Source organism: Microbacterium sp. lyk4-40-TSB-66 (genome assembly GCF_030209475.1).
GTDB lineage: Bacteria > Actinomycetota > Actinomycetes > Actinomycetales > Microbacteriaceae > Microbacterium.
Genome location: NZ_JARVRW010000004.1, coordinates 397343 through 454106, shown reverse-complemented (window position 1 = coordinate 454106; position 56764 = coordinate 397343). Strand labels below are relative to the sequence as shown.

Genomic DNA, 56764 nt, shown 5'->3' with positions numbered 1-56764 from the left:
TCTTCGACAGACTCGTGCGGCTCGACGAGGGACGAGTCTCCTCCGGCGGCGTGGGCCTCGGACTCCCGATCGCACGCGGCATCGCGCGGGCGCACGGCGGTGACGTCCAATGTGTGCCGGGGGACGCCGGTGCGCGGTTCGTCGTGACGGTGCCGCGAGGCTGAGGCCACCGGCCCCGCGGCATCCGGACACGCAGATCGGTCCCCCGACGCCGATCAGGGGCGGGCGTTGCCCCCGACGGGCTGGCGGGGCATCGCGGAGGGCGGAGCGATTCCGGCGGCCGTCAGTGTCAGGCCGTCGGCGCCGCTGGCGTCGTGCATCATCTGGTCGACCAGGTTGCGGTCGATGGCGGGCTCCCGGCCGCCATAGAACTGCATGACGAGGGCGTTCGACGCGTGGATCCAGAGGCTGGCCTGGCGCACGCCCTCATTCACGGGCAGCTGGAGCATGAAGCCCTCATTGCGGCGGAGCTTGTTCATCACGACGATGCGGAGGTGAGCGAGGATGCGGTCGTCGATGTCGAACGATGCGCGATCTCGGTAGATGAGGCGTCCCACGGCTGGTCCTTTTCTGGCGCGCCGAAGCGTACCGGTTGAGCAAGGGCGGGACCACGCCGGGAAGCGAGGCAATGCGGGAGCTTCAGTATTTCACCCCCGGAGACCTATCGGCCGAGATCGACCGATATATCGCCCGGAGATAGTTCACCCGTGGATCAAGCGCATTTCCCGACCGCTCCCGTTGACACGACGGCCCGACGTGTTGCATGGTTACCTAGTCAAGTAAGTAACCAACAAACGGAGGTCGCATGATCGACGACGGCAGAGCGCTGTTCCTCCAGATTGCCGAGGGCGTGGAGGACCAGATCGTCGACGGATCGCTGCCGGAAGAGGGCCGCGCGCCCTCGACCAACGAACTCGCCGCCTTCCACCGCATCAATCCCGCCACCGCCGCGAAGGGAATCGCCGTGCTCGTCGACAAGGGAGTCCTCTACAAACGCCGTGGAATCGGCATGTTCGTCTCCGACGGGGCCCGCGCGCAGCTGCTCGGCGAGCGGCGATCGGCTTTCGCGGATCGCTTCCTGGACCCGCTCCTGAGCGAGGCGCGCACGCTCGGCCTCGGCGCCGACGACCTCGCCGAACTCATCCGCGAGCGCGCCGCGCTCGCCTCCTCCCCCGCCCACCTGATCGAAGGGACCGCACGATGACCGCCGTGATCGAGGTCGCCGGCCTCCACAAGCGCTACCGCGACACCGACGCGCTGACCGATGTGTCGTTCGCCGTCGAGGCGGACGCGATCTATGGTCTGCTCGGACGCAACGGCGCCGGCAAGACGACCCTCATGTCCATCCTGACCGCACAGAACTTCGCGACCGCCGGACGCGTCCGGGTGTTCGGCGAAGACCCGTACGAGAACCCCCGGGTGCTGTCGCGCATGTGCTTCGTGCGCGAGAGCCAGAAGTACCCCGACGACGCCAAGCCGGGCCATGCGTTCGCGGCGGCGCGCCTGTTCTTCCCGAACTGGGACGCCGACCTCGCCGCCGACTTGATCGCGGCGTTCCAGATCCCGGTCGGGCGCACGATCAAGAAGCTGTCGCGTGGCCAGCTCTCGGCCGTGGGAGTCGTGATCGGCCTCGCCTCCCGGGCCGAGATCACCTTCTTCGACGAGCCATACCTGGGTCTCGACGCTGTCGCGCGGCAGATCTTCTACGATCGTCTGCTGCAGGACTACGCCCTGCACCCGCGCACGATCATCCTGTCGAGTCATCTGATCGACGAGGTCGCCAACCTCCTCGAGCGTGTCATCGTGCTCGACGGCGGTCGGATCGTCCTGGACGAGGAGACGGATGCCGTGCGCCAACGCGCAGCGACGATCGTGGGCGACGCCGCGGCGGTTGACGCCTTCTGCGCCGGTCGCGAGGTTCTGCACCGCGAGACCCTGGGCCGCGTCGCCTCCGTCACGATCCTCGGCGAGCTGGCATCCGAAGACCGCCGCGTCCTGGCGGACGCGCGGCTGGAGGTCTCACCGGTGTCGCTGCAGGAGTTCATCGTGCGATCCACCCAGCGCACCGCGAACGCGCCGGCCACTCCCGCCCAGGAAGGAGCGCTGCGATGAACCGCGCGCTGAACGTCGTCCGTCTGCAACTCATCAACCGCCAGACCTTCGTCTGGATCCCGCTCATCATCCTGTTCGGCTCGCTGGCGATCAGTCTGCTGCTGTACGGCATCATCCAGTCGTCGGGCGCCCGGGGAGTCATGATCAGCGGCGGGGTGCAGGCGCCGCTGTGGTACTTCGGCGTCATCGGGGCGCAGGCGCTGACCCGCACCTTCCCCTTCTCCCAGGCGATGAGCGTGACCCGTCGTGACTTCTTCGTCGGGACCCTTCTGACGGCAGTGCTCACCGCTGGTCTGCTGTCGGTCGTCTTCGTCGTCGGCGGACTGCTCGAGCAGGCCACCGACGGCTACGGCATGAACGGGTGGTTCTTCTCCATCCCGTGGGTGTGGGCAGCAGGCCCGGTGGCCGCCGGCGTGGCGTACTTCGCCCTGGCCATGTTCGCCTTCGTCGTCGGTTTCTGGGCGGCCACGATCTTCAAGCGCTTCGGCGGCCTGACGACCGCCGCCACGCTGGTGGGTGTGGGCCTCGTCCTCGTCGCCGCGGTGTGGCTCGTCACGGCCACCCGGTCCTGGGCGCTCGTCGGTGACGCCGTGGTGACGCTGGGGGCGTTCGGGCTGGCCGTCTGCGGCATCCTGATCACGCTCGCTCTGGCCGCGTCGTCGTTCACGACGCTGCGCCGCGCGACCCCCTGATCGGGAGTGGACGGGCCCGATCGCGATGTGCGGTCCGGCCCGTTCTCCGTTGCAGGGCGCGGTCTCCTCGTGGCGTCGCTGCGCCGGCCCGGTGTCGAGGCGAATCCCCAGCCTGGATCGCACCGGTGTCGGTATCGTCGAAGGGATCTGCGATCATCCGACCCACGAGAGAGAAAACCCGTGAGCCAACACCGCACCTCCCCCGACCAGGAGGGCCGATCTTCGAGCCCCCTCTTTCCGAGAGGGGGTGAAATCTGATGCTGGCTGCGGCCCTGACACTCCTGGTGGGTGTCATCGTGACTCTGGCGATCATCGTCGCCTGCGGCTTCTTCGTCGCGCAGGAGTTCGCATACATGTCGGTCGACCGCTCGCGCATGGCGGCGCAGGCCGAGAAGGGCGACGCGCAGGCGAAGCGCGTGCTCGCGATCACCAAGCGCACGTCGTTCATGCTCTCGGGCGCTCAGCTGGGCATCACCGTGACCGGACTGCTCATCGGCTACGTCGCCGAGCCGTTGATCGGTGAATCGCTGGGCACTCTGCTCGGCGGGGTGGGCATCGATCCGGGCGTCTCCGTGCTCATCGGTACCGTCGGCGCCTTGCTGCTGGCGACCATCGTGACGATGATCTTCGGCGAGCTGTACCCCAAGAACCTCGCCATCGCGAGCCCCGAACCGTTGGCTCGGGCGCTCGCCATGCCCACGCGCATCTACCTGATGCTGTTCGGCTGGCTCATCACCGTCTTCGACGTCGCCGCCAACGCACTGCTTCGTCTGCTGCGCATCGAGCCGCTGGAAGACGTCGACGAGAGCGCCACCGCGCGCGACCTCGAGGCCATCATCGAGGAGTCGCGGCAGAGCGGTGATCTGCCCGACGACCTGTCGATGATCATCGACCGCATCCTCGATTTCCCGCAGCGCGACGTCGAGCACGCGATGATCCCCCGCTCGCAGATCGACTCGGTCACCCCCGAGACGACCGTCGGCGAAGTGCGCGCCCTCATGGCGACGGGCCACACGCGCTACCCGGTGATCGGTGACGAGGACTCCCCCGTCGGCGTGGTCGAGCTCATCGACCTCTTGCGCGAGCAGCCTGCCGATGACGCGCCCGTGGCATCCGTCATGCGTGCCGCCGTCGTCATCCCCACCTCGATGATGCTGCCGGTGGCGCTCGACCGCATGCGCCAGTCGCGTAACGAGCTCGCGTGCGTGGTCGACGAATACGGCAACTTCGACGGCATCCTGACCATCGAAGACCTCACCGAAGAGGTGATCGGCGAGCTGTCCGACGAGCACGACGTCGAGACCGCCGAGGCCGCATCGGTCGGCGACGACGCGTGGAGCGTGCCGGGCGACCTGCACCTCGACGAACTCGAGCGCCTCATCGGCCACGACCTCGCCGAGAGCGACGTCGAGACCGTCGCGGGTCTCGTGATCGAGACGCACGGCGACCTGCCGGCGGTGGGCGCCGTCGTGCGCATCGACCTGCCCGAGCGACCCGGAGAGGCGGTGCAGGGACTCCACCTGGAGCGCTGGCTGGCCGTCGAGGTGACCGAGGTCGACCGTCACGTGCCCGCACAGGTGCGCGTGCAGCTGCACGAGGTGGACCGGGATGCCGAGTCCGCCGACGACGTCCCCGCGGTCGATGAGGAGGTGGCCCGATGAACGGCTGGACCGTTGCGCTCATCACCACGGCGCTGATCGTCGCGAGCGCGTTCTTCGTCATCGTGGAGTTCGCCCTGCTCGCCGCCCGCCGCCACCGGCTGGAGGAGGAGGCCGCCACCAGCGCCTCCGCCCGTGCAGCGCTCCGCGGCATCAACGAGCTGACCGTGATGCTCGCGTTCGCGCAGCTGGGCATCACCGCCTGCACGTTCCTCCTCGGTGCCATCACCAAGCCCGCGATCGACTACGCGCTCGCGCCCGTGTTCGAGATGTGGGGTCTGCCGTACGTGCTGGCCGACATCATCGCGTTCATGCTCGCGCTGATCGTGGTCACCTTCCTGCACCTCGTCATCGGTGAGATGGCGCCGAAGTCGTGGGCGATCGCCCACCCCGAGACGGCGGCGAAAGCCACCGGCATCCTGGCCCGTGCCCTCACGTGGCCGCTGCGTCCGTTCCTGCTGTGGATCAACCACATCGCGAACCGCCTCGTGAAGGCGTCGGGCGTGGAGCCGGTCGACAAGGCCGCGGCCGGTGGGCAGGACGCCGACACCATCCGCGAGCTGGTCGCGCACTCGCGTCAGGCGGGCACGCTCGACCAGAAGTACTCGGAGCCGATCGCGCAGGCCATCGCCCTCGGGACGCTGACCGTGGGCGACATCGTGCGCACCGATCGCTCCCCCACCGCCGTGCCCCTGGATGCCACGGTCGCCGACATCCAGGCGGTCGCCGCCTCGTCGACGCACCTCCGCATCCTCGTCGGCTCGGGAGCGGCGTCGCGGGTGGCGCACGTGCGCGACACCCTCGCCGTCGACCCGGCCACGCCGGCGCTCGACATCGCCCGGGAGCCCCTGCGTCTGGAGCCGGACGCCTCGGCGTACGACGCGCTCGCGCGCATGCGCCGCGGGCGGGTGCAGCTCGCGACGGTGGTCGAGGGCGAGCGTCTCGTGGGTGTCGTGACGCTCGACGACCTGCTCCGCGAGATTCTGCCCGGACCGGGCGAATTGGTGGAGGTCGCGGCGCGATAGGCGCGTTTTCGGTTCCGGGGCGGGTTCTGCGCCTCGGGGCGGGTTTCTCCCGCCCCGAACGGCGGGACCCGCCCCGAACTGTGTGAGGCGGTCGGCGCGCATGCGTGCGTCGCACGGCTCAGCGCAGGTGGGAGTCGACGAGGAGCGGACCGCGGATGCCACGGAACACGTCGATCAGCCGCAGCACGGTCGAGCGGGTCCACGAGGACAACCGGAGGTCGTGCGGCCCGATCGGTTCGAGCGGTCCGACGCGCAGCCGCACGACCTCCCACCCGGCGGAGCGCAACGCGCGGTCCTTTCGACGGTCGGCCTCTTCCCGACGTCCGACGTGCTCGAGGCCGTGGCGGCCGATCGTGTCGTACTCCACGGCGATCCGCAGGTCGGGCAACACGAAGTCGGGCCACACCTCGAGGTGGTCGAAGAACGGGCGCGCGACGCGTACCGCGTTGAACCCGTGTGCGAACGTGAGCCGGTCGTTCAGGTCGGCCCGCACGCGATCTTCGACGGCGGAGGCGGGCTTGGGCGCGCAGACCGAGACGAACGCCTCGCCGACCGGGATCCCGGGGGTCTTGTCGCAGAGCTTCGTCGAGGGCCGCGGGCGTCGTGGCCGGAGCAGGTGTTTCTCGGCCGGGACGGGCGCGTCGAGCGACTCGCGCATCGGCATCGCGACCGTGCGTGTCGGGTCCGCCTGCTCGCTGCACTCGGGGCACCACGCGCTCCGGCGGCGCTGGCGTCCCGGTCGCTGACGCTGCTCGTGGGGAGTGGCCGCGAACCGGTGCCCGGCATCGCACTGCCAGAGCAGCAGCACCTCCGCAGCGGGCGGTACCTGGCTCAGCGCGATCCCGGCGTTGAGATCGGGGTGGTATTGGCGCAGCAGTGCGGGGTACGCGGCCCACGCGTCGCGGTAGGAGCCCACCGCGTAGGGAACGTCGAGCCCCTTCGACCACTGCCGTCGCGCCCACCACGCCTGCACTCTCTCCGCCACGGGAGGGAAGCTATCGACGACCTCCGACATCGTCAGGCGCCGGTGCGGGATCACGCCCCCGGACGGGGGTGCGACATCCCGTCGAGGGGTACCGCTCGCTAGAGCCTCAGCGCGAGGGCGTTCGCGGTCAGACCCGCGGCGGTCCCGCACAGCACGATGGTGTCACCGGGGCCGATCCGTCGCTCGTCGAGACTGGTCGCGAGCATGAACGGCACGGACGACGACACCATGTTGCCGAACTCCGCGACGCGGTCGACATAGGCGTCCTTCGGGATGCCGATCCGACGCATCGCGATGCCGAGCGCCCTGCTCGCCTGATGCGGCACGACGAGGTCGACATCCGCGAGATCGAGGCCGACGCGGTCGAAGAACCGGGTGAAGAAATCGGGCAGCACCGCCAGCATGCCCAGGAGCGCCCGCCGCCCGTCCATCGCGAAGAGGAAGTCGGACGGGTCGCCGTCGGCGTAAGACTGGGCCGGATGCAGCGACAGTCCGCCACGAAGCTCCGTGTCGTGTGCGTGCGCGGGCCACGTCTGCTGCAGGCTGCCGAGCACTCCGGGCGCGGCGACGTCGCTGTCCCCGCCCGGTTCTCGCGTGAGCACGACGGCGGCGGCGGCGTCGGAGAACAGCTCGAAGCTCTCGCGGTGACCGGCGTCGAGGAATCGGGAGCCGACGTCGCCGGAGACGATGAGCACACGCTCGTAGTCACCGGCGGCGAGGTACCGGGACGCGATGTCCACCGCCGTGATGAAGCTCGTGCAGGTCGAATTGACGTCGAAGGCCGCGGCGCCGGCACGAGGGGCGACGCGCTCCATGACGAGCGCAGCCGTGCAGGGGATCGGCTGCAGGCCGGCCGCGCAGGCGGCGATGATGCAGTCGATGTCGTCGGGGCGGAGGTCCGCTCGTCGGAGGGCGTCCTCCGCCGCCGCGGCGAGCATGTCGAGCTGCGACATGCCGTCGGGGATGCGGTAACGCGTCTGCGCCCCGAAGGTGACCACCTCGTCGGGGAGGTACGTTCCCCACCCCGCCAGCCGGCACGGCCGTACCGGCCGACCCTGCCCGATCGGTCGGTGCTGCAGCATCCCCGTCCCTTTCCTGGTCACAGCAGGTTCCTCCCCGTCGGATGCCGATCGTGGCTGAAGAGCAGTCGCAGCCCGTCCTGCTCGGCGGCCAGGAGCACGCGCGCGGTCGCGCGCTGCGCCGGCGTGTCGTGACTGACCAGTCGCGGGAGGGCGCGGATGCGGCGCTCCGCGCCGAGCAGGTCACGCCCCCAGGCGGCGTCCCCGGCGAGCAGCACCTCGTGCTCGACGAGGGCGCCGAGGTGACCCCGGGCGTGGCCGGGCAGGTCGACGAGCAGGTAGGACCCGTCGCCGAAGAGGTCGGCCGTACGGAGGCCGTGCGGCCCGGGCGCGAACACGGGCGAGGGCAGCACCGTCGCCGCCCCGAACCACGTCGGCAGCAGGCGGCGGAGCAATCCGTCGCGCAGCCGTGGTCGTTCGAGGGTGCGGCGCACCCCTTCGCTGAGGACGAATGCGGCGTTCGGGAAGAAGCGGACGCCGCCGATGTGGTCGGGGTGCAGGTGCGACAGGACGACGTGCGTGATCGAGGCGGGGTCGAGCTGCTCGGCGATCGTGTCGCCCGGCCGCACGCGAGGCGGCAGCATCCGGCGGTACGCCCACCCGCCGGGTCCGGCGCGCCAAGGTTCGGGCGCATAGCCGGTGTCGAAGAGCACCCGCCGTTCGCCGGAGCGGTACAGGAACGCGCCGGCCGGGAAGACGCGCCGCTCGCGACGGGCGCCGCGCAGCAACCGGCTCATGTCGTGGGAGGTGTCGCCACAGGCGAAGAAGGTGAGCTCAGACACGTGCGTATCCAGCGAGGCTCTGGTCGAGCGAGACCTCGGGCCGATAGCCGAGCAGATCGCGTGCGCGGGAGATGTCGAGGGTCTGCGAGTGGGCGATCGTCGTGACGGTGTACCGCGTGACGGGCGGCTCGGGATGCCCGGGAAGGATCCCGCACACGGCCTCGAGGAGTGCGGCGACGCCGTAGGCCACCGGTGTCGGCACGGACCGGTACCGCGGCTCGAGACCGAGTCCCGCGAGCAACTGCTCGAGCACCGCGCGGAACGGACGAGGATCCCCGTTCGTGATGTTGAGGGCCTGGCCGTGGACGCCTGGCACCTCGGCCGCGAGCCGTACCGCCAGCGCGACGTTCTCGACGGCGGTGAGGTCGATGAGTCCCTGTCCCCCACGCATCAGGGGGATGCCGAAGCGCTCGCGCACGCGGAGGATCCGGGGCACGAGGCTGGGGTCGCCGCGACCGATGATTCCCCGGGGTCGGAGGATGACGATCTCCGGCCGCGGGCCTGCCGCCACAGCATCCTGGAGCAGGGCCTCCGCCTCCAGTTTCGATCGGATGTAGTGGTTCATCGGATGCCGCGGATCGACCGCGTCCTCCCGGATGCCGACCCGGTCGCGAGGGGCGGCGTAGATGCCCGGGGAGGAGATGTGCACGAGCCGGCGCGATCCGACGCGTCGGGCGAACTCGAGCACCCGCGCGGTACCGGTGACGTTGGCGTGCTCGAACTCGGCCCAGCGACCCCAGGGCGAGGAGAGGGCCGCGCAGTGCACGACCACGTCCACCGGGCGGCCGAGGTCGACCCGTGCGAGGTCGTCGAGGTCGCCGACGAAGGTCTCTCCGGCGGGCAGGGCGGCGGCGTTCCGACCCGACGCGATCACGTCGTAGCCGTGGGCGCGCAACTCCCGCACGACGTACCCGCCGAGGAACCCGCTCGCGCCGGTGACGAGTGCCGTTTCCCCGCGGGGCGCCGCGCCCGGCACATCGCCCTCCGCTGCTGCTGCCCCCATTCGGCCGATCCTACGGCGGTCGGCCCCTAGGATTCGGGATATGCGGATCGCCCTGGTGACCGACTACTACCTGCCCACGCTCGGTGGGGTGCAGACCGCGGTGAAGTCGCTCCGGGAAGCGCTCACCGGAGCAGGCCTCGAGGTGACGGTGTTCTGCCCGCTGGCTCAGGGCAGTGACGACCGCTCGATCGTCGCACTGCCCACGTCCCGGGTGTTCCGGCCCGACGGCTATCCGTTCACGTGGCCGCCGCGTGAGGCGGCGGCGCTGCTCCGGCGGGAGTTCGCCGAGCGGCGCATCGACGTGGTGCACACGCATTCCGAGATGTTCGCCGCCCTCGCGGGTGTGCGCGCGGCGCGCGATCTGGGCCTCCCGGTCGTCCACACCATGCACGGCCGCGTGGACGTGTACACGACGAGTGTCGTTCCCCTCCCCCGCGTCACCGTTCCCCTGCTGGCAGCCCTCCACTCCCGGCAGCTCAGCCATCGCGGTCTCCGCGTACGCGCCGACTCGCCCTACACGGCCACCATGCCGGCGAGACGCATGTGGCGACTCATGCTCGCGCAGTCCCGCGCGAGCGACCAGGTGATCGTCCCGTCGACGCACTTCGCGCGAAAACTCACGGAGCAGGGGGTGCGGACACCCGTCTCGGTCGTGTCGAACGGACTCGAGCAGAGCGTGATCGACCGCATCGGCGCACCCACCGAGCGCCGACTCGCTCCCGGTGAGACCCTGCGCCTGCTGTGGGTCGGACGACTGTCGCCGGAGAAGCGCCCCGCGGTGATCGCGGAAGCGGCGCGGTCGTTCGGCCGCGACGTCTCGGTGGACGTCTACGGCGACGGCCTCTCGCGACGCTCGATCGAGCGGATGGACACCCCCGTTGTCCTGCACGGGTCGGTATCGCAGGAGGAGGTGCTCGACGCCATGCGGGCGAGCCACCTGCTGGTGTCGAGCTCGTACGAATTCGACAACCAACCGATGGTGATGCTGGAAGCTGCGGCATCCGGTCTTCCCGTGCTCTTCTGCGACTCGGACCTCGGCGAGGTCCTCCCGCCGGGCGGCGGCTTCCTCACCGACACGCCGGACGCCGCGGGCATCACCGCACTCGTGGCAAGGCTCCAGCGGGAGCCCGGAGCGATCACCGCCGCGAGCGCGGCCATGATCCGGGGACGCCCTCGGGTCGCACAACGGATCGACCCGGTGGTCCAGGTCTACGAGTCTGCGATCAGCGCCGTCGGGCCGGCGCGCTGACCCACCGTTCGACGCATCCTCCAACGGAGGGCTTCGGTAGGGCGGGTGGGACTTGAACCCACGATCGTCGGGTTATGAGCCCGCTGCCTTGACCAGCTTGGCCACCGCCCCCTGTGTCGACGAGCCTACCGGCATCCGGAAGTCGAGCAGGAGAGCCGCCCGCCGCTCAGCGCACCGGTCGCAGGCGCGGCACCCAGCACCTCACGTCGCGTGCGTAGGCCCGGTACTCGTCGCCGAAGGCGGTGGCGAGGTCGGCTTCCTCGTGGGGGCGGATGGCGTAGTTCCAGACGAGGGATCCGGCGAGGGCGTAGGCCACCACAATCCACGACGACAGCACGAGCCCCACCCCCACCCCCTGCGCGATCCCGGCCACGGCCATGGGGTTGCGGATGAGGCGGTACGGACCCGCCACGACCAGCCGATTGGGCATGGCCGACGGCAGCGGAGTGCCGTCGCCCTTCACCGTGATGGATGCCGCGGACCATAACCCGAGCGCGCTGGCGGCGACGATGATGACCGCGCCCGCGACGGCGACACCCGCGGGCATCGGCAGCGCCAGGCGCCAGCGATCCTCGAGCGCGCGGATGATCACGGGGAAGACGGCGAGAAAGAGCCCCCAGAACACGACGATCTGACCCGTCGTGGCGATGACGTGGGCGACGGGTGTCCGACGGGGGCGAGCAGGGCGGAAGGCGAACGGTTCGATGAGGAGCCACTCGGTCGGCACGCGCCCGAGGACGAGCAGGAGCCAGGCGCCCACCGAGGCGACGCTCGCCGCGATCATGAGGATCACCCCTGCCCCCGCGAGGGTCGTCACGGTGGCGTACACCCCGAGCACCGAGGTGACGGCCAGCGTCCACGCGGTCGCCGCGGCCCCTGCCCAGCCCGCGGCGCGGCGCGGAAGGACGGCGGCGAGAGCCGACGCGACGACGAACAGGGGGACGTCGAGCGCGGCCATGACGATCGGGTCCAGGTCCCCCAGCGTCGCCTCCCGGACGAGGGGAACGGTGAACACCGCGACCCACCATGCGGCGCCGGCCACCGCCTGCAGAGCGAAGTACGCGCGGGCGAACGTCGCGGCGGAGAGCCGTGGCGGTGACGTCGTGCGGCCGTCGGCGGTCATCCGCGCACCGGTCAGTGCACCCGGGGCTTCTTCGGCTTGCCGTCGGCGGTGATCTGCGGGTGGTGCTTGGTGAGTTGGATGACGCCCCACGTCGCGATCGCGCCGGCGAGGACGAAGCCGATGAGCGCCCACGCGGGAGCGGTCGACGCCTCACCCAGCACGAGCAGACCGATCAGGACGGCGACGATGGGGTCGATGACGGTGAGGCCGGCGATGACCAGGTCGGGCGGACCGACCGAGTACGCGGTCTGCACGAAGTACGCTCCGACGGCGACGGCGGCGAGGAGAGCCACCAGGCACAGCAGGGTCAACCACTCGAAGTTCCCGGCCTGAGCGCGGCTGATCACGACCTTGGCGAGGGTGGCGACGAAGCCGTAGATGACGCCCGCGGCCATGATGTAGAACAGCGCCTGCGCACGGCGGCGCACCAGGATCCAGAAGACGCCGAACACGATGACGACCACGGCGAGGATGCCGAGGATGATGAGCAGCTCGCGTTCTGTGATGACCTGCTCGGTGGCGAAGAACGCCGCGATCGTGACGAAGACGAGGATGCCGCCCACGCACAGGGCGATGGCGATCAGCGACTGCCGGGTCGGCTTGTGGCGCGACACGCGCGCGTTGAGCACCGTGGTGATGACGAGTGCGATCGCACCGAGCGGCTGGACGAGGATCAGCGGCGCCACCGACAGTGCGGCCAGCTGACACACGATCGCCAGGCCCAGCATGACCGTTCCCGCAACCCACGACGGCCGCGTCAGCAGCGATGTCAGCTGCGACCGCGAGAGACCGCCGGTCGTCTTGCCTCCCGAGAGGCGCTCGACCTTCTGCACGCCGCGGTGCTGGTACTGCGCACCGAACGACATGAACACCGCGCCGAGCAGGGCCAGCGGGATGCCGAGGAGGATGCGCGGGTCGCGGAAGACGCCGACGAGTTGGTCGATTCCGTCGCTGAGGGTGGCATCGAGCGGGATCACCCCTCGACAGTAGCCGCCCCTCCGCTGGTTAGGCTGGAGGCGTGGCCGTACTCCCGATTCGCATCATGGGCGATCCCGTGCTGCACGCACCCGCCGCCCGCGTCGACGAGATCACCGATGAGGTGCGTCAGCTCGTCGCCGACATGTTCGAGACGATGGACACCGCACCCGGTGTCGGCCTCGCCGCTCCTCAGGTGGGCGTGGGCCTGCGGATCTTCACTTACACGTACGAAGACGACGAAGGGCAGCCCTGGCGCGGGGTGGTGATCAACCCCGAGCTGTGGATCCGTCCGCTCGAGCCCGGCTACCCCGATCCCGACGACGAGAGCGAGGGCTGCCTGTCGTTCCCCGGCGAGCGCTTCCCGCTGCGCCGGTCGGAGGCGGCACTGCTGACCGGCACCGACCTCGACGGGCACGCGGTGCGGGTGGAGGTCACGGGGTGGCGCGCGCGCATCCTGCAGCACGAGTTCGACCACCTCGACGGCATCCTGTACGTCGATCGTCTCGACGACGAAGACGCTCGCGTCGTGGCGAAGATCGCCAAGAAGCGCAAGTGGGGCAAGCCCGGGGTGTCGTGGATGCCGGGCGTGGACGACATCGACGCGTGAACGCGGTCGGTGCCGCGGCGCGGGGCGCGTGGCATCCGAGGGTCAGCCCTCGATGATGTTGGGCACGAAGCGGCAGAAGTAATCGGTGATCGGTCCGTCGGATTCGCGGATGCCGACGCCGTACGCCTCGTCGTTCACGACCCACGACCCGAGCACGGGGTGATTGCTCCCGTTCGATCCGCGGAAGTCCGGAAGCTCGTGGTACTGCTGCCAGACGCGCTCCCTGCCCACTCCCTCACGGCGGTACTCCTTGCCGTTCGAGGTGACCGTGCCGTCGGCGCGGTGGACGTGGATGCCGTCGCCCTCGCGGCCGAAGACGGGTTTGACGACGTAGTCGGTGAGGCCGTTGGGGCCGTCGGCGTACGCGGCCAGCAGATTGGGGTGGCCGGGGAACAGGCGCCAGAGGGCCACGAGCAGCAGCTTGTTGGAGAGGAACATCTTCCACGCCGGTTCGTACCAGCGTCCGAACAGACCGCGGCCGGCGATGAGGAGGGCTCCGAACTCCTGGTCACCGATCACGCGGTCCTCCCCTGAGACGAGGTCTTCCCACGGGTAGAGCTTGAAGATGTTGCGGATGACGGGGTACTGGGTGCCCGGTTCGTCGCCGGGCAGGGCGGCGACGCTGCGTGACGAGCCCCAGGGCTCCGGGACGCCGACGAACTGGCGGGCGCCGTGGTGCCAGCCGATGTCCTTCATCTCGATGCCCGTGTGCTCCCAGCCGGCTTCGCCCGCGAGATCGCGCATGTAGGCGACGGTGTCCCAATCCTCGCCGTAGATGTCGGCATCCGAGTGGGCGACGAAGAGGCGCCCGCCCTCCCCCTCGGTGAGCGAACGGTGCAGCAGAGCCCGCCAGCGTTCGACGAGGGCCTCGTGCAGACCGTTCCACTGATCGGTGTCGACGGGGACGGCGCCCGTCTTCAGGCGGTCCTGCAACCAGAACCACTGCGTGACCGACGCTTCGATGAGTCCCGTGGGCGTATCGGCGTTGTACTCGAGCATCTTCGCGGGCGTACCGTCGCCCGCGTAGGCCAGGTCGAAGCGGGCGTAGACGTCGGGCTCGTCCTGCTCCAGCGACCATTGCGCCAGCTCGAACGCCTGCGGGCTGAGCCCCAGATGACCGAGTTCTCCGGATGCCAGGTACCGCGCGGCCTCCCGGCTCATGCGGTGCAGTTCCTCGGTCTGCTTCTCGAGGTCCTCGACCTCGGGGAGCGTGAAGACGTAGGCGGCACCGTCGCTCCAGTAGTCGACCGCCGAACCGTCGTCGCGCACGGAGTGCGAGTAGATGAGGCCGGACTGTTTGATCGTGCGTTCCCAGTCGGGGCGCGGGTCGAGCTCGATTCGGCGCATCAGCTACCGGCCCCACCGGAACCGGACCCGCCGAACCCGCCGCGCGCGACGCTGTCGCCGTCGCGGGAGATGCCGGTCGCGGCGGTCTTCCCCGAGGGGAGCACGTCGGTGCCGCCCGCGACGGGTTGACCGACCGCGGGAACGGTGCGGCTGCTGGTTCCGAGGGGCAGGAAGTACCAGCCCGCTCCCCCGCCGTGGTTGTTGCAGTCGTCGTCGGGGAGGCGCTTCTCGGTCGCGTTGTCGCGGCAGATCTGCGCGTAGTCCTCCGACACGTTCGTCCCCTGTCCGCAGCCGGTGAGGGTGGCGGCCAGGGCGGCGACGACGCCGACGGTCACGGTGCGCGAGGCGCGGCGGCGCACGGCGGAATCCATGCGCCGATGCTCTCACACCGGCGCGATGTGCTCGTTCGCACGTGATGCTCGTCTCGACGAACCTCCGGCCCCGCCGAACACCCCGACTCGCCCGATGACGATTGCGCAACCCCCCCTGTCGGTATCGCGCAGTGCTTCGATGACCGCATGTGGCAGATCGCAGGTCTTCCGGCCCACCCGCTCCTCGTTCACGCGGTCGTCGTGCTCATCCCGCTCGCGGCGATCATGCTCATCGTCGGCAGCGTCTGGCCGCGAGCGCGGCGCAAGCTCGGCATCCTGACCCCTCTGGTCGCGTTGGTCGCGCTCGTCTTCGTGCCTCTCGCGAAAGAGGCCGGTGAGGCGCTGGAGCGTCAGGTGCCGTCGTCGGCGGCGCTCGAAACGCACACCGAACTCGGCGATCAGCTGTTGCCGTGGGCGATCAGGCTTTTCGTCGTCGCCGCCGGACAGTGGCTCTGGTTCCGTCTGCGTGAGCGGCGATCCGTCGATGGCACCTCGACGCCGGCGCCCCGCGTCGCGACACTGGCGATCGCCGTGGTCGCGATCGTCGTCGCCGGCGCGACCGCGTTCTCGGTCGTGCAGGTCGGCGACAGCGGCGCCCGCGCGGTGTGGTCGAGCGACGCCGGTTCCGACTGATCCCGGTCGCCGCGCGAGCGAGGCGATGGGTGGCGGCCGTGCACCGCGTGCGCCCTTCGTGTTCGTCGCGTCGGACCGCCGGAAGCATCACGGTTACGGTGCTCGATGACGGTCTCGACGCGGAAGCACGTCCGCCGATCGACGTTCCTCACCGCGCGGCGAAGCTGTGCAGGTGCAGATCGTCGCTGAGCGCCTCGCTCGCGAGCCGACCGCGGACGCTCGTACCCTGCGCATCCAACGGCGGGCTGACCACCGCCGCACCGAGGCGGCCGGGGGCGGCGAGCACGATGGCACCCGACACGCTGGACTTCGCCGGGACGCCCACGGCTCGCATCCACCGCCCCGATCCGTCGTAGACACCGCAGGTCGCCATGACCGACACCACGTCGCGCGCCACCTGTGCGGGGACGACGCGCTCACCGGTGCGGGGGTTCACACCACCGCACGCGAGCGTCGCCCCCATGACGGCCAGAGTCTCGGCATCCACCACGGTCGCGCACGCCCGCGCGTAGACGGCCACCGCATCATCGGCGCTCACACGCATGGTCCCCTCGGCCCGCATGAGGTGGGCGAGGGCGTGGTTGCGGTCGCCGAGCAGGTGCTCGTCGTGCGCGACTCCTTCGTCGACCGCGAGATCGCGTCCGGCGAAGGCGGCCAGCCCCGCCGCGATGCGGGCGTCGCGCGCGGCGGGGTCGGCGCCGCGCACGAGGGATGCCGTGAGCAGGGCGCCCGCGTTGACCATGGGGTTGGGAGGCCGGCCCGTGCCGCTTTCGAGCTTGACGGCGTCGAACGACTCCCCCGTCGGCTCGATCCCGACGCGATCGAGCGCCTCCCCCTCGGTGTCGAGCAGCGCCAGGGCGAAGAGGAACGGCTTCACCGCCGACTGGATGCTGATCTCCACATCGGCGTCCGCGCTCGAGCGGACGGTGCCGTCGGGGGTGACGAGCGCGATCGCGAAGAGTTCGGGGTCGGCATCGGCGAGCTGCGGGATGCTGTCGTCCACCTCGCCCTCGCGTTCATCGATCAGGCGGATGCGGAGGGCGTCGAGGTCGTACCGGTGTGGGTCGGGGGTCACTTCTCCACCCTTGCAGCGATCGACCGCCTGCCCGAGCGGGTTGCGGACACGTCGAGCGCGCGGGCGGGGTCGGAGCGCACCATTATGCGCGCCGACTCCGGTGGCCGCCAGCCCCCGACGGAACCGCCCGCGCGCGCCTAGTGTGCGAACAGACGGCGACCCCGCGCCGCTCCTGCAGCACCGCTCCGCGAAGGATCCGATGAGTCACGCCCCCGACCTCTCGATGCCTCACACGGGCGACATCCTCGGTGCGCGCTACATCCTGCGCGAGCGCATCGGCGCCGGCGGGATGGGACGCGTCTTCCGGGCGCGCGACGAAGTGCTCGCCCGGGACGTCGCGATCAAGATCTTCCACGCCGACGGCACCGGTGAACCCGAGCCCTTGCGCCGCATGTCGGAGGCTCGAGCACTCGCCGCCCTGGACCACCCCTCGCTCGTCACCCTCTACGACGCCCGCCTCGTCGGCGAGGATCACGTATATCTCGTCATGGAGCTGGTGACCGGACCGTCACTGCAGCGCCGGATCGAGCAGGGAGCCATCCCCACGGCAGAACTCGCCGGCATCCTGACCGACCTCGCCGGTGCTCTCGCCGTCGTCCACGATGCGGGCATCGTGCACCGCGATGTCAAGCCGTCGAACGTGCTCCTGCGGCCGCTGCACGGGTCGGCGCGCGAGTGCGAGGCCGTCCTCGCGGACTTCGGCGTCGCCCACCTCATCGACACCACGCGGCTGACCACGCCCGGGACCGTCATCGGCACCGCCGCCTACCTCGCGCCGGAGCAGGTGCGCGGCGAGGCGCCGCAGGCCGCGTCCGACATCTACGCGCTGGGCCTGCTGGCCATCGAGGCGCTGACGCGGCTGCATCCGTTCGGGGCCGGTTCGCTGCAGGAGACCCTGCTCGCGCGCCTGGCCCGTCAGCCCGAGGTGCCGGGCTCGGTGAGCCCTCGGTGGCGTTCTCTTCTCGAAGCCATGACCGCGGCCGATGCGGGGATGCGCCCCACCGCCGCGGTGGTGGCCGCTCGCGCGACGGAGCTCATCGACGAGCTCGCCGTGGTTCCGGATGCCGCGGAGCAACCGGCCGGCTGGATGCTGCCGACCGCCCTCATCACCGCGCCGACCGTGGCGTCCGCCCCGTCGGTCTCTCGCAAGGCCGAGGGCGTCGCGGCATCGAGCGAGCCGCACGCTTTCGACGCCGTGCCCATCCCCGCGCGGTCCGACGCCGAGCGCCCGCCGGACCGGACGGATGCCACGACCTCGCGCCGTGCGAGCGAACGTCGGGCGCGACGACGGGGATGGACGTGGGGCATTGCGGGCGTCGGTGCCGCCTTGATCATGGGCGGACACCTGGCGACCTTCTCACTCGGAGCCGCCGGGGGCGCCACGTCGGATCGCGCCCCGGTGCCGCTGCTGACTCCCGCACCCTCGGCCACGTCGGCCACGCAGAACTCAGCGGACACGCCGCGGGAGACCACGGCACCGGTCTCGGAGACGACCCCCGTCGACCAGGTGGTCCCGGAGCCGAGCCCCGAGGCGACGACGCCGGCCGAGGTGCCCGTCGACGCCGAGCAGACGACCGTGGTGTCGGACACTGCGGGAGCGGGCGCGCAGACCGGCTCGGCGGTCCCGGCGGATCAGGTGTCGGGCGCGGTCGGGGATGCCGCTTCCAGCCCCGGCGGGGCGGCGGACGGTTCGGTACCCGGGGCGGGTCGCGGCGGCCCGGAGGGCACGGGGCGGCCGGACTCCCCCGGCAAATCGGATGACAGCAGGGGTCGAGGCGGTGCGGCCCCGGGCCCGAAGCAGCCCTGACCGCCATCTCCTGCCCGACGTCGGAACGACGTCCGGGTGCGGCAGCCCCTGACCTGAAAGAAGACGCCGCCCAGACTCCCGGGTGGTCCGACCCTGACGATCGTCGACCCGTTCGGCAACCAACTGCGCTTCTGCAAGCCGAGCGACGATTCGTCTCGGGCGGAGTGAGCGACGGTCGCCTCTGCGAACGATCCCCGACGGCGTCGCGCTTCGGACGCAAGCCCTGTTGCCTCGAGACGGCGAGCGGTTGACTGCGGACGCATGGGCAGACTGTCGTTGAGCGTGACCGGGGCCGTCATGACGGCGGCCTCGCTGGGTATTCTCGTCGCCGGAGTCATTCTGTTGCCCGCTGGCGGCGTGACCAGTCTCCTCAGCGCTCTCTTGATCGCGTCCGGATTCGCGGGAGCCGGTTACGGCATCGTGCGGATAGCGCGGTCGGGCGGGGCCGCGGAACCAGCGGTGTCGATCGGCACCCTCGATACGGCGGCGGCACGGCGTCGGGCGACGCGGTCCCTCCGAGTGCAGAGCGTCGTCTTCGTCGTGTTCGGTTCCCTCGTCGGGGCGATGTCTTTGTGGACCGGCGGCGACCCAGGAGAAGGTGGGATGCGGTTCGCCTTGTTGGGCGGGGCACTCGTCGTCCTGGGCGCAGGCGGACTGACCGTCGCATCGCGAGCGGGGCGTCTTCCCTCGGAGAACGATGCCGCGCCCGCCGGGACCAGCGCCGTCGCCGGGGGCGACGATTCCGAGGCCGCGGGATGGCAGCTCGTCACCCGCCGCGACCTCCTCACGGTCGTCACGATGGCAGCGCCCGGAGCGGGTCTCCTCCTCCTCTTGGTCTGGCAGGGCACTTCGCTCCTCTTCTCCACGACGCGGTTCATGAGCGGCAGTGCCATCGCCGCCACTGTCGTCGTCGTCATCGGGCTCGCGGGCGTCGCCGTGATCGTCTTCGCCCGTCGGGCGCCGAACGTGTGGATCAATGTCGATGAAGAACGCGTCCGGTGCGGCTCAAGATTCGCCTCGTGGAGCGAGGTCACCGCGGCTCGACTGAGCGCCGCCTCGATCTTCGCGGGCGGGACGCGCTCGCTCGTCCTGACCCTCGAGGGTGCCGACAAGCTCCGCATTCCGCTCATCCTCCGACGGCGTGGCCACGTGGCGATGACGCTGCCGCAGCGCAGCGCCGCCTTGGCGCTCATCGAAGGGGCGCGAATCGTCCTGCCGCGAGCACCCGAGGACCCGAAGGGGAAGTTCTCGAGGATGCTCTACCCGTCCCACCTCGATTCGTCGCAGGCGCGAGACCTCGTGGCGCGTCCGCCGCGGTCGGATGAGGAGCTCCCCGTACCCCTCGGGTGAGCGGAGGACGACGAAGGCCCGCCTCTGATGAGGCGGGCCTTCCGTTGGCTCCCCGGCTTGGACTCGAACCAAGAACCTATCGGTTAACAGCCGATTGCTCTGCCAATTGAGCTACCGAGGATCATGCCCGCCTTGCGGTGGGCAACCCCACGATACTAACAGCACGCGGGGGCGGCGAGAAAATCAGGGGGACGAAAGTCGTCTCTCGGGCGTGCCGTCGGGAGTCCACTGCACAGCATCCCCGCCGTGTCCCAAGCCGACGGCGTGACCGGCGTGGAGGACGAGCACGTCGGCATCCAATTCCCGCGGCGCGTCGGCGTCGTTCGTCACGATGAGGGATGCCATGTCGCGTTCGTCGCGGCGGCGCGTGATCGCCGTGCGGGCGGCCGCGCGCACCTCGAGGTCCAGATTCGCGTACAGGTCGTCGGCGACGAACAGGCGGGGCTCGAGCACGAGCGCGCGGGCCAGTGCGACGCGCTGCCGCATGCCCGCGCTGAGCTCGTACGGGTACTTCGGGGCCGTGCCGAGCGGAAGCTCCATCTCGTCGAGCAGCGTCGCCACGCGCACGGCGAGGGCGCGGGTGTTCACGCGGCGGTCACGGCTCGTGATCGGTTCCGAGATGACATCGTGCACGGTCAGGCGCGACGGCAGCGAGGCTCCCGCCCCCTGCGGCAGGAAGCCGGTGTGGAACACCCACTCGCGGCGCGCCCGCCCGGGGTGCCGTGCCGAGATCCCATGCACGCGCGCATCGCCGCCGACGACGCCGAGCCCATCGTCGGGATGGCCGGCGAGAAGCGAGACCAGCGAGCTCTTGCCCGCTCCCGTGGCTCCGCGCACGACCAGTGTTCGTCCCGGCAGCAGTGTGAACGTGACACCGTCGATGACGCGCACGCCGCTGCGGGCCAGGGAGAGGTCATCCGTGCGGAGGACGACGTCGGTGTCGAGGATCCGGGGCATCCCCTCATCCTCGCCCACCGGGGGGAGGGATGCCAACGGCGCGCCCGGACGCATCGACCAGGCGACCTCGCGGACGTGCCGGCTCACCCGCTGCCGCCGAGCCCCGGTTCGCCCCCGAGACCGCACGCGTTCGCCGAGACCGCACGAGATGGGCGCCGAGAGAGTGCGGTCTCGGCACGGACGCGCGGTCTCGGCACGGACGCGCGGTCTCGGCGAAGACCCGCGGTCTCGGCAGGGCATGCGGGGTCGGCCAAGACGCGCCGTCTCCGCGGCGGCCGTCCCTCGGGTGTGTGCGCAGCAGCGTCCGGAGTCGCCGCTAGGACACGATCAGCCGCTGCCTGTCGGCATCGAGTTCACGCAACCGCAGACGAAGACGACGCCCCTCTTCGGAATCGGCCGGCACGCGCTGGATGCCGCGGAGCAGGTCATCCTTCTCGCGCTGCAGCTGGCGCACGAGCAGCCCGCGGGCGAGATCGTTCGCCGAGGCCACCGCACCCTCTTCGGTGCGTGCGGGGAACTCCGCGGTCAGCAGTTCGGCGGCGAGCGAACGGAACGGCTCGCGCACCGCTTCGACGGCCGCCACCGCCCAGCCGGGCTGCGAAAGATCGGTGGATGCCAGCGAACTGCGCACGGCTTCGAGGGCGGGGTGTCCGAACGGCAGCTGCAGCGCGCGGAGGAACACATCGGCCTCGATGCGGTGCCCGTATTGGAGGAACGCCATCATCGCCCCCCGCTCGAGCGCGACGTCGCGCGTGTTGGGCAGCGACGCCATGGTGACGGATACGGCGATGGGCGCGGGCTCGGCGACGCGGGCGTTCTCGCGTTGCTCGGCGCGGTCGGCCCCGCGAGCGGCGCGCTCCACGGCGGCCTGCACCTCGGGCATGTCGAGGCCGAGGCGACGGGCGAGCACCCGGACGTACCCGGGACGAAGGGACGGGTCACGGATGTCGGCGACGATGGGGGCCGCGGCGCGGAGCGCACCCGCACGCCCTTCGACACTCGCGAGATCGAAGTCCTTGAGGCGCTGATCGATGACGAACTCGAACATCGGATTCTTGTTCTCCATCAGCGCGCGAACGGCACCGTCGCCCCGCTGCAGGCGCAGATCGCACGGGTCGAGTCCTTCGGGCGCCACCGCGACGTAGGTCTGCGCGGCGAAACGCTTCTCGTCGGCGAAGGCGCGCAGTGCCGCCTTCTGTCCCGCGGCGTCGGGGTCGAACGTGAAGACGACCTCGCCCGACGAGCTGTCGTCACCCATCACTCGTCGGAGCACGGTGATGTGGTCGCTGCCGAAAGCCGTGCCGCACGAGGCGATCGCCGTCGTGACGCCCGCGAGGTGGCAGGCCATGACGTCGGTGTAACCCTCGACCACGACCACCCGGTGCGACCGGGAGATGTCGCGCTTGGCGAGGTCGAGGCCATACAGCACCTGCGACTTCTTGTAGATGATCGTCTCGGGGGTGTTGAGGTACTTGGGGCCCTGATCGTCGTCGTACAGCTTGCGGGCGCCGAAGCCGATCACCTGGCCCGTCACGTCGCGGATCGGCCAGATCAGGCGCCCGCGGAAGCGGTCGTACACGCCGCCGCGCTGGCTGGCCGACACCAACCCGGCCTTCTCGAGCTCGTCGCGGGAGAACTTCTGCGCCGTCAGGTGGTCGTACAGGTTCGACCACCCCTTCGGGGCGTAGCCGACGCCGAAGTGGGCCGCCGCTCCCGCATCGAAACCGCGGTCGCCGAGGAAACGTCGACCGATCTCGGCCTCGGGTGTCATCAGCTGCGCGCGGAAGTACTCGGCGGCGGCTGCGTTCGCCGCGTACAGCCGCGAGCGTCCGGTCGTCTCGGGGGCCGCTCCCCCGTCTTCGTAGTGCAGCGTGTAGCCGACGCGCGCGGCCATGCGCTCGACCGCCTCGGTGAACGACACGTGATCCAACGCGCGCAGGAAGGAGTAGACGTCACCCGACTCGCCGCAGCCGAAGCAGTGGTAGTACCCGACCTGCGGGCGCACGTTGAAGCTCGGCGACCGCTCATCGTGGAAGGGGCAGAGGCCCTTCATCGACCCGACGCCGGCCGGCTTCAGTGCCACGCGCTCGCCGATCACGTCGGCGATGTTGACCCGCGCCTTCACCTCGTCGACGTCGGCCTGGCGGATGCGGGCCATCAGACATCCGCTCCCCGGGCGGCGCGGGCGCCGGGCGCCCAGACGCCGAGCTCGGCGGCATCCACGTCGCCGACGAGTCGGCCGTGCCACGCGATCGCGAGCTGGTCGGTCAGGCTCGCCACCTGATCGACCACCACGCGGCGGCGCGCGGTGTCGTCTGCGGCGGCGGCGAAGTCGGGGGCGTGCAGCGCGTCGAGCGCACCGGGGTTCTCCCACATCGCGGATGCCAGGCGCTTGAGCACGTTGCGCTGCTCGCGGTAGAGCACCTTGCGGCCGTCGATCGAGACGACGGTGGCGCCGATGATGCCCTTCAGCACCGCCATCTCGACCTCGACGGCGGCCGGGACGACCACGTGCGCGCGGTAGCGGGTGAGCTCGTCGGCGGGGAAGGCCTCGCGGGTGGCCGCGGTGGCGGCGCGCGCGAAGCGGCCGATGAGGTCGGAGGTGAGGTTCTTGAGCCGCGCGAGAGCAGGACGCGAGCCGTCGAACGACGGGATCCATTCCGGCATGGCCATCAGGCGTTCGAGACCCGCGTCGAGGTCGTCGCGCACGAAGTCGTACCCCACCCAGCGCTGGATCGCGTCGAGCAGACCCTCGCGTCCGACGCGGGATGCCAGACGCGCGGGGTCGACGTACCGGTTGACGACCGCGTCTTCGAAGTCGTGCACCGAATAGGCGATGTCGTCCGAGAGGTCCATGACCTCGGCCTCGATGCACCGCTGGCGGGCGGGCGCCTCGCCGCGCATCCAGTGGAACACCGGCTCGTCGTCGGGGTATACGCCGAACTTCAGCCGTCCGCCGGGGTCGGGGACGGGCTCGTCGGCCGTCCACGGGTATTTGCAGGTGGCGTCGAGGCTCGACCGGGTCAGGTTGAGTCCGAACGGTTCACCGTCGGCGCCGAAGACCTTGGGCTCGAGTCGCGTGAGGATGCGCAGCGTCTGCGCGTTGCCCTCGAACCCGCCGATGTCTTCCGCCCACTCGTTGAGTGCGCGTTCGCCGTTGTGCCCGAACGGCGGGTGGCCGAGGTCGTGGCTGAGGCATGCCGTGTCGACGACGTCGGGCGACAGCTGCAGGGCGGTGGCGAGCTCGCGGCCGACCTGGGCCACCTCGAGCGAGTGCGTGAGACGGTTGCGGGCGAAGTCGGCGGGGCTGGCGGGGCTCAGCACCTGGGTCTTGGCGGCGAGCCGGCGAAGCGCCGCGGAGTGCAGCACGCGGGCTCGGTCGCGAGCGAAGTCGTCTCGCTGGGAGCGGTGCTTCTCGACGTGGAAGCGGGCAGCGTCCGCGTCGTCGTACCCGAGGGGGCGGGCGGCGGTCACCGCGACCTCAGCCACCGCTGTGGTCCAGCTCCGCGTCGGCCAGGGCGCGCCCGGCATCGTCGCCGATCTCCCGCGAGGCGAGCCACCCGTCGGGAAGCGCCGGGCGCTTGGGCGTGCCGGCGCGGCCGCGCTGCCCCTCGGCGGCGGCGCCCGGGTAGGGCGCGTCGAGTTCCATCGTGGCCAGCAGGTCGTCGAACTCGTCGAGGCTCGATGCGGTCGCGAGGCTCGCGCGCAGCTCGCCGCCGACCGGATACCCCTTGAAGTACCAGGCGACGTGCTTGCGGATGTCTCGGCATCCGCGGCCCTCGTCGTCGAAGAACTCGACCAGCAACTCCGCGTGGCGGCGGAACGCCTGGGCCACGAACCCGAGGGTGGCGTCGACGGGCTCGCCGTGTGCGGCGTCGGGGCCGCCCAGCGCGCGGGCCAGATCGCCGAAGAGCCACGGGCGGCCGAGGCATCCGCGCCCGACGACGACGCCGTCGCAGCCGGTCTCGGCCATCATGCGCACGGCGTCGTCGGCCGACCAGATGTCGCCGTTGCCCAGCACCGGGACGCTCGTCACGGTCTCTTTGAGCTTCGTGATGGCCGACCAGTCGGCGTGGCCGGAGTAGAACTCGCTCGCCGTGCGGGCGTGCAGGGCGATGGATGCCACCCCGGCACCCTCGGCGATGCGCCCGGCCTCGAGGTAGGTGAGGTGATCGGCGTCGATGCCCTTGCGCATCTTGATCGTCAGCGGCGTGGTACCCGCGGCGCGAACGGCCCGCTCGACGATCTCGCGGAAGAGCGAGGTCTTCCACGGCAGTGCGGCACCGCCGCCGCGCCGGGTGACCTTGGGAACGGGGCATCCGAAGTTCAGGTCGATGTGGTCGGCGTGGTCTTCGTCGACGATCAGGCGCACGGCCGCCTCGACGGTGGCCGGGTCGACCCCGTAGAGCTGGATGGAGCGCGGCGTCTCGGACTCGTGGTGGCGGATGAGCCGCATCGTGGTGTCGTTGCGTTCCACGAGCGCACGGGTCGTGATCATCTCGCTCACGTACAGCCCGGCGCCGTATTCGCGGCAGAGCCGGCGGAACGCGGTGTTCGTGATGCCGGCCATGGGCGCGAGGACGACCGGAGCGTCGAGCTCGATGTTTCCGATGCGGAGTGTGCGCGCCGGGGCCGTTGCCGTGGTCATCGTTTCATTCTCCCAGACGTCGTGCGACAGCGGTGCCCGCGCCGGACGGACCGGCTGCGGACACCGCTGTGAAGGATGGATCAGGCGTCGGCGGTCGCGGATGCCTCGCGACGCTCGCCCCACACCTGGCGGGCGATCTGCGTGAACGCCTCAACCGGCTGCGCACCGCTCACGCCGTACTTGCCGTCGATGACGAAGAACGGAACGCCCGTGATGCCGAACTGCTGCGCCTGAGCCTGATCGGCGCGCACCGCGGCCCGGTAGCGCTGCGACGCGAGGGCGTCGCGCGCGGCGTCTTCGTCGAGCCCCGCCTCGACGGCGAGCCGGACGAGATCGTCATCGCGCCCGACGTGCCTGCCCTCGAGGAAGTACGCCGACATGAGGATCTCGGCGAGTTCGAGCTGACGCCCGTTCTCCTTCGCGAAGTGCAGCAGCTCGTGGGCCTTGACGGTGTTCGTGTGCTTGAGCAGATCGAAGCGGTAGGTCAGCCCCGCGTCGGCGGCGACGCCGGTGACGCGATCGAGCATCTCGCGCGCCGACTCGGGCGAGATGCCCTTGTGCTGCGAGAGGTAGTCGACCTCTCCCCCGTCGAAGTCCTCGGGGGTGTCGGGTGAGAGCTCGAACGAGTGGTACTCGATCTCGACGACCGGGGCGTCGTCGTCGGCGGCCGTGGCGGCCAGGCCGTTCTCGAGGTTCCGCTTGCCGATGTAGCACCAGGGGCAGGCGATGTCACTCCACACGTCGATCTTGATGGCATCCGTCATATCGCGTGCAACCCTCCGAATCGTCGATCTATTCCGTGAACGGCATCCGTCACGCCGTGGGCTTGTCGACCGCTCCACCGAAGCGGCGGTCGCGCGACTGGTAGTGCCCGATCGCATCCCACAGGTGCGTGCGACGGAAGTCGGGCCAGAGCGTGTCGAGGAACACCATCTCGGCGTACGCCGACTCCCACAGCAGGAAGTTCGAGGTGCGCTGCTCGCCACTGGAACGCACGAACAGGTCGACGTCGGGCATGTCGGGTTGGTACAGGTTCTTGCGGATCAGCTTCTCCGTCACCGCCGAGGGCTTGAGTCGTCCGGCGGCGATGTCGTCGCCGATGCGGCGCATGGCATCCACGATCTCGATGCGTCCGCCGTAGTTGACGCACATCGTGAGGGTCAGGGTGGAGTTGCCCTCGGTGAGTCGCTCGGCGTGCTGCAGTTCCTTGATCACCGAGCCCCAGAGACGCGGCTTACGCCCCGACCAGCGGATGCGCACGCCCCACTCGTTCAGCTGGTCACGGCGTCGGTGGAGCACCTCGCGGTTGAAGCCCATGAGGAAGCGCACCTCGTCGGGTGAGCGCGACCAGTTCTCGGTCGAAAACGCGTAGACCGACAGGTGCTTGACCCCGGCCTGGATCGCTCCGGCGACGACGTCGAGCAGCGCCGCCTCGCCCGCCCGGTGGCCCTCGACGCGGGTCAGCCCCTGGCGGTTCGCCCAACGGCCGTTGCCGTCCATCACGATCGCGACGTGCTCGGGCACCGCGCCCCGCGGGTAGGACGGCGGGTACTCCCCGGTCCAGTCGAGCGGGCGGTACGGCACGGCATCGCGGTGCGTGAACGGCTTGGGTGTCATCGATACGACTCCAGGTGCGGGAGGGAACGGATGCCGCGTTCCAAGTGGAACTGCGCGTAGGCGGCGACGAGACCGGAGGCGGCGGCCGTCGTGCGACCGGGGGCGGCGTCGATGGTCTCCCACTCCCCCGCCATGAGCGCACGCAGCATGTCGAGCGTGTCGCGCGCGACGCGCGGGGAGCCCGCCGGGGCGCAGGTGGAGCAGATCACGCCGCCGAGCTGCGGCAGGAAGTAGTCGTGGTCGCCGACCGTGCCGCAACGGGCGCATTCGGTCAGACCGGGCGCCCAGCCCGAGAGCGCCATCGCGCGCAACAGGTACGAGTCGAGCACGCTGCGCTCGGGGTGCTCGCCGCGGGCGAGGGAACGGAGCCCGCCGACCAGCAGCAGGTACTGCTGGGGTGTCGCCTCGGCCTCGTTGAGACGATCGGCGGTCTCGACCATGGCGCTGGCGGTGGTGTAGACGTCGTAATTCGCCACGATGTCGGCGCCGTACGAACCGAGCGACTCCGCCTGCTGCATGATGTCGAGGTTGCGTCCCTTGAACAGCTGCACGTCGGCGACCATGAACGGTTCGAGCCGCGAGCCGAACTTCGACGAGGTGCGGCGCACCCCCTTGGCCACCGCGCGGATCTTGCCGTTGCGGCGGCTGAGCAGGGTGAGGATGCGGTCCGCCTCCCCGAGCTTGTGGGTACGCAGGACCACGACCTCGTCGCGGTAGGTGGGCACAGTCCATTATCGTCCTCGACCGCTCGGTGCGGCCTGCGCGGCGCGCCCCGCGAACGCGTCGACCGGGCGGGAGAATGGATGCCGTGGACACCCCGACCTTCGTCATCCCCCTGTGGGCGGATCTCACCGCCGTCGCCCTGGGCGGTGTGCAGGGCGCGCTGTTCGCCTCTGGTTTCCAGGGCCAACGGCGCCTCGACCTGCTGGGCGTGGCGATCATCGGCATCCTGCTCGGCATGGGCGGCGGTCTCATCCGCGACCTGCTGCTGGGGCTCACCCCCGCGACCCTGCAGAGCAACTGGTACCTCATCACCGCGACCCTCGCCTCGATCGTGGGGATGCTGCTGTCGGGGATCTTCCAGCGGCTGAACCGCGCGATCGTGCTGCTCGACGCCGTCGTCATCGGCCTGTTCGGCGCTTTCGGCACCTCGAAGGCTCTCGCGCTCGGGATGCCGGAGGTGCCGGCCGTCTTCGTCGGGGTGCTCGCGGCGGCCGGGGGCAGCGTGCTGCGGGACGTGCTGATGGGTCTGCCCGTCGCGATCATGCACGTCGGCTCGCTCTACGCCGTCGCGGCCGGCGGCGGCTGTGCGGTGCTGGCGACGACCGCCGCCTTCGGTGTGCCGCTGCCCATCGCGGCCGTCATCGGCGTCGCGGTCACCACCGTCATCCGTGTGCTGGCCGTGCTGTTCGACCTGTCTCTCCCCGAGCAGCGCAAGCTCTACCGCCGCAAGGTCGCGGTCGAGACCACCGGCATCCCGATCATCCGTACCGACGACCCGGAGTGACCCGGTCTTCTCCCGCGTGAGTCGCCGGATTTCGTCGCTCCCCCGCCTGCCGAAGCGACGGTTCTCGGCGACTCGCGCGAGTTCTCGCGTGGAGTGCGCGTGAGCGGACGCCGTCCCGGCCGCGGGCGCGTCAGGCGAGGGGCGTGACCTCGTCGCCGGTGCGGATCGTGCCTCCCGCGCCGACCGGGAGCAGCAGGATGCCGAGTGTCGGTTCGTCCTGACCGAACTCCGTCGTGAGCACCCGCAGCAGGCGGGCGTCGCGGACGCCCGTGTCGGGGTTGGCCGTGATCGCCGCACAGCGCTCGATGGGCTTCTGCACCTCGAACAGCACCTCGCCGATGCGCACGCGGTCTCGCCACTCGAGCTCCGCCCAGGGCGCGGAGCCGCTCACCACGATGTTCGAGCGGAAGCGGCGATCGTCGACGGGCGCGGGCACCGCGGCATCCAGGTCTCCGACCGAGGCGGCGCCGTGCAGCGAGATGTATCCGCGTGGTCGGTCCTGGAAGCGGGCGGTGCGGCCGTCGCCGAGAAGACCCAGGGGCAGGATGCCGTCGGCCTCGAGCAGCTTCGCATCGCTCGTCGTGCGCAGGTAGGCGGTGATCGCCTCGCTGAGCCGGGCACGGCCCTCGTCGCTGAGATCGGCGGTGACGTCGAGGTCGTCGACACGGAGTCGCAGCGTCAACGCCTCGTCGTCGAGGGTGAGGTCGACGCGCGCCAATGTCGGGAAGGTCATGAGCGCGAGTCCACGGCTCTTGGGGAACGTGGCATCCGCCGGCTCGAGGGCATCGGCGAAGCGGAAGACGAGCGTGCGGTCGCCCTTCACGCGGCCGTCGTCCTGGATGATGAGGCTGTCGCGCTTCTCGGGCGTGAAGCCCTTCACGGGATAACGGTAGAGGGCGTCGACGCGGATCACGGATTCATCCTCGCATCGACGCCCTCCCCGGCTGTCACCAGCGTGCCAGCACCTCGCCGTGGGGCAGCAGGATCCACCCGTCGGGGTGCACGGACCACTCCCGCCACGCATCGGAGATGCGCTGGAGCTGCGCCTCGTCGGCCAGACCGAGTCTCTTGGCGTGCCCGGCGAACGCCGACGCGAGGGCGCGATCGGCCCACATACCGCCCCACCACGCGCGCTTGTCGGGCGTGTCGAAGACCCACACGCTCGCGCTCGCCTCGATGCGTGTGAACCCCGCTTCGCGCGCCCACGCCTTGAGTCGCCGGCCCGCGTCGGGCTCGCCCGACGATCCACGGTGCACCCCGTGGTAGATCTCGAGCCAGTCGTCGAGGGCAGGGATGTGCGGATGCCAGATCACGCCGCCGTAGTCGACGTCGCGCACCGCGACGAGGCCGTCGGGCCCGGCGACGCGGCGGAACTCCCGCAGCGCGTCGATCGGGCGCTCGAGGTGCTGCAGCACCTGGTGCGCGTGGACGATGTCGAAGGAGCCGTCGGGTGCATCGAGGGCGTAGGCGTCGCCGGTGCGGAAGGTCACATTGGTGCGCTCCCCCACTGCCGCGCGGGCCACCTCGATGACGTCGGACGCGGCATCCACCCCGACGACCTCTCCCGGGAAGACCCGGTCGGCGAGGTCGACGGTGATGGAGCCGGGGCCGGCACCCACATCGAGGATGCGGGTGCCGGCGGACAACGAAGACACCAGGTAGGCCGCCGAGTCGGCGACGGTTCGTACCGCGTGGGAACGCAGCACGCTCTCGTGGTGTCCGTGGGCGTAGGCCACGGTCGTCTTCTCTTCGGCGCGGGTCAGACGCCGGCCAGGGCGCCCGAGTCCTGACGGGTGCGGATCGCGCGGTTGACGCCCGAGACGATCGCCTTGAGCGAAGCGGTCGAGATGTCGCCGTCGACGCCGACGCCCCACAGGCGCTGGTCGTCGACCTGCAGCTCGACGTACGCCGCCGCCTGCGCGTCGCCCCCGGAACTGAGGGCGTGCTCGACGTAGTCGTACAGGGTCACATCGAACCCCTGTGCGCGCACGATCTCGAGGAACGCCGCCACCGGACCGTTGCCGACGGCCGACGCGGGATGCACGGTCTCGCCGTCGCGGAGCGAGACGTCGAGGTGCACGTCGCCCGACATGTCGCTCGACGAGCGGGTCGACAGCAGTTCGAACCGGCCCCAGCGCTGGTCGTCGTTCTTCGACGGCAGGTACTCGTCGGTGAAGATGTCCCAGATCTGGGCGCTCGACACCTCGCCGCCCTCTGCATCCGTGCGAGCCTGCACGACACCCGAGAACTCGATCTGGAGCTTGCGGGGCAGATCGATTGCGTGGTCGGCCTTCAGCAGGTAGGCGACGCCGCCCTTGCCCGACTGCGAGTTGACGCGGATGACGGCCTCGTAGGACCGACCCAGGTCTTTCGGATCGATGGGCAGGTAGGGCACGGCCCATTCGATCTCGTCGATGGTCTTGCCCGAGGCCTCCGCGCGGGCTTCCATCGCTTCGAAGCCCTTCTTGATGGCATCCTGATGCGAACCGCTGAACGCGGTGAACACGAGGTCACCGGCCCAGGGGCTGCGCTCGGGCACGGGCAGCTGGTTGCAGTACTCGACGGTGCGCTTGACCTGGTCGATGTCGCTGAAGTCGATCTGGGGGTCGATGCCCTGCGTCAGCAGGTTGATGCCCAGGGCGACCAGGTCGACGTTTCCGGTGCGCTCACCGTTGCCGAACAGGCATCCCTCGATGCGATCGGCGCCGGCCATGTACCCCAGCTCCGCGGCCGCGACGGCGGTACCGCGGTCGTTGTGCGGGTGCAGCGACAGGATGACGTTCTCGCGGTGGCTCAGGTGACGCGACATCCACTCGATCGAGTCGGCGTAGACGTTGGGAGTCGCCATCTCGACGGTGGCGGGGAGGTTCAGGATGACCTTGCGCTCGGGCGTCGGCTGGAAGACCTCGAGCACCTCGTTGCAGATGCGCAGCGCGAACTCCAGCTCGGTGCCGGTGTAGCTCTCGGGCGAGTACTCGTAGTACACCTCGGTCTCGGGGATCGTCGCCTCGTACTGCTTGCACAGGCGGGCGCCCTCGAGGGCGATGTCGACGATGCCCTGCTCGTCGGTGCGGAACACGACCTCGCGCTGCAGCACCGACGTGGAGTTGTAGAGGTGCACGATGGCCTGCTTCGCACCGGCGATCGCCTCGTACGTGCGGGCGATGAGGTGCTCGCGCGCCTGCGTCAGCACCTGGATCGTCACGTCGTCGGGGATCAGACCGTCGTCGATGAGCTGGCGGACGAAGTCGAAATCGGTCTGGCTCGCGCTCGGGAACCCGACCTCGATCTCTTTGTAGCCCATCTTCACGAGCAGCTCGAACATGACGCGCTTGCGCTCGGGGCTCATCGGATCGATGAGGGCCTGGTTGCCGTCGCGCAGATCGACGGCGCACCAGCGGGGTGCGGACTCGATGCGCTTCGACGGCCACGTGCGGTCGGGCAGGTCGACGCGGATCTGCTCGTGGAACGGACGGTACTTGTGCACCGGAGCGGACGTGGGCTTCTGGTTGTTCTTCATGATGTGTCGCTTCTTTAGATTCGTTCGGTGGGGCCGACGACGATCACCGCGACGAGGAAGGCCCTTAGATCGAGGACTCGTCGCGGCGACTAAGAAGAAGCAGGCCACCGAAGCGCATCCTGCGATCGTAGCAGTGTCGCCGCGCGGGGTTCACGTCGTCGGCGCCCACTCCCGGGCGAGGAGGGCGAACCGCAGCTCGTCGCTCCACCGTCCCTTGAACCATTCGTTCTCGACGAAATGCGCCTCCCGGCGCATGCCGACCCGTTCGGCCAGGGCGACCGAGCGGACGTTCTCGGGATCGATCCGGGCTGTCAGGCGCCGCAGTCCGTAGACCCGGAACGCGGTGTCGACGAGGGCACGGACCGCCTCGGTCGCGAGTCCTCGACCGGATGCCGCGGGGCTGACGACCCACCCGATCTCGGCCGACCCCGCCTCCGGGTCGAGGTGGAAGAGCACGAGGTCGCCGATGACCTGTTCATCGTCGCTCCGCTCGATCACGAGGACGACGCCGCCGCGCTCGCCCTCGAGGGTCGTGCCCCCGAACAGGTGACCGATGCGGTCGCGGATGTCGTCGGGGGTCTGCGGATCGAACGGCAGGAAGCGGCACACCTCGGCATCGCCGCGGTAGACCGCCATGGCCTCGAGGTCGGCCTCGACGAACGGCCGTATGCGCAGACGGTCGGTCGGCACCTCGAGCGTGTGGGGCGCCGGCGGCAGCGCGAACGGCGACGCGCTCACGGCAGCAGCGCCACCTTGCCGCCCGGGTGTCCGTTCATGACGAAGCCCACGGCCTCGATGGCTTCGGCGAGCGGATACGTGCGGGCGACCGGCACCTCGAGGGCACCGGATGCCGCCAGCTCCAGCACGCGGGCCCGCGCGATGTCGCGGAAGCGCGCGCTCTCGGGTCGCGAACCCGCGATCCACAGGAACCCGTCGGCCTTCGCACGGTCGGGGCTCACGATGGTCACGATGCGGTCGCGCTCGGCGACGAGGCCGAGTGACACCTCGATCGCCTCATCGGTGCCCACGGCGTCCCAGGCGGCGGCGATCGGCGCCCCGGCTGCCGCCTGCTCGACCCGCTCACGGAGTCCTTCGCCGTACGCCACGGGGATGCCGCCGTAGCGGCGTACGCGCTCGGCGGACTCCTCGGCATCCGGACCCACCGTCCCGATGACCCGCACCCCGAGCTCACGGGCCTGCTGCAGAAGGCTCACGCCGACGGCCCCGGATGCCGCGTGCAGCAGCACGGTCTCGCCCTCGACGACCCGGGTGACCTGGATCATCTCGGCGGCCGTCGTTCCGGCCAGCAGCAGGTTCGCGGCCTCGGGGTGCGAGAGCGGCGCGGGCTTGGCGAACACGTCGCGCGCGGGCACCGTGAGTGCGGTGGCGTACGCGCCCTGCACGCGGAACGCCACGACCTCGTCGCCCACCGCGAGGGGGCCGGATCCGCCGACGGCGTCGGGGCCGACGGCGGTCACCTCGCCCGACAGCTCGTAGCCGATGGGTACCGGGAACTCGGCGCCGGGCCGGGTGGCGGCGACGTGCTTGGCATCCGCGGGATTGATGCCCGCCGCGAGGATGCGCACCGTCACCTCACCGGGACCGGGGGCGGGGATGTCGACCTCGTCGAATTTCCACGTCTCGATCGGGCCCGGAGCGGGGGCCGTCCACCTCATCGCCATGGTCGCGCCTTTCGTCGTGCTCGCCCGTCGGGCTCGCGTCGGGGGTCAGAAGCCGAGGCGTCCGAGCTGCTTCGGGTCGCGCTGCCATTCCTTGGCCACGCGGACGTGCAGCGAGAGGTAGACCCGCCCCCCCACGAGGGGTTCGATGCCGGCACGCGCACGGGCGCCGACGTCGGCGAGGCGCGAGCCCTTGCGGCCGATGATGATCGCCTTCTGGCTGTCGCGCTCGACGACGATGTTCGCCCACACGTCGGTCAGGTCGCTGTCTTCGCGCGGGGCGACGTCGTCGATGGTCACCGCGATCGAGTGCGGGAGTTCGTCGCGCACACCGTGGAGGGCCGCCTCGCGGATGATCTCGGCGATGCGATCCTCGAGCGTCTCATCGGTGACCACGCCGTCGGCGTACAGCGCGGGACCGGCGGGCATGAGCGCCAGCAGCTCGTCGCACAGCACGTCGAGCTGGTCGTTCGTGACGGCCGACAGCGGGATGACGGCATCCCAGTCCTCGCGCAGCGCATCGACCTCGAGGAGCCGCTCGGTGATCTGATCGCGCGAGGCGGCGTCGGTCTTGGTCACCAGCGCGACCTTCTTCGCCCGGGGGTAGCCCGAAAGCGACTCCGCGATGCGGCGGTCACCGGGACCGACCTTCTCGGTCGCGGGGGCGCAGAACGCGATCACGTCGACGTCTCCCAGCACCTGCTCCACGAGATCGTTGAGGCGCTGCCCGAGCAGGGTGCGAGGGCGATGGATGCCGGGGGTGTCGACGACCACCAGCTGGCCGCCGGGGCGGTTCACGATGCCGCGGATGGCGCGACGCGTGGTCTGCGGCTTCTCGCTCGTGATGGCGACCTTCTCGCCGACGAGGGCGTTGGTCAGCGTGGACTTGCCGACATTGGGCCGGCCCACGAAGGTCACGAAACCGGATCGGGTGTCGCTCATCTGTCGTTCCTCTCGCGCGCGGAGGCGTCGGCCTCGGCGTCTTCGTCTGTGGGGGTCTCGGCGCGCTCCACGATGACCGTGGCGATTCCCCGATTGCGGCCGCGTGACGCGCCGCCGGTGAGGACGAGACCGGAGTGCTCGGCGGTCGCGCCCGGCTGCGGGATGCGACCGAGGGCCTTGCCCAGCAACCCGCCGACCGAGTCGACGTCGTCGTCGTCGAGTTCGAGGCCGAAGAGGTCGCCCACTTCGTCGAGCCCGAGCCGGGCGTTGACGCGGTAGCGACCGTCGCCGAGCTCGACCACCTCGGTGGAGGGGGCGTCGTACTCGTCGGCGATCTCGCCGACGAGCTCCTCGATGAGGTCCTCCATCGTGACCAGGCCCGCGACGCCGCCGTACTCGTCTACGACGAGGCACACGTGTACGGCATCTTTCTTCATCTGCTGCAGCAGGGTCTCGGCCTTCATCGATTCGGGGACGAACACCGCGGGCCGGGCGATGCGGCGGATGGGCGCATCGCGCCAACCGGCCTCGTCGCGGAACCCGTACTGCACCAGGTCTTTCAGGTAGAGCATGCCGACGATGTCGTCGGCCTCGTCGTCGGCCAGCGGCACGCGCGAGACGCCCTTCTCGAGGAAGAGCGACAGCGCCTCGCGCGAGGTGGCCGCGGCATCCACGCTGACCATGTCGGTGCGCGGGACCATCACCTCGCGCACGTAGCGGTCGGTGAAGTCGAAGACGGAGTGGATGAGCTCCCGGTCGTCCTCCTCGATGAGCTCGTTCTCGGCCGCCTCGTCGATGATGCTGAGCAGCTGCTCCTCCGACGCGAACGACGTCGAGTGCGAGATGCCGGGCGTGACGCGGTTTCCGACAGCCACCAGGCCGTGCGCGAGCGGTCCGAGCAGGATGCGCATGCCCCGGACGACGGGAGCGCCGCCGGTCAGCAGCCCGCGCGCGTGCTGACGGCCGACCGACCGGGGGCTCGCACCGACGGCCACGAACGAGATGCCGGTCATCAGCACGGCGGCGGCGAGGACGGCGAGCCAGATGTCGTCGAACATCAGCATGAAGGCGGCGGCCACGAGCACCGCCGCGGTCGTCTCGGCGAGCACACGGATGAACGACACCGCCGTGACGTGGGCGCTGGTGTCATCGGCGATGCGCCGCAGCGCCCGCGCGTTGCGCCCGGAGACGCCGAGCTCGAGCAGGTCGGTGCGGGAGGTCACCCCCAGGGCCGCCTCGAACGCCGCCATCAAGCCGCCGAAGGCGACGAGCAGGAAGGCGGCGACGAGGAGGAGCGCCTCGGTCATGCGCGGCGGTGGCGCTCGACGGCCTGGAAACCGGTGATGAGCTCGCGCTGCAGTCCGAACATCTCGCGCTCCTCGTCGGGTTCGGCGTGGTCGAACCCGAGGAGGTGCAGCAGGCCGTGCGTGGTGAGGAGGATGAGCTCGTCTTGCGTGGAGTGCTTGGCCGCGACCGCCTGGGTCTCGGCGACCGCCGGGCACAGGACGATATCGCCGAGGAGACCCGCGGGGGTCGGCGCGTCTTCGGATCCGGGGCGCAGCTCGTCCATCGGGAAGCTCAACACGTCGGTGGGACCCGGCTCGTCCATCCACTGCACGTGCAGGGATTCCATGGCGCCCTCGTCGACGAGCACGATCGCCACGTCGGCGTCGGCACTGACGTGCAGCTCGGCCAGGTTGTACTCCATCAGGCGCAGCAGCACCTGCTCGTCGACCTGGTGGTCTGACTCGTTGTTGATCTCGATCGTCATGAGCGGTTTCGTCTCGGGAGGTGATCGCGGGGACCGGCGGCGCTCTGGCCGCGTCGCTCCGCACGGGTGGCGAACTCACTGGCCTCGTCGCGCTCACGACGGGCCGCGAGGCGCTTCTCGTCGTACTCGCTGTAGGCGTCGACGATGCGGCCGACCAGGTTGTGGCGCACGACGTCGGCGCTGGTGAGGCGCGAGAAGTGGATGTCGTCGATGTCGTCGAGCACGCGGGTGACGAGCCGGAGTCCCGAGGCGCCCTGGGGCAGGTCGACCTGGGTGATGTCGCCGGTGACGACCATGCGCGTACCGAAACCGAGACGCGTGAGGAACATCTTCATCTGCTCGGGGGTGGTGTTCTGCGCCTCGTCGAGCACGACGAACGAGTCGTTCAGCGTGCGCCCGCGCATGTAGGCCAGCGGGGCGACCTCGATGGTGCCGGTGGCCATGAGCTTCGGGACGATGTCGGGGTCCATCATCTCGTTGAGCGCGTCGTAGAGCGGGCGCAGGTACGGATCGATCTTGTCGGTCAGGGTGCCCGGCAGGAACCCGAGGCGCTCCCCCGCCTCGACGGCGGGGCGCGTCAGGATGATGCGGTTGACCTCTTTGCGCTGCAGCGCCTGCACGGCCTTGGCCATCGCGAGGTACGTCTTGCCGGTACCGGCGGGCCCGATGCCGAAGACGATGGTGTTCTCGTCGATCGCGTCGACGTACTCTTTCTGGCCCGCGGTCTTGGGACGGATGACCTTGCCGCGCGACGACAGGATCGCCTCGCCCATGACCTCGGAGGGCCGCGGGCCCCCGTCGGAGCGCAGCATGCGGTTCGAGCTCGACACGTCGGACGGATCGAGACCCTGGCCCGAGCGGGTCATCGAGAGCAACTCGTCGACCAGCCCACGCGCTGCGCGCACCGCGTCGGGTGCGCCCGAGAGCGTGATCTCGTTGCCCCGTACGTGCACGTCGACGTCGGGGTGCTCCTTTTCGACGACGCGCAGGAGGCGATCCTGCGGGCCGAGCAATTGCACCATCGCCACGCCGTCGACCTCGATGCGGTCGGAGACGTTCTGTTCGGGGGAATCAGCCACCCAGGCTCTTTTCGTTCAGGCCGCCCGCGAGGACGTGGGCGTGCACGTGGAAGACAGTCTGACCGGCACCCTCGCCGGTGTTGAAGATGAGTCGGAAGTCGCCGTCGGAGTGCTCCGCGGCGACGGAATTCGCGAGACCGACGACCTCGGTCAGCAGATCGGGGTCGCCCGCGGCGAGTTCGACGACGTTGCGGTACTGCTGCGTCTTGGGGATCACCAGCAGGTGCACGGGCGCCTGCGGCGCGATGTCGCGGATCGCGAAGGCGTTCTCGGTCTCCGCCACGATCTCGGCGGGGATCTCGCCCCGCAGGATGCGCGTGAAGATCGACGGTTCGCTCATGGCATCCAGTCTAGTGACGGCCTCCGACACCCCGGCCTGGTGGGACGCACGGGGATGCGATCGCCCGTGACGGATGTCACCAGCGCCCGTGCGCCGCCGAGAGCACCGAGATCGCCGCCGCACCCGCGGTCGAGGTGCGCAGCACCGTGTCGCCGAGGCGCACGATCCTCGCACCGGCGTCGGCCAGTGCGGACAGCTCCTCCGGCGCGATGCCCCCTTCGGGACCGACCACGAGCACCACGTCGCGCCCGTCCGTCGCCTCACCCGCGACGGCGGTGAGGCGATCGGATGCCGATGGCTCGAGCACCAGGACGAGCGCGGCGCCCGCGAGGGCGACGAGATCGGCCGTGCGGGCGACCCGCTGCACCTCGGGAATCCAGGCGCGGTGGGCTTGCTTCGCCGCCTCGCGCGCGATGGTCTGCCAGCGTGCGATGCCCTTCTCGGCCTTGGCATCCCACCGCGAGACGCTGCGCGCGGCCTGCCACGGCACGATCGCATCGACACCGAGTTCGGTCGCGGCCTGCACGGCGAGCTCGTCGCGGTCGCCCTTGGCGAGCGCCTGGACGAGGACGAAGCGCGGGGTCGCCGCCGGACGGTCTTCCCGCCCGGTCACCCGCACCTCGACCTGCTTCGGCGTCGCCGCGGTGACGAGGCCCTCGAGCCACGCCCCGCGCCCGTCGCCCAGCGTCACCGCCTCATCGACCCGCACGCGGCGGACGGCCGCGGCGTGGTGCGCTTCTGCTCCGGTGAGCGTGACGGCATCGCCCGGCTGAGCGGATGCCGCCTCGTCGGTGACGAAGTGCAGCGCCACGGTCAGTGCCGGAAGCGGTCGCGGAACTTGCTGAACATGCCCTGCTGGTGCTCGGCGAGCCGGGGCTTGGGTGCCTTGGTGCGCTTGGCGAACTCCTCGATGAGGGCACGTTCGCGGTGGTCGAGGCGCGTGGGGGTCACGACGTGTACGCCGACCTTGAGGTCACCGCGCTGGCTCCCACGCAGCGGCGTGATGCCGCGGCCCTTGATCGTGAGGACGTCGCCGGACTGCACGCCCGCGCGCACCTCGAGGTCGACGTCGCCGTCGAGCGACTGGATCGTCGTGGTGGCGCCGAGGATGGCATCCGGCATCGAGACCTCGAGGGTGGCGACGAGGTCGTCGCCGTCACGGCTGAAGGCCTCGTGCGCCTCGACCGTGATCTCGAGGTACAGGTCGCCGTTGGGACCGCCCGCGGGACCCACCTCGCCGGAACCGGGAAGCTGCAGGCGCAGACCCGACTCCACGCCGGCGGGGATGTCGACCGACACGGTGCGGCGCGCGCGCACGCGCCCCTGACCCTGACAGGTGCCGCAGGGGTACGGGATGGTCGTGCCGTGCCCCTGGCACACGGTGCAGGGAGCGCTGGTGACGACGTTTCCGAGGAGGCTGCGGACGGTGCGCTGCACGTGGCCGGAGCCGTGGCAGATGTCGCAGGTGACCTCGCTCGTGCCCGGCTGGGTGCACGAGCCCTGACAGGTCTCGCACAGCACGGCCGTGTCGACCTCGAGGTCGCGGTGGGCGCCGAACACGACATCGCCGAGCTCGAGGCTCACGCGCACGAGGGCGTCCTGACCGCGCTCACGGCGCGAGCGCGGGCGGGGACCTCGGCCCCCACCGCCCTGACCGCCGCCGAAGAAGGTCTCGAAGATGTCGCTGAACCCGCCGAAGCCGGCTGCTCCCCCGCCACCGAACGGGCTCTGGTCGCCGCCCATGTCGTACCGGCGCCGTTGCTCGGGGTCGCTGAGCACGTCGTAGGCGTGGGTCACGAGCTTGAAGCGCTCCGACGCGTCGTCGCCGGGGTTCACATCGGGGTGAAGCTGGCGCGCGAGACGTCGGTACGCCTTCTTGATGTCTTCCGGGCTGGCGTCGCGTTCGACGCCCAGGACCTCGTAGTGGTCAGCCACAGTCGCCTTCCTGCCCGCTCTCGCGGGGTCGTTCGGGTGTGATGCTCGTCAGCGTGCGCTGTCGTCGTCTTCGAGCATGCGGGTCAGATAGTGGGCGACGGCGCGGACCGCAGCCAGGTTCGACGAGTAGTCCATGCGCATCGGGCCGAGGAGGCCGACGCGGGCGCCGCCGGTGGAGCCGTCGTAGCGGCTCGCGAGCACCGAGGCCTCGACGAGGCCGAACGGTTCGTTCTCGCGACCGATGCTCGCAGACAGCCCCTTCTCGTCGGCCACCATCTCGGTCATGAGTCGCAGCAGGGTGACCTGCTCTTCGATGGCCTCGAGCAGGGGGTAGATGCTGCCGCGGAAGTCCTGCTCGCGCTTGGCGAGGGTGGCGGCACCGGCCATGACGAGGCGATCCTGGCGGAACTCCTCGAGCTCTTCTCCGACGACTCGCAGCACGGCGTCGGCGATGGCCTCGATCACCACACCCGGCCGCGGTGCGTCGGCCGTCGCGTCACCGACGCGTTGCACGCACTCGGCGACGCTGCGGCCCACGAGCACGGCGCCCACCCGGGCACGGAGCTGGACGATGTCGGCCTCGGTCGGCTCGGCCGGCACGAGCGCGATGCGTTGGGAGACCCGGCCGGTGTCGGTGACGAGGATGACGAGCACCCGGGGGCCGCCGAGAGCGACGAGCTCGACGTGCGACACGTTCGCGCGCGCGAACGACGGGTACTGCACGATGGCGACCTGGCCCGTCAGTTGCGTGAGGGCGCGCACGGTGCGGGCGAGCAGGTCGTCGAGATCGCCCGCCTGATCGAGGAAGGACGTGATGGCGCTGCGCTGCGCGCTCGAGAGCGGACGCAGCTCGGCGAGGTGGTCGACGAACACGCGGTAGCCCTTGTCAGTGGGCACGCGCCCCGACGAGGTGTGCGGCGCGACGATGAGTTCCTCGTCTTCGAGCAGGGCCATGTCGTTGCGGATCGTCGCCGCCGACACCCCGAACGCGTGGCGGTCGACGATCGCCTTGCTCCCGACGGGCTCGCGGGTGTCGACGTAGTCCTGCACGATCGCGCGGAGCACCTGAAGGCCGCGTTCCGACACCATGCGCAGCTCCTCCCGTTTGGCACTCGACTCGATTGAGTGCCAATTCTACGGGATCGGCACGACCCCGTGTCGGGGCCTCGCGGATGCCGTCTTCCGGTCGGGCCGGCATCGGCGTCGCTGCCGGCGGTGATGCTCGTGTCCTCCCCCGCGCGGAACGCGTCGGTGTGCGGGGAACGCCACGACGAGGCGTTTCCGCCGCCGGATCGCGTTTCGCGCCCTTTCCCCGACGCGCGGCAGGGACTCCGGATCGCGCAAGGGGATGTCAGGCGGTGAGCGCCCGCACCACGGCATCCGCGAGCAGACGTCCGCGGCGGGTGAGTACGATGCGTCCGCGCACGGCATCCGCGCCCTCCACGAGACCGTCGGCGATGAGGGATGCCACGGCCTTGCGCCCTTCGCCGAGCAGCTCCGACACCGCCAGGCCCTCGCGGATGCGGCTGCGCAACAGCACGGACTCGAGCCGGCGGGCGGTCTCGTCGGGGCGTTCGCGCGCCGCGGCCGGCGACTCCTCAGCAGCCAGACGCTGCGCGTAGGCGGCGGGGTGCTTCACGTTCCACCAGCGGAGGCCGGCGACATGGCTGTGGGCTCCGGGTCCGAAACCCCACCAGTCGGTGCCCTGCCAATAGGCGAGGTTGTGACGCGACCGGTGCGCCACGCCCCGCGACCAGTTCGACACCTCGTACCAGTCGTACCCGGCGGCCGCGAGCAGCTCGTCGGCCAGCTCGTACATGTCGGCCTGCAGGTCGTCGGAGGGCTCCTCCACGACGCCCGAGCGGATCTGCCGGGCGAGCTTGGTGCCGTCCTCGACGATCAGCGCGTACGCCGAGATGTGGTCGGGCTCGAGCGCGGTGGCGGCGTCGAGCGACGCACGCCAGTCGTCGAGCGACTCCCCCGGCGCGCCGTAGATGAGGTCGACCGAGACGTCGAGTCCGGCCCGTCGCGCCGCCGCGACCGCCGTGGCCACGTTTGCCGGGTCGTGGGTGCGGTCGAGCGCGGCCAGGACGTGCGGCCGGGCGGACTGCATGCCGATCGACACGCGGGTGATCCCCGCCGACGCGAGCGAGTGCATCACGGCGTCGTCGACGGTGTCGGGATTGGCCTCGACGGTCACCTCGGCGCCGTCGGCGATGCCGAACTCGGTGCGCACGGCATCCAACATCCTCGCCAGCTCGCCGGGCGGGAGGAGAGTGGGCGTGCCGCCCCCGAAGAACACGGTGGATGCCGCGCGGCGACCGCCCGCGGCATCCATCACCCGACCCGCCAGACGTACCTCTGCGGCGAGGGTGTCGGCGAAGTCGTCTTGCCGCGCGCCGCGCAGTTCGCTCGCGGTGTAGGTGTTGAAGTCGCAATAGCCGCAACGCACCCGGCAGAAGGGCACGTGGAGGTACACGCCGAAGTCGGCAGTGGGGTCGACGGCCAGGTCGTCGGGGAGGCGGCCGTCGGTGGGAGCAGGGTCTCCGAGGGGTAAGGGCCCGCCCATCAGGACGTGTACAGCGGCGAGATCGCGCGCAGGTACCGGGCGAACAGCGCCTTGCGGCGGCGGCGCACGCGGCTGGTGAAGAGACGGTAGGTGGGCGCTGTCGGACGATCGAACGCGCGCACGACGAACCAGACCTCGTCGTTGTCGCGCCATTCGAGCGAGAAGAGTTCCTCGCCGCTGACGATCGAGTGACCCACGGTGCCGAGGATGAACCCGACACGGCGGGGCTCCTCGAACACCGAGATGACGCGCAGCTCGGCATCGGCGCGGTGACCGTCGACCTTGCCGTGCAGGTGCACACCCGTGCCGGGGCTGACGAACGGCGTGCCGTCGGCGGCGAAGCGCTGCTCGGCTTCGAGGCGGCTGGGGGCGACCGGGGCACCCTCGGCGTCGAACCCGACTCCGGCGTAGCCTTCTCCGGATGCCGGGCGTACGTCGGTGATGCTGAGCTCTTCGCCGCGCAGCGGGGCCCACGACAGCAGCAGCTCGCCTGCCGCGACGAAACGCTCCTCACCGCTGCCGATGCGCCAGGCATCTTCTGCGGGCACGGAGTGCTCCGGCGGGTACTGCATCAGGTCGGGCGCCTGGGTGGCGCCGACCGCCGCGTAGTCGACCGTGTCGTCGGTGAAATTCTGCCGTCGCATGATCCACCCCTCTCGGTTGGGTGCGTTACTTCTTGGCCTCGACGTCGCCCGACAGCGCGGCGATGAACGCCTCCTGCGGCACCTCGACGCGACCCACCATCTTCATGCGCTTCTTGCCCTCTTTCTGCTTCTCGAGGAGCTTGCGCTTGCGGGTGATGTCACCGCCGTAGCACTTGGCGAGAACGTCCTTGCGGATGGCGCGGATGGTTTCGCGCGCGATGATGCGGGCGCCGATGGCGGCCTGGATCGGCACCTCGAACTGCTGGCGCGGGATGAGCTTGCGCAGGCGCTCGGCCATGAGCGTGCCGTACGCGTACGCCTTCTCGCGGTGCACGATCGAGCTGAAGGCGTCGACCTTCTCGCCCTGCAGCAGGATGTCGACCTTGACGAGGTCGGCGGTCTGCTGGCCGGCCGGTTCGTAGTCGAGGCTCGCGTATCCCTGCGTGCGCGACTTGAGGTGGTCGAAGAAGTCGAACACGATCTCGCCGAGGGGCATGTGGTATCGCAGCTCGACCCGGTCTTCGCTGAGGTACTCCATGCCGAGCAGGGTGCCTCGGCGCGTCTGGCAGAGTTCCATGACCGTGCCGACGTAGTCCTTGGGCAACAGGATGCCGACCTTCACGATCGGCTCCGACACCGAGGCGACGCGCCCGTCGGGGTACTCGCTGGGGTTGGTGACCGAGACGGTGTCGCCGGTGTCGGTCGTGACCTCGTAGGTCACCGACGGCGCCGTCGTGATGAGGTCGAGCCCGAACTCGCGCGAGAGGCGCTCGGTGATGATCTCGAGGTGCAGCAGACCGAGGAAGCCCGCGCGGAAGCCGAAGCCGAGAGCGACGGAGGTCTCGGGCTCGTACTGCAGCGACGCGTCGGACAGCTTGAGCTTGTCGAGCGCCTCGCGCAGCTCGGCGTAGTCGCTGCCGTCGATCGGATAGATGCCCGAGAAGACCATGGGCTTCGGGTCGGTGTATCCGGGCAAAGCCTCGGTGGCGGGCTTGCGGTGGGTCGTGATGGTGTCGCCGACCTTCGACTGGCGCACGTCTTTCACACCGGTGATGAGGTAGCCCACCTCGCCGACGCCGAGACCCCGCGTGGGCACCGGCTCGGGGCTGGAGACACCGATCTCGAGCAGTTCGTGGGTCGCGGTGGTCGACATCATCTGGATGCGTTCGCGCGGCTGCAGCGACCCGTCGATCATGCGGACGTAGGTGACCACACCGCGGTACGCGTCGTAGACCGAGTCGAAGATCATCGCGCGCGCCGGCGCGTCGGGCTTGCCGACCGGGGCGGGGATCTTCTCGACGATCAGGTCGAGCAGCTCTTCGACGCCCATGCCGGTCTTACCGCTCACGCGCAGCACGTCTTCGGGGTTTCCCCCGATGAGGCCCGCGAGCTCGGCCGCGTATTTCTCGGGGTCGGCCGCCGGCAGGTCGATCTTGTTCAGCACCGGGATGATCTGCAGGTCGTTCTCGAGCGCCAGGTAGAGGTTGGCGAGCGTCTGGGCTTCGATGCCTTGAGCTGCGTCGACCAGCAGGATCGCACCCTCGCACGCGGCCAGCGAGCGACTGACCTCGTAGGTGAAGTCGACGTGGCCGGGCGTGTCGATCATGTTCAGCGCGAACGTGCCGTCGGTGGTGGACCACGGCATCCGCACCGCCTGCGACTTGATCGTGATGCCGCGTTCGCGCTCGATGTCCATGCGGTCGAGGTACTGCGCGCGCATGTCGCGGTCGCTGACGACGCCGGTGATCTGCAGCATGCGGTCGGCCAGCGTCGACTTGCCGTGGTCGATGTGGGCGATGATGCAGAAGTTGCGGATCTGCTCCGGCGGGGTGGCAGACGGCTCGAGGGGCTTCAGGGCGCGCGGTGACATGTTCCGTCGATTCTACGGTGGCGCGCCGACATCGCCGTCCGCGAACCCTCGGGGCCCCGGCATCCGACCCTCGTCGTCGGCGCAGGCAGCCCGAGCTCGCCGCCCCACGCGCGCACCTCCGGAGTCGCTTCGCGTGAGGTCGTCGCGTTCGTGCGACCCCGACGCCCGCGCTCACAGGTCCGCCGCGGCGCGCCCTCCTACAGTGGATGCCATGACGGTCCAGGTCGTGTTCGTGCACGGCATCCGTACGTCGTCCACCATGTGGCGGGCGCAGGCAGCTCACCTGCGGCAGCGGGGCAACGGGATGATCGCCGTCGACCTCCCCGGGCACGGCACCCGGCGTGGCGAACCGTTCACGCTCGAGGAGGCGTTCGCCACGATCGATCGGGCGGTCCAGGATGCCGCGGCCCGCGGCCCCGTGGTCCTCGTGGGGCACTCCATGGGCGGGTTGCTGTCGATGGAGTACGTCGGTCGCGAAGATCCGCCGCCGGTCGCCGCCCTCGTGGCGGCGTCGTGCACCTCGCTCCCCCGCGGACCGGGGCTTGCGACGTACCGCTTCCTCATCCGACGGGCCGACGGCCTCCCCGACCGCGGATTGGGCTTCACGAATCGCGTGCTCGACCTCACTCTGCCGCCCGAGACGCGACCCGACTTCGGCGCGGGCGGATACGCCTTCGAGGCGCAGGACTCCGCCCTCGCATCGCTCACGAACCTCGACCTCATGGCATCCCTGCGCCGCATCGACGTTCCGCTGTGGTTCGTCAACGGGCAGTGGGATCAGTTACGACTCAACGAGAAGCTGTTCACGACGCTGGCCCCGCACGCCGAGCTCATCGTCGTACCGCGGACGACGCACATCGTCACGGCGATGCGCCCCCGCGTCTTCAACGCCGTGCTGGACGTGGCGCTCACCACGGTGGAGGCGTCCAGCTGATAGACTCGGTCCTTGGCTTGCGTGTGGGGTTTTTCCCGACCTCCACGACCGCCGGTGCGGCGTCCCTCTACCGCTCGCCCGGCACATCCAACACTCACCTACACGAAAGACCGTCGACGTGGCGAATATCAAGTCGCAGATCAAGCGCAACAAGACCAACGAGAAGGCGCGCGAGCGCAACAAGGCCGTCAAGAGCGAGCTGAAGACGCACGTGCGTCGCACCAAGGAGGCCGTGCTGGCCGGCGACAAGGAAGCCGCCCAGAAGGCCCTCGTCGTCGCGACCAAGAAGCTCGACAAGGCCGTGAGCAAGGGTGTCATCCACTCGAACCAGGCCGCGAACCGCAAGTCGGCCATCGCGAAGTCGGTCGCCGCTCTCTGAGCGCACTTCTTCGACAGCCCGTCCCGCTTCTGCGGGGCGGGCTTCGTCGTTTCCGGGGTGCGGTGAGCGATGCGGCGGCAGGGCGCGCTTCACGGGGCGGGGCGTAGTGGAGCGTGTCGCGGGGGCGGGGCGGGGCGCGTGCCGCGAGGCGCGCGGTGCGTGTGCGGCCGGCAGCGATGGCGGCCGAGTCTGTGCGGGCCGCGCCGTGAGCGCAGGTCCGGATGGTGCGGAGCGGAGGGGATGCGGCGAGCGGAGGACGGATAAGCGCGATTCGGTCCTCCCCTCCCCGAATCTCCTCCGCTCCCCACGTCTTTGTCTCCGGTTTCGGGTCCCGAGGCGCCGAGCCCGGCTCCCGTAAGCCCGCCGGTGCCCGACGCGCCGACCCCGGCCACCCGTCGCACGGCCGTCGCCCGCGTGCGGAGCGGAGGGGATGCGGCGAGCGGAGGACGGATGAGCGCGATTCGGTCCTCCCCTCCCCGAATCTCCTCCAGCCGTCACCCGGTGGGACGGCGCCCGTCGGTGGTTTCGGCTCGTGCTGATCGCGACGAGCCGCGCCGACGAGGGGTCCGGCGCTGCATCGCGCGTCGCGCGAACTCGTCCCTGCGGAGGATGCGGGCTCGGGCCCCCCTTTCTCGCGTGGATGCCAGGAGGTACGACATGCAGAGCGAACGTGCGGCGAAGTTCTTCGGCGACCGAGAGGACCCGCGACAGCGGCTCGCGGAGTTGTTCGGCGGTGAGGTGCCCGCGGGAGGGCAGCCCCCGGAAGCGGCACTGCGATGGGCGGCCGTCGTCGCCTCACCCGATCATGGAGAGGTCGTCGTCGTCCGCGACCTTCGCCGGGCGGAGCCCCGACTCACCCTGATGGCGGCGACGTTCCTTGCGCGGCATCTCATCCGCCGCTGAGCGGATGCCGCTGAGCGAACCCCGCGGTGCGTGGCGGAGGGCTCAGTCGCCGTAGGGCGCGCGCGTGGCGATGATCGTGATCATCCGCTCGAGGGCGAAGACCGAGTCGCGCGAGGCGCCCTTCACCTCGGCGTCGGCGCGGGCGGTGGCGTGGATGGCCATGCCGAGCGTGCCGCCCGTCCAGCCGACCAGGTCGCGACGGGCGCGGTCGACCTGCCAGTCCTTCATGCCGAGCCGTTGCGCGAGCATCGACGACGACTCGCGGGTGCCGGCGACCCGTGCCATCGTCCGCAGCTTCATGGCGACCGCGGCGACGAGGGGCACGGGATCGGCCCCGGATGTCAGCGCGTGGCGGAGCGCGAGAAGCGCGGGGCCGTACTGGCCGGCGATGGCGGTGTCGGCGACGGTGAACGCCGAGGTCTCGACGCGTCCGCCGTAGTAGCGCTCGACGGTCCGTTCGTCGATGTCGCCGGGGACGTCGGCGATCAACTGCTGGCAGGCGGCCGCCAACTCGGTGAGGTCGTCGGCGAACGCGGACACGAGGGAGCGCAGGGCGACCGGCGCGATGCGCTTCTGCGCCGCCTTGAACTCGCCGACGGCGAAGTCGAAGCGATCGGAGTCGCGCTTGACGGCAGGACAGGCGATCTCGATACCGCCACCCTGACCCGACCGGATGCCGTCGAGCAGTTTCTTTCCGCGCACGCTCGCGCCGGTGTGCCGCAGCACGACCGTGGCGCCGTCTTGGGGAAAGGCCAGGTACGACACCGCCTCGGTGAGGAAGGTGTCACTGCATTTCTCGACCCCGCTCACACGCACGAGCCGGGGTTCACCGAACAGGGAGGGCGAGGTGACGCTGAGCAGGGTGCCGGCTGCGTAGTCGTCCGCGCGGATGTCGGTGACCTCGAGGCTCGGGTCTTCGCTCTTGAGCATCGAGCGGATGCCCGCGGTCGCACGCTCGGCGCAGACTTCTTCCGGCCCCGAGATGAGCACGATCGGTGCCGGTTGCGGGGCTCGCCACGACACCTGAGGGATGGCCGACTTCGCCTTCGCGGGGGCGGAGCGTCGAGGTGCCGGAGTCACTCACCCAGACTACCGATCGGCTCCGACACTGCGTCCCGGTGGGCGGCTCGAGCCCCCATCCCGTCGATCCCGGACGACGTGCGGGTCCGGGGCGAACCGGATCACCGCATCCATCCCGGACGTCGCCCGGGGCGGGGGCGAGCCGTCCCGGTCCGCTCACCCGTCGGCGTGCGCCCATCCCCCTCGGATCCACCGCACGCTTCCACCCGCACCCGCGCCCGCCCTCGCCGTCTCGCGCGGCGCCGGGCTCGGGCTCTCCGGCGCCCTGGGCTCCCCCGCATGCTCCCTCCAGAGGGTCAGCCGACCGTCGGCATCGAGCCAGGCGGCCAGCGCTCCATCGTGATCGGTGCGCCCGATCGCGGTTCCGAGCGTCTCCAGCATCGACAGGAGCGAGGCGGTCGGGTGGCCGTAGCCGTTGTCGGCGCCCACGCCGATCAGCCCTACGGCCGGGTGCAGGTCCCGGTAGAGGTCGGCATCCTGATCCGCGCTTCCGTGGTGCGAGACCTTGACGATCTGCACGCGGGGCACGTCCACCCGCCGACGCAGGGCCGCCTGCGACTCCTCCCCGAGATCGCCGAGGAGCACCGTTCGCGGGAAGCCGGCGCCCGCGACGTCGACCGCGACGCTCGCGTCGTTGCCGGGTTCGGCACGCGGGGGCGGGCCGAGCGCCTGCCACCGCGTGCCGCCCAGTGCCCCCGCGGTGCCCGTCGTCGCCTGCTGGAGCTGCGCGCCCGCCGCCGCGAAGCGGTCGAGCAGTCGTCGGTCGGCATATCCGTCGACCGGGCCGTGCACGACGAGGGCGGCCCGACCGATCACGGCCGGTGACCCTCCGACGTGGTCGAGGTCGAAGTGGGTGAGGACGAGCAGGTCGATCCGGTCGATCCCGAACTGCGTCAGACAGCGGGTGAGCGCCGCCGGGTCTGGACCGGTGTCGACCAGCGCGGTCGCATCCCCGGAACGCCACATCGTCGCGTCGCCCTGCCCGACGTCGCACATCGCGACCTGCCACGCCGAGGGCACGGTGAGGGGACCGGCGACCGTGCGCACGGCGGTACTCCCCAGAACCAGACCGACGACGACGGCCATCGCCGCCGATGCGACGCCCGTGAGGCGGGGCAGACGTCGAGGGCGCACGATCGCCAGATGGACGGCCGCGCCCACGAGAGCGAGGAGAACCGCTCCTGCCGGCCCGTCGGGCCACGGCAGGTTCTGTGCGGCGACCGACGACGTCGTGTGCGCCACGGCGGCGATCCACGCCGCGGGGACCCAGGCCAGGGCCGTCAGCCCGTCGCGTAACCACGGGAACGGCGCGATGCAGGCGAGTGCTCCGGCGATGGTGGCGGGGGCGGCGGCCGGATCGGCGACGAGGTTCGCTGCCACACCGAGCAGGGGTACATGCGGGTCGATGAGCACGATGAGCGGGCCGCAGACGATCTGGGCCGACGTCGGCACGGCGACGACGAGGGCGAGGGCTCTCGGCATCCATCGCTCGAGGCCCCCGGCGAGCGGACGGGCGAGCATGAGCAGCGCGCCCGTCGCCGCGGCGGACAGCGCGAAGCCCAGGGAGCGCGCCAGCCACGGGTCGACGACGAGCAGCACGGTTACGGCGAGGGAGAGCACCGCAACGCCGATGGCCGGGCGACCCAGGGCCACCGCGATCATCGCCACCGAGGCCATGGCGGCCGCCCGGACGACACTCGGCTCCGGAGTGACGAGAGCGACGAACGCGGTGAGAACGACGAACGCCCCACCGACGCGAAGGCCGCGGGGCGCGCCGCACAGGGCGAACAGCGCGAAGGCCGCGCCCACCACGATCGCGCAGTTCGCGCCCGAGACCGCGGTCAGGTGCGAGAGCGAGGACGCGTTCATGGCGGCCTCGGTCGCCGGGTCGAGGCTGGAGGTGTCGCCGACCGCGAGGCCCGGGACGAGACCGGCACCCGGCTGCGGCAGACCCCGCGTGGACGCGACGAGTCCATCGCGGAGACCCTCGAACCCCGCCCAGACACCGGTCGGCTCCGTCGCCGAGATCACCTCGCCGGCCCGGATGACGAGCACTGCACGCTCCCCCGTCCCGGCCGGGATCGCACGCCCCGATAGCGACACCGTGCTGCCCATGCTCGCCCGCGCCAGCGCCGCTCGCCCGCCTGGATCGACGAGCACGCGGGCCGGAATCGATCCGACCACGGTCGCGTTCCCCGCGCGCACCCTCGAGGCGGCCGCGTCGAACCAGGCACCCCCGTCGGCCGATCCGTCGATGCGCCCGGTGACCGTCACGTCGAGCTCGAGGTGTCGACCGCCCTCCGCTTCCAGCGCGGCGACCTGCGATCGCACGGGAGCGAGGGATGCCACGGTCCCCGCGGTCGCGGCGGCGCACGCGAGCGCGACGGCGGCGACGGTCACCACGGGATGGCGACGCCACACCAGGACGGCGGTGGCGATGCACGACAGGAGGCCGAGCCCGACCGCGAGGAGGACGGCATCCGGGATCGCGGTGGACAGCCCCGCGGACGCCCAGGTCACCGCCGCGACCGACACCGGGCGTAGTGCTCGGCGCCTGAGCGCGCGACGCGCGCTCACACCCGTACCAGATCGCGGAGGGCGGCCAGCATCTTCTCGCCGATGCCCGGCACCGACTGCAGATCGTCGACGCTGGTGAACCGGCCGTTCGTCTCGCGCCACTCGATGATGCGATCGGCCATCGCGGGGCCCACGCGCGGGAGGGTGTCGAGCTGCTCGGGTGTGGCCGTGTTGAGATCGACCAGTCCGTCCGCCGCCGCTCCGCCCGAGGCGGATGCCGTGGCTTCGGCCCCCACCACCGGTACGACGATCTGCTCGCCATCGGCGACCGGACGCGCGAGGTTCACCCCGTCGCGCGCCGCATCATCGGCGAAGCCGCCCGCGCGGGCGATGGCGTCGGCCACCCGGTCGCCGGCGTCTAGTCGGTACAGGCCCGCCTCGCGCACGGCTCCGGCGACGTGGACGTAGAGACCCGCCCCGGCGGGCAGCCCCGCGGAGGCGGAGGCGGTCGACACCGGCTCCACGACCTCGGTGCCGGTCGCTCCGCGCAGCATGCCGATCCCGATCGTGACCGCGAACGCCAGGAGCACGAGCACGACGACGGCGCCGACGCCGAGGCGCGTGCGCGGCGCCAGCTTCCCACTCGGTGCGGGATCGGAGGTCGAGGTCACACGAGGACGCTACGAAGCGTCGCCCCCTCGCCGTGGCGACGCGAAGCCGATCCGTGTACAGGCACGGCACCTCGTCCGCCGGGGAGGAGCCGTCATAGCCTGGGGGGATGTCCGCGAATTCCTGGCGCCCCCTCGTCGCCGCCCTCGCCGATGACCGTGCGCGCGAGATCTACGCGCTCGTCGTGCTCGGGCGATCCGTCGACGAGCACCTGTCGACGCTCTCGCCCGGGAAACGCCGCCGGGTCCTCGACAGCCTGCAGGTGGCGGGACTCATCTCGCCCGTCGACGGCGGCTGGCGTGCGGAGTCGGAGGTCTTCCGGCTCGCCCTCGCTGCGGCGTCCACGCCCGTCCGGCCCGACGGCGTCGCGCGCTTCTTCACCGACGGTCGCCTGCCGACCTACCCGTCACGTGCTGCCGATCGTCGCGAGGTGCTGGCCCACATCGCGACCCGCATCCTGGGGCCGGACGAGACCCTCACCGAGGCCGAGGTCACCGATTGGCTCGCCGAGATCACCGGCGACCCCGTGTCGATGCGGCGCTACCTGGTCGACGCGGGATTCCTCGTCCGCACCCGCGACGGGAGCGCGTACTGCTCGGCATCCTGAGCGGTGAGACACCGGATGCCACGCCCCCGCGGCCTGTGGCTCGCCGGGACGTGGCATCCGGAATCGACAACCTACTTCGTCGAGAAGCTGACCACCTTGGGCGGACGCACGACCGCCCGCACGATTTCGCGGTCGCCGAGGGCGCGGCGTACGCGCTCGTCGCCGCGGGCGAGCGCCTCGAGCTGGTCGCCGCCGATCTTGGCCGAGACCTCGAGGGTCGCGCGCACCTTGCCGTCGATCTGCACGACGGCGACGACGTTGTCTTCCACGAGGAGCGTCGGGTCGGCCTGGCGCCAGGTCGCGAGACCCACGAAGCCGGTGTAGCCGAGCGTCTGCCACATCTCCTCGGCGGTGTGCGGGGCGAACAGATCGAGGGTCATCGCGATGACCTCGGCAGCCTCGCGCACGGCGGGATCGCTCGCGCCGGCGGTACCGTCGATGGCCTTGCGGGTGACGTTGACGAGCTCCATCAGTCGGGCGACGACGACGTTGAACTTCGTCTGCTCGATGAGGTTCGGGGCCTCGGCCAACAGGCGGTGCGTCACGCGACGAAGCGACTTGTCGCCCTCGGCCCAGACCACGTCGGTTTCGCTGTCGACGTCGTGCGCGATGCGCAGGGCGCGGGCGAGGAACTTCGCCGCCCCCGTCGTCGAGACGTCGTTCCAGTCCTTGTCGTCTTCCACCGGGCCGGCGAAGGCGAGTGCCACGCGCAGGGCATCGGCGCCGTGGGCGTCGAGCTCCTCCTGGAACAGCACCAGGTTGCCCTTGCTCTTCGACATCTTGGCGCCGTCGAGGATGACCATGCCCTGGTTGATGAGGCTCGAGAACGGCTCGGTGAACTCCACCAGGCCCATGTCGAACAGTGCCTTGGTGATGAAGCGCGCGTACAGCAGGTGCAGGATCGCGTGCTCGACACCGCCGATGTAGAAGTCGACCGGACCCCACTTCGACGCCTCGCGGCCCGAGAACGCCTCGGTGTCGCTGTTCGGCGAGAGGAAGCGCAGGTAGTACCAGGAGCTGTCGACGAACGTGTCCATCGTGTCGGGGTCGCGCAGCAGCGTCCGACCCGTCTCGGGGTCGGTGACCTGCACCCACTCCGTCGCCGCCCCCAGGGGCGAGGTGCCCTTCGGCTTCAGGTCGAGGCCCTCCACCGAGGGCAGCACCACCGGCAGCTGATCGGCGGGGACGGGGGTGATCGAGCCGTCCTCACCGTGCAGCATCGGGATGGGCGTGCCCCAGTAGCGCTGGCGCGAGATGAGCCAGTCGCGCAGGCGATAGGTCTTCGCGGCGCGACCGACGCCCTTCGTCTCGAGCTCCTCGATCATGCGGGCGATCGCGTTGCGCTTGGACATGCCGTTCAGCGAGCCGGAGTTCATCATGCGACCGTCACCGGTCAGCGCGATGCCGGTCTTGGCGGGATCGAGGTCGTCGATGTCGCCCAGGGGGTCGATCGGCACGCCGTCGTCGTCGAGCTCGATCACCGGGATCGCGCCCGTGATCGGCGCGTTGGTGTCGACGACCACCTTGACGGGCAGGTCGAACGCGCGCGCGAAGTCGAGGTCGCGCTGGTCGTGGGCGGGCACGGCCATGACCGCGCCGTGGCCGTAATCAGCGAGCACGTAGTCGGCGGCCCAGATGGGCAGCTTCTCGCCGTTGATCGGGTTGATCGCGTAGTGGCCGAGGAACACACCGGTCTTGGGGCGGTCGGTCGCCTGGCGCTCGATGTCGGTGGCGCGCTGCACCTGGGCGAGGTACGCCTCGAACGTCTCTCTCACACCCTGATCCGCGGATGCCGCCAGCTCGGCCGCCAGGTCGGACTCGGGCGCGACGACGAAGAACGTCGCTCCGTGCAGGGTGTCGGGACGGGTGGAGAAGACCGTGATCTTCTCGGCGCGACCCTCGATCTCGAACGTGATGTCGGCGCCCACCGAGCGGCCGATCCAGTTGCGCTGCATCTGGATGACCTTCGACGGCCAGAAGCCCTCGAGCTGGTTGAGGTCGTCGAGCAGGCGGTCGGCGTAGTCGGTGATGCGCAGGAACCACTGCGTCAGCTTCTTCTTGACCACCACGGCGCCGCTGCGCTCCGACGTGCCGTCGGGCAGCACCTGCTCGTTGGCGAGCACGGTCTGATCCACCGGGTCCCAGTTGACCAGTGCGTCCTTGCGGTACGCCAACCCCTTGTCGTAGAGCTTCTGGAACAGCCACTGGTTCCAGCGGTAGTACTCGGGGTCGCTGGTGTGCAGCACCCGGCTCCAGTCGAACGAGACGCCGTAGTCCTTCAGGCTCGCCTTCTGCTGGGCGATGTTGGCGTAGGTCCACTCGACGGGGTCGGCGCCGCGCTTGATGGCGGCGTTCTCGGCGGGTAGGCCGAACGAGTCCCAGCCGATGGGGTTGAGCACGTTGTACCCGCGGTGGCGCCAGAAGCGCGCGACGATGTCGGAGTAGAGGTAGTTCTCGGCGTGCCCCATGTGCAGGTCCCCCGAGGGGTAGGGGAACATCGCGAGCACGTACTTGCGGGGGCGCGTGTCGTCGTCGCCGCCGGCGCGGAACGGGTCTTTGTCGGCCCACGCCTGCTGCCACTTCGCCTGGATGGCGTGGGTGTCGAAGCCACCGTCGCGGGCGTCGGGTGCGGAGTTCTGAGACACGGGAGAGCCAATCGTGTGAGTCGGGGAGGCCCGAAGGCCAGCGTCCAGGTTATCGGACCCGGGGTCACCACCCCGGCGGCACCTCGGCCCCGAGAGCGGCGAGAGGGGCGCGCGCCTTGATGCCCACTTCGGCGACCTCGGATGCCGCGACCGAGCGCCAGGTGATCCCTCCGCCCGCGCCGACGTGAGCGGCATCCGGGAGCACGACGACGCTGCGGATGACCATGGCGAGGTCCGCCGCGCCGTCGTCTCCGATCCATCCGAACGCGCCCGCGTACAGACCGCGCGGGGCCCGCTCGAGACCGGCGAGGATCTGCATAGCCGACTCCTTCGGCGCCCCGGTCATGCTGCCCGCGGGGAACGTCGCGTCGAGCAGATCGCCGACGGTGGTCCCGGGAAGGAGCCTGCCCGACACCTCGCTCACGAGCTGGTGCACGTGGGGGTAGGTCTCGACCTCGAGCAGACGTTCCACGCCGACCGTCGACGGCTCGCAGACCCGCGAGAGGTCGTTGCGCATGAGATCGACGATCATGACGTTCTCGGCGCGCTCCTTGGCATCCGTCCGCAGGTCTTCCGCGAGAGCCTCGTCACGGGCCGGGTCGTCGGACCGCGGCCGGGTGCCCTTGATGGGATGCGTGTGGACGGTGCCGCCGCGCACCTCGAGGAAGCGCTCGGGCGACGCACTGACCAGGGTGACCTCGCCGATGCGCACGAAGCCGGCGTGATGAGCGGGCGAGGCACGACGCAGCCGTCGGAAGACCGGGAGGGCGTCGACGGCGCCGGGCACCGAGAAACGCGTCGTGAGGCACAGCTGATACGCGTCGCCGTCGCGGATGCGGTCGCGGCACGCCTCGATGAGTTCGGCGTAGCGGTCGGGGCCGACACGGGCGGATGCCGTGCCCCGGCGCCGCGCGGGGTCGACCTCCTCGGGCGTCGGCGCCTCCGCGACACGGGCGGCGAGGAGGGGATCGCCGACGGCGTAGACCCGGCGGGTCGCGTGGTCGAACGCGAGCAGGGCATCGACGCGCAGCCACGCGGACTCCCCCTCGTACGTCCGCCACCCCACCCAGCCGCCGCGGAACGGCCCCGGCTCGCCCGGTGCGGGGCCGGACGCCGCGGCATCCCGGTTCGCCGGTCGGGAGCACGGGTCGAGGCGGCCCGCCCCCATCCAGCTCCACCCGGTCGCCGCGCCCGTCCCGGCGTCGAGCCAGAACGCGTCGCGAGCGTCGGCGAAAAGGTGCAGGAACGCCGCCTCGGGATCGACCCACTCGACGGGGGTGAACGAGGGGGCGGAGTGCGGCACGCTCCCAGGCTAGGCGGGAGCGGCGGCCGTAAGCTGACGGAGGTGAACGAGATCCTCACGTGGCTGCTCGACGTCGTCCAGAACGTCGACCCCGTGCTGCGCACGGTCATCGCCGGTCTCGCGGTCATGCTCGAGACGAGTGTGCTGGTCGGCCTGATCGTCCCCGGCGACACGATGGTGATCGTCGCGGGTACGGCCGTCGGCTCGCCGCTCGAGGGTGTCCTGCTGGCCGCGGCGGTCGTGGTGGGCGCCCTGCTGGGTGAGAGCCTCGGATTCTGGCTCGGCCGGTACTTCGGCCCGCGCATCCGCGCGTCGCGCCTCGGTCAGAAGCTGGGTGAACGCAACTGGCAGCGCGCCGACCGCTACCTCAGCCGCCGCGGGGGGCTGGCGATCTTCCTGTCGCGGTTCCTCCCCGTGCTGCACTCGCTCGTTCCGCTGACCGTCGGCATGAGCGGCTACAGCTATCGGCGGTTCCTCGCATGGACGACCCCCGCCTGCATCATCTGGGCCGGGCTCTACATCTCCGTCGCGGCGACCGCGGCCGGAACCTACCGCGAGCTCGCGGATCAGCTGCACTACGCCGGATACATCTTCGTCGGCATCCTCGTCGTCTTCCTCGTGCTGGTCTTCGTCGGCAAGAAGCTCATCGAGCGCGCCGAACGACGTCATCTGGCCGATGACGTCCCCACCCTCGGTCGCGCGGACGGTGACGTGAAAGACTGAGGTCGATGCCTCGTTCTCCTCGCTCCACCCGCGCCAAGGTGCTCTGGTTC

56 protein-coding genes and 2 tRNA genes (2 of these 58 cut by a window edge) are annotated in these 56764 nt (G+C 70.6%); 18 read left to right on the top strand and 40 right to left on the bottom strand.

Annotated elements, in window-relative coordinates:
* A protein-coding gene (locus tag QRO03_RS09755) for a sensor histidine kinase (RefSeq protein WP_285137300.1) crosses the window boundary here: on the top strand, positions 1-164 show its 3' end. 1255 nt of this gene lie to the left of the window's left edge; only the last 164 of its 1419 coding nucleotides appear in the window; its start codon lies beyond the left edge, outside the window; the stop codon is at positions 162-164.
* Between the two features lie 51 nt (positions 165-215).
* Here the strand turns inward: QRO03_RS09755 and QRO03_RS09750 are convergent, their stop codons facing one another.
* The gene (locus QRO03_RS09750; RefSeq protein WP_285137299.1) at positions 216-557 is read right to left on the bottom strand and encodes a DUF7882 family protein; all 342 of its coding nucleotides are present in this window, start codon (positions 555-557) and stop codon (positions 216-218) included.
* Between the two features lie 248 nt (positions 558-805).
* Here QRO03_RS09750 and QRO03_RS09745 point away from each other — a divergent pair, with 248 nt between their 5' ends.
* From QRO03_RS09745 to QRO03_RS09725, 5 genes are all read left to right on the top strand, one after another.
* Positions 806-1204: a GntR family transcriptional regulator gene (locus QRO03_RS09745; protein ID WP_285137298.1), complete on the top strand. Its 399-nt coding sequence runs from the start codon at positions 806-808 to the stop codon at positions 1202-1204.
* Positions 1201-2112, top strand: coding sequence for an ATP-binding cassette domain-containing protein (locus QRO03_RS09740; RefSeq protein ID WP_285137297.1), 912 nt, complete (start codon positions 1201-1203; stop codon positions 2110-2112). The genes QRO03_RS09745 and QRO03_RS09740 overlap by 4 nt, the downstream gene beginning before the upstream one ends.
* Complete coding sequence (locus tag QRO03_RS09735; protein WP_285137296.1) at positions 2109-2804, top strand: hypothetical protein; 696 nt, start codon at positions 2109-2111, stop codon at positions 2802-2804. Before QRO03_RS09740 ends, QRO03_RS09735 begins: the two co-directional genes overlap by 4 nt.
* Positions 2805-3061: 257 nt before the next feature.
* On the top strand, positions 3062-4465 hold the full coding sequence (locus QRO03_RS09730; RefSeq protein ID WP_285137295.1) for a hemolysin family protein: 1404 nt from the start codon (positions 3062-3064) through the stop codon (positions 4463-4465).
* Positions 4462-5487: a CNNM domain-containing protein gene (locus tag QRO03_RS09725; RefSeq protein WP_285137294.1), complete on the top strand. Its 1026-nt coding sequence runs from the start codon at positions 4462-4464 to the stop codon at positions 5485-5487. Before QRO03_RS09730 ends, QRO03_RS09725 begins: the two co-directional genes overlap by 4 nt.
* Positions 5488-5605: 118 nt before the next feature.
* On the opposite strand, the gene QRO03_RS09720 is transcribed toward QRO03_RS09725, so the two are convergent.
* From QRO03_RS09720 to QRO03_RS09705, 4 genes are all read right to left on the bottom strand, one after another.
* The gene (locus QRO03_RS09720; RefSeq protein WP_285137293.1) at positions 5606-6472 is read right to left on the bottom strand and encodes a zinc-ribbon domain-containing protein; all 867 of its coding nucleotides are present in this window, start codon (positions 6470-6472) and stop codon (positions 5606-5608) included.
* Positions 6473-6570: 98 nt separating this feature from the next.
* Positions 6571-7575 carry a 3-oxoacyl-ACP synthase III family protein gene (locus QRO03_RS09715; protein ID WP_285137292.1) on the bottom strand — a complete coding sequence of 335 codons (1005 nt, stop codon included), beginning with the start codon at positions 7573-7575 and terminating at the stop codon, positions 6571-6573.
* A complete protein-coding gene (locus QRO03_RS09710; protein ID WP_285137291.1) occupies positions 7572-8333 on the bottom strand; it encodes an MBL fold metallo-hydrolase in 762 nt (253 codons plus the stop codon). Before QRO03_RS09710 ends, QRO03_RS09715 begins: the two co-directional genes overlap by 4 nt.
* Entirely contained in the window at positions 8326-9336 is a 1011-nt protein-coding gene (locus tag QRO03_RS09705) for an NAD-dependent epimerase/dehydratase family protein (protein WP_285137290.1), read from the bottom strand. The genes QRO03_RS09710 and QRO03_RS09705 overlap by 8 nt, the downstream gene beginning before the upstream one ends.
* Positions 9337-9376: 40 nt before the next feature.
* Between QRO03_RS09705 and QRO03_RS09700 the strand changes: the two genes are divergently transcribed.
* On the top strand, positions 9377-10585 hold the full coding sequence (locus QRO03_RS09700) for a glycosyltransferase (protein ID WP_285137289.1): 1209 nt from the start codon (positions 9377-9379) through the stop codon (positions 10583-10585).
* 37 nt (positions 10586-10622) lie between these two features.
* Here QRO03_RS09700 and QRO03_RS09695 read toward each other — a convergent pair.
* From QRO03_RS09695 to QRO03_RS09685, 3 genes are all read right to left on the bottom strand, one after another.
* Positions 10623-10696 (bottom strand) — tRNA-Ile (locus tag QRO03_RS09695).
* A 55-nt stretch (positions 10697-10751) separates the two neighbouring features.
* The gene (locus tag QRO03_RS09690) at positions 10752-11708 is read right to left on the bottom strand and encodes a methyltransferase family protein (protein ID WP_285137288.1); all 957 of its coding nucleotides are present in this window, start codon (positions 11706-11708) and stop codon (positions 10752-10754) included.
* Between the two features lie 11 nt (positions 11709-11719).
* Positions 11720-12685 (bottom strand): DMT family transporter, encoded by a 966-nt coding sequence (locus QRO03_RS09685; protein ID WP_285137287.1) that lies wholly within the window; start codon positions 12683-12685, stop codon positions 11720-11722.
* A gap of 41 nt (positions 12686-12726) precedes the next feature.
* Between QRO03_RS09685 and def the strand changes: the two genes are divergently transcribed.
* Entirely contained in the window at positions 12727-13293 is a 567-nt protein-coding gene (gene def / locus QRO03_RS09680; RefSeq protein ID WP_285137286.1) for a peptide deformylase, read from the top strand.
* Between the two features lie 42 nt (positions 13294-13335).
* On the opposite strand, the gene QRO03_RS09675 is transcribed toward def, so the two are convergent.
* Positions 13336-14640: a glutathionylspermidine synthase family protein gene (locus QRO03_RS09675; protein WP_285137285.1), complete on the bottom strand. Its 1305-nt coding sequence runs from the start codon at positions 14638-14640 to the stop codon at positions 13336-13338.
* On the bottom strand, positions 14640-15011 hold the full coding sequence (locus tag QRO03_RS09670) for a tRNA-dihydrouridine synthase (protein ID WP_285137284.1): 372 nt from the start codon (positions 15009-15011) through the stop codon (positions 14640-14642). The genes QRO03_RS09675 and QRO03_RS09670 overlap by 1 nt, the downstream gene beginning before the upstream one ends.
* Before the next feature lie 147 nt (positions 15012-15158).
* Here QRO03_RS09670 and QRO03_RS09665 point away from each other — a divergent pair, with 147 nt between their 5' ends.
* The gene (locus QRO03_RS09665; protein WP_285137283.1) at positions 15159-15644 is read left to right on the top strand and encodes a DUF2231 domain-containing protein; all 486 of its coding nucleotides are present in this window, start codon (positions 15159-15161) and stop codon (positions 15642-15644) included.
* A 148-nt stretch (positions 15645-15792) separates the two neighbouring features.
* Here the strand turns inward: QRO03_RS09665 and glsA are convergent, their stop codons facing one another.
* Positions 15793-16719, bottom strand: coding sequence for a glutaminase A (glsA, locus tag QRO03_RS09660; RefSeq protein WP_285137282.1), 927 nt, complete (start codon positions 16717-16719; stop codon positions 15793-15795).
* Between the two features lie 199 nt (positions 16720-16918).
* On the opposite strand from glsA, the gene QRO03_RS09655 reads away from it, so the two are divergent.
* Positions 16919-18526, top strand: a complete 1608-nt coding sequence (locus tag QRO03_RS09655; RefSeq protein WP_285137281.1) for a serine/threonine protein kinase — start codon at positions 16919-16921, stop codon at positions 18524-18526.
* Between the two features lie 357 nt (positions 18527-18883).
* Positions 18884-19876, top strand: a complete 993-nt coding sequence (locus QRO03_RS09650; protein ID WP_285137280.1) for a hypothetical protein — start codon at positions 18884-18886, stop codon at positions 19874-19876.
* A 45-nt stretch (positions 19877-19921) separates the two neighbouring features.
* Here the strand turns inward: QRO03_RS09650 and QRO03_RS09645 are convergent.
* From QRO03_RS09645 to recO, 8 genes are all read right to left on the bottom strand, one after another.
* Positions 19922-19997: transfer RNA gene (locus tag QRO03_RS09645), tRNA-Asn, on the bottom strand.
* Between the two features lie 62 nt (positions 19998-20059).
* Positions 20060-20833, bottom strand: a complete 774-nt coding sequence (locus QRO03_RS09640) for an ATP-binding cassette domain-containing protein (protein WP_285137279.1) — start codon at positions 20831-20833, stop codon at positions 20060-20062.
* A gap of 316 nt (positions 20834-21149) precedes the next feature.
* The gene (gene dnaG / locus QRO03_RS09635; RefSeq protein ID WP_285137278.1) at positions 21150-22991 is read right to left on the bottom strand and encodes a DNA primase; all 1842 of its coding nucleotides are present in this window, start codon (positions 22989-22991) and stop codon (positions 21150-21152) included.
* Positions 22991-24364, bottom strand: coding sequence for a deoxyguanosinetriphosphate triphosphohydrolase (locus QRO03_RS09630; RefSeq protein WP_285137277.1), 1374 nt, complete (start codon positions 24362-24364; stop codon positions 22991-22993). Before QRO03_RS09630 ends, dnaG begins: the two co-directional genes overlap by 1 nt.
* A complete protein-coding gene (gene dusB / locus QRO03_RS09625) occupies positions 24315-25481 on the bottom strand; it encodes a tRNA dihydrouridine synthase DusB (protein WP_285137276.1) in 1167 nt (388 codons plus the stop codon). Before dusB ends, QRO03_RS09630 begins: the two co-directional genes overlap by 50 nt.
* Positions 25482-25561: 80 nt before the next feature.
* On the bottom strand, positions 25562-26245 hold the full coding sequence (locus QRO03_RS09620; protein WP_285137275.1) for a DsbA family oxidoreductase: 684 nt from the start codon (positions 26243-26245) through the stop codon (positions 25562-25564).
* Between the two features lie 49 nt (positions 26246-26294).
* Entirely contained in the window at positions 26295-27098 is an 804-nt protein-coding gene (locus tag QRO03_RS09615; protein ID WP_285137274.1) for an isoprenyl transferase, read from the bottom strand.
* Entirely contained in the window at positions 27095-27823 is a 729-nt protein-coding gene (gene recO, locus QRO03_RS09610) for a DNA repair protein RecO (protein ID WP_285137273.1), read from the bottom strand. Before recO ends, QRO03_RS09615 begins: the two co-directional genes overlap by 4 nt.
* A gap of 74 nt (positions 27824-27897) precedes the next feature.
* Between recO and QRO03_RS09605 the strand changes: the two genes are divergently transcribed.
* On the top strand, positions 27898-28605 hold the full coding sequence (locus QRO03_RS09605; protein ID WP_502883022.1) for a trimeric intracellular cation channel family protein: 708 nt from the start codon (positions 27898-27900) through the stop codon (positions 28603-28605).
* 130 nt (positions 28606-28735) lie between these two features.
* Here the strand turns inward: QRO03_RS09605 and QRO03_RS09600 are convergent, their stop codons facing one another.
* The 16 genes from QRO03_RS09600 to lepA form a co-directional block, all read right to left on the bottom strand.
* Positions 28736-29518, bottom strand: a complete 783-nt coding sequence (locus QRO03_RS09600; protein ID WP_285137271.1) for an MOSC domain-containing protein — start codon at positions 29516-29518, stop codon at positions 28736-28738.
* Between the two features lie 34 nt (positions 29519-29552).
* A complete protein-coding gene (locus QRO03_RS09595) occupies positions 29553-30341 on the bottom strand; it encodes a methyltransferase domain-containing protein (RefSeq protein ID WP_285137270.1) in 789 nt (262 codons plus the stop codon).
* 23 nt (positions 30342-30364) lie between these two features.
* On the bottom strand, positions 30365-32125 hold the full coding sequence (gene leuA, locus QRO03_RS09590) for a 2-isopropylmalate synthase (protein ID WP_285137269.1): 1761 nt from the start codon (positions 32123-32125) through the stop codon (positions 30365-30367).
* Positions 32126-32275: 150 nt separating this feature from the next.
* Complete coding sequence (locus QRO03_RS09585) at positions 32276-32863, bottom strand: GNAT family N-acetyltransferase (RefSeq protein WP_285137268.1); 588 nt, start codon at positions 32861-32863, stop codon at positions 32276-32278.
* Positions 32860-33807 (bottom strand): quinone oxidoreductase family protein, encoded by a 948-nt coding sequence (locus QRO03_RS09580; protein WP_285137267.1) that lies wholly within the window; start codon positions 33805-33807, stop codon positions 32860-32862. The genes QRO03_RS09585 and QRO03_RS09580 overlap by 4 nt, the downstream gene beginning before the upstream one ends.
* Positions 33808-33852: 45 nt before the next feature.
* Positions 33853-34746 (bottom strand): GTPase Era, encoded by an 894-nt coding sequence (era, locus tag QRO03_RS09575; protein ID WP_285137266.1) that lies wholly within the window; start codon positions 34744-34746, stop codon positions 33853-33855.
* Positions 34743-36053, bottom strand: a complete 1311-nt coding sequence (locus QRO03_RS09570) for a hemolysin family protein (RefSeq protein WP_285137265.1) — start codon at positions 36051-36053, stop codon at positions 34743-34745. The genes era and QRO03_RS09570 overlap by 4 nt, the downstream gene beginning before the upstream one ends.
* Complete coding sequence (gene ybeY / locus QRO03_RS09565) at positions 36050-36517, bottom strand: rRNA maturation RNase YbeY (protein WP_183419804.1); 468 nt, start codon at positions 36515-36517, stop codon at positions 36050-36052. Before ybeY ends, QRO03_RS09570 begins: the two co-directional genes overlap by 4 nt.
* The gene (locus QRO03_RS09560; protein WP_243222340.1) at positions 36514-37539 is read right to left on the bottom strand and encodes a PhoH family protein; all 1026 of its coding nucleotides are present in this window, start codon (positions 37537-37539) and stop codon (positions 36514-36516) included. The genes ybeY and QRO03_RS09560 overlap by 4 nt, the downstream gene beginning before the upstream one ends.
* Positions 37540-37588: 49 nt before the next feature.
* Positions 37589-37936, bottom strand: a complete 348-nt coding sequence (locus tag QRO03_RS09555) for an HIT domain-containing protein (protein ID WP_285137264.1) — start codon at positions 37934-37936, stop codon at positions 37589-37591.
* 76 nt (positions 37937-38012) lie between these two features.
* On the bottom strand, positions 38013-38747 hold the full coding sequence (locus tag QRO03_RS09550) for a 16S rRNA (uracil(1498)-N(3))-methyltransferase (RefSeq protein ID WP_285137263.1): 735 nt from the start codon (positions 38745-38747) through the stop codon (positions 38013-38015).
* A gap of 2 nt (positions 38748-38749) precedes the next feature.
* On the bottom strand, positions 38750-39871 hold the full coding sequence (gene dnaJ, locus QRO03_RS09545) for a molecular chaperone DnaJ (RefSeq protein ID WP_285137262.1): 1122 nt from the start codon (positions 39869-39871) through the stop codon (positions 38750-38752).
* 48 nt (positions 39872-39919) lie between these two features.
* The gene (gene hrcA / locus QRO03_RS09540; RefSeq protein WP_285137261.1) at positions 39920-40960 is read right to left on the bottom strand and encodes a heat-inducible transcriptional repressor HrcA; all 1041 of its coding nucleotides are present in this window, start codon (positions 40958-40960) and stop codon (positions 39920-39922) included.
* A 262-nt stretch (positions 40961-41222) separates the two neighbouring features.
* Positions 41223-42440, bottom strand: coding sequence for a radical SAM family heme chaperone HemW (gene hemW / locus QRO03_RS09535; RefSeq protein WP_285137260.1), 1218 nt, complete (start codon positions 42438-42440; stop codon positions 41223-41225).
* Complete coding sequence (locus tag QRO03_RS09530; protein ID WP_183419811.1) at positions 42440-43084, bottom strand: DUF1990 domain-containing protein; 645 nt, start codon at positions 43082-43084, stop codon at positions 42440-42442. Before QRO03_RS09530 ends, hemW begins: the two co-directional genes overlap by 1 nt.
* A 25-nt stretch (positions 43085-43109) precedes the next feature.
* Positions 43110-44954 carry a translation elongation factor 4 gene (gene lepA, locus QRO03_RS09525; protein WP_285137259.1) on the bottom strand — a complete coding sequence of 615 codons (1845 nt, stop codon included), beginning with the start codon at positions 44952-44954 and terminating at the stop codon, positions 43110-43112.
* A 211-nt stretch (positions 44955-45165) separates the two neighbouring features.
* Between lepA and QRO03_RS09520 the strand changes: the two genes are divergently transcribed.
* From QRO03_RS09520 to QRO03_RS09510, 3 genes are all read left to right on the top strand, one after another.
* On the top strand, positions 45166-45888 hold the full coding sequence (locus tag QRO03_RS09520; RefSeq protein WP_285137258.1) for an alpha/beta fold hydrolase: 723 nt from the start codon (positions 45166-45168) through the stop codon (positions 45886-45888).
* A gap of 118 nt (positions 45889-46006) precedes the next feature.
* Complete coding sequence (gene rpsT / locus QRO03_RS09515) at positions 46007-46267, top strand: 30S ribosomal protein S20 (protein WP_183419814.1); 261 nt, start codon at positions 46007-46009, stop codon at positions 46265-46267.
* A 657-nt stretch (positions 46268-46924) separates the two neighbouring features.
* Complete coding sequence (locus QRO03_RS09510; protein WP_285137257.1) at positions 46925-47170, top strand: hypothetical protein; 246 nt, start codon at positions 46925-46927, stop codon at positions 47168-47170.
* 42 nt (positions 47171-47212) lie between these two features.
* On the opposite strand, the gene holA is transcribed toward QRO03_RS09510, so the two are convergent.
* The 3 genes from holA to QRO03_RS09495 form a co-directional block, all read right to left on the bottom strand.
* Positions 47213-48250 (bottom strand): DNA polymerase III subunit delta, encoded by a 1038-nt coding sequence (holA, locus tag QRO03_RS09505; protein WP_285137256.1) that lies wholly within the window; start codon positions 48248-48250, stop codon positions 47213-47215.
* A 156-nt stretch (positions 48251-48406) separates the two neighbouring features.
* Positions 48407-50770, bottom strand: coding sequence for a ComEC/Rec2 family competence protein (locus QRO03_RS09500; protein WP_285137255.1), 2364 nt, complete (start codon positions 50768-50770; stop codon positions 48407-48409).
* Between the two features lie 53 nt (positions 50771-50823).
* On the bottom strand, positions 50824-51438 hold the full coding sequence (locus QRO03_RS09495) for a ComEA family DNA-binding protein (RefSeq protein ID WP_285137254.1): 615 nt from the start codon (positions 51436-51438) through the stop codon (positions 50824-50826).
* Positions 51439-51545: 107 nt separating this feature from the next.
* Here QRO03_RS09495 and QRO03_RS09490 point away from each other — a divergent pair, with 107 nt between their 5' ends.
* Entirely contained in the window at positions 51546-52043 is a 498-nt protein-coding gene (locus QRO03_RS09490; protein WP_285137253.1) for a DUF2087 domain-containing protein, read from the top strand.
* Between the two features lie 71 nt (positions 52044-52114).
* On the opposite strand, the gene leuS is transcribed toward QRO03_RS09490, so the two are convergent.
* Together leuS and QRO03_RS09480 are read right to left on the bottom strand one after the other, a co-directional pair.
* Complete coding sequence (leuS, locus tag QRO03_RS09485) at positions 52115-54688, bottom strand: leucine--tRNA ligase (RefSeq protein ID WP_285137252.1); 2574 nt, start codon at positions 54686-54688, stop codon at positions 52115-52117.
* 64 nt (positions 54689-54752) lie between these two features.
* The gene (locus tag QRO03_RS09480) at positions 54753-55991 is read right to left on the bottom strand and encodes an anthranilate synthase component I family protein (RefSeq protein WP_285137251.1); all 1239 of its coding nucleotides are present in this window, start codon (positions 55989-55991) and stop codon (positions 54753-54755) included.
* 42 nt (positions 55992-56033) lie between these two features.
* Between QRO03_RS09480 and QRO03_RS09475 the strand changes: the two genes are divergently transcribed.
* Together QRO03_RS09475 and QRO03_RS09470 are read left to right on the top strand one after the other, a co-directional pair.
* Complete coding sequence (locus tag QRO03_RS09475) at positions 56034-56714, top strand: DedA family protein (protein WP_285137250.1); 681 nt, start codon at positions 56034-56036, stop codon at positions 56712-56714.
* Positions 56715-56719: 5 nt separating this feature from the next.
* On the top strand, positions 56720-56764 hold the 5' end (the start) of the coding sequence (locus tag QRO03_RS09470) for an App1 family protein phosphatidate phosphatase (RefSeq protein ID WP_285137249.1). Its footprint extends 996 nt past the window's final position; only the first 45 of its 1041 coding nucleotides appear in the window; its start codon is at positions 56720-56722; the stop codon falls past the right edge of the window.

Bases quoted from the DNA above. Each gene is read 5' to 3' on its own strand.
- QRO03_RS09640 (WP_285137279.1), bottom strand. From the start codon at position 20,833: ATGCCCCGGATCCTCGACACCGACGTCGTCCTCCGCACGGATGACCTC.
- QRO03_RS09615 (WP_285137274.1), bottom strand. From the start codon at position 27,098: ATGACACCCAAGCCGTTCACGCACCGCGATGCCGTGCCGTACCGCCCG.
- QRO03_RS09675 (WP_285137285.1), bottom strand. From the start codon at position 14,640: ATGCGCCGAATCGAGCTCGACCCGCGCCCCGACTGGGAACGCACGATC.
- dnaG (WP_285137278.1), bottom strand. From the start codon at position 22,991: ATGGCCCGCATCCGCCAGGCCGACGTCGACGAGGTGAAGGCGCGGGTC.
- ybeY (WP_183419804.1), bottom strand. From the start codon at position 36,517: ATGACGATCGAGATCAACAACGAGTCAGACCACCAGGTCGACGAGCAG.
- lepA (WP_285137259.1), bottom strand. From the start codon at position 44,954: ATGTCACCGCGCGCCCTGAAGCCCCTCGAGCCGTCTGCCACCCCGCCG.
- QRO03_RS09490 (WP_285137253.1), top strand. From the start codon at position 51,546: ATGTCCGCGAATTCCTGGCGCCCCCTCGTCGCCGCCCTCGCCGATGAC.
- QRO03_RS09580 (WP_285137267.1), bottom strand. From the start codon at position 33,807: ATGGCGATGAGGTGGACGGCCCCCGCTCCGGGCCCGATCGAGACGTGG.
- QRO03_RS09665 (WP_285137283.1), top strand. From the start codon at position 15,159: ATGTGGCAGATCGCAGGTCTTCCGGCCCACCCGCTCCTCGTTCACGCG.
- QRO03_RS09690 (WP_285137288.1), bottom strand. From the start codon at position 11,708: ATGACCGCCGACGGCCGCACGACGTCACCGCCACGGCTCTCCGCCGCG.
- dusB (WP_285137276.1), bottom strand. From the start codon at position 25,481: ATGACCACGGCAACGGCCCCGGCGCGCACACTCCGCATCGGAAACATC.
- QRO03_RS09725 (WP_285137294.1), top strand. From the start codon at position 4,462: ATGAACGGCTGGACCGTTGCGCTCATCACCACGGCGCTGATCGTCGCG.
- QRO03_RS09705 (WP_285137290.1), bottom strand. From the start codon at position 9,336: ATGGGGGCAGCAGCAGCGGAGGGCGATGTGCCGGGCGCGGCGCCCCGC.
- hemW (WP_285137260.1), bottom strand. From the start codon at position 42,440: ATGGGCGGGCCCTTACCCCTCGGAGACCCTGCTCCCACCGACGGCCGC.
- QRO03_RS09510 (WP_285137257.1), top strand. From the start codon at position 46,925: ATGCAGAGCGAACGTGCGGCGAAGTTCTTCGGCGACCGAGAGGACCCG.
- QRO03_RS09620 (WP_285137275.1), bottom strand. From the start codon at position 26,245: ATGACGGATGCCATCAAGATCGACGTGTGGAGTGACATCGCCTGCCCC.
- QRO03_RS09605 (WP_502883022.1), top strand. From the start codon at position 27,898: ATGGATGCCGTGGACACCCCGACCTTCGTCATCCCCCTGTGGGCGGAT.
- QRO03_RS09630 (WP_285137277.1), bottom strand. From the start codon at position 24,364: ATGCCGGGCGCGCCCTGGCCGACGCGGAGCTGGACCACAGCGGTGGCT.
- QRO03_RS09555 (WP_285137264.1), bottom strand. From the start codon at position 37,936: ATGAGCGAACCGTCGATCTTCACGCGCATCCTGCGGGGCGAGATCCCC.
- QRO03_RS09735 (WP_285137296.1), top strand. From the start codon at position 2,109: ATGAACCGCGCGCTGAACGTCGTCCGTCTGCAACTCATCAACCGCCAG.
- QRO03_RS09530 (WP_183419811.1), bottom strand. From the start codon at position 43,084: ATGCGACGGCAGAATTTCACCGACGACACGGTCGACTACGCGGCGGTC.
- QRO03_RS09560 (WP_243222340.1), bottom strand. From the start codon at position 37,539: ATGGTGCAATTGCTCGGCCCGCAGGATCGCCTCCTGCGCGTCGTCGAA.
- QRO03_RS09730 (WP_285137295.1), top strand. From the start codon at position 3,062: ATGCTGGCTGCGGCCCTGACACTCCTGGTGGGTGTCATCGTGACTCTG.
- QRO03_RS09670 (WP_285137284.1), bottom strand. From the start codon at position 15,011: ATGGATTCCGCCGTGCGCCGCCGCGCCTCGCGCACCGTGACCGTCGGC.
- QRO03_RS09745 (WP_285137298.1), top strand. From the start codon at position 806: ATGATCGACGACGGCAGAGCGCTGTTCCTCCAGATTGCCGAGGGCGTG.
- QRO03_RS09740 (WP_285137297.1), top strand. From the start codon at position 1,201: ATGACCGCCGTGATCGAGGTCGCCGGCCTCCACAAGCGCTACCGCGAC.
- QRO03_RS09570 (WP_285137265.1), bottom strand. From the start codon at position 36,053: ATGACCGAGGCGCTCCTCCTCGTCGCCGCCTTCCTGCTCGTCGCCTTC.
- QRO03_RS09700 (WP_285137289.1), top strand. From the start codon at position 9,377: ATGCGGATCGCCCTGGTGACCGACTACTACCTGCCCACGCTCGGTGGG.
- QRO03_RS09520 (WP_285137258.1), top strand. From the start codon at position 45,166: ATGACGGTCCAGGTCGTGTTCGTGCACGGCATCCGTACGTCGTCCACC.
- leuA (WP_285137269.1), bottom strand. From the start codon at position 32,125: ATGAAGAACAACCAGAAGCCCACGTCCGCTCCGGTGCACAAGTACCGT.
- QRO03_RS09655 (WP_285137281.1), top strand. From the start codon at position 16,919: ATGAGTCACGCCCCCGACCTCTCGATGCCTCACACGGGCGACATCCTC.
- era (WP_285137266.1), bottom strand. From the start codon at position 34,746: ATGAGCGACACCCGATCCGGTTTCGTGACCTTCGTGGGCCGGCCCAAT.
- hrcA (WP_285137261.1), bottom strand. From the start codon at position 40,960: ATGGTGTCGGAACGCGGCCTTCAGGTGCTCCGCGCGATCGTGCAGGAC.